This is a genomic window from Cupriavidus pauculus (assembly GCF_008693385.1).
GTDB lineage: Bacteria > Pseudomonadota > Gammaproteobacteria > Burkholderiales > Burkholderiaceae > Cupriavidus > Cupriavidus pauculus_D.
Genome location: NZ_CP044065.1, coordinates 1,368,922 through 1,424,779 on the forward strand (window position 1 = coordinate 1,368,922; position 55,858 = coordinate 1,424,779).

Annotated in this window: 54 protein-coding genes and 1 pseudogene (2 of these 55 running past the window's edge); 36 read left to right on the forward strand and 19 right to left on the reverse strand. The window is 63.9% G+C overall.

Annotated features, from left to right (window positions below; genetic code table 11):
- The 4 genes from FOB72_RS06225 to FOB72_RS06240 all read left to right on the forward strand — a co-directional run.
- Positions 1-487: the 3' portion of an NAD-dependent succinate-semialdehyde dehydrogenase gene (locus tag FOB72_RS06225; protein WP_150371738.1), read on the forward strand. 965 nt of this gene lie to the left of the window's left edge; the window shows 487 of its 1,452 coding nt (coding positions 966-1,452); its start codon lies beyond the left edge, outside the window; the stop codon is at positions 485-487.
- A 30-nt stretch (positions 488-517) separates the two neighbouring features.
- Complete coding sequence (locus tag FOB72_RS06230) at positions 518-1,327, forward strand: coniferyl-alcohol dehydrogenase (RefSeq protein ID WP_150371739.1); 810 nt, start codon at positions 518-520, stop codon at positions 1,325-1,327.
- Between the two features lie 91 nt (positions 1,328-1,418).
- Positions 1,419-2,786, forward strand: coding sequence for an MFS transporter (locus FOB72_RS06235; RefSeq protein WP_191002207.1), 1,368 nt, complete (start codon positions 1,419-1,421; stop codon positions 2,784-2,786).
- 140 nt (positions 2,787-2,926) lie between these two features.
- Positions 2,927-4,036: a porin gene (locus FOB72_RS06240; protein ID WP_150371741.1), complete on the forward strand. Its 1,110-nt coding sequence runs from the start codon at positions 2,927-2,929 to the stop codon at positions 4,034-4,036.
- A 79-nt stretch (positions 4,037-4,115) separates the two neighbouring features.
- Here FOB72_RS06240 and FOB72_RS06245 read toward each other — a convergent pair whose 3' ends face one another.
- Entirely contained in the window at positions 4,116-4,637 is a 522-nt protein-coding gene (locus FOB72_RS06245) for a hypothetical protein (RefSeq protein WP_109581060.1), read from the reverse strand.
- 37 nt (positions 4,638-4,674) lie between these two features.
- The gene (locus tag FOB72_RS06250) at positions 4,675-5,550 is read right to left on the reverse strand and encodes a hypothetical protein (protein ID WP_150371742.1); all 876 of its coding nucleotides are present in this window, start codon (positions 5,548-5,550) and stop codon (positions 4,675-4,677) included.
- Positions 5,551-5,821: 271 nt separating this feature from the next.
- Here FOB72_RS06250 and FOB72_RS06255 point away from each other — a divergent pair, with 271 nt between their 5' ends.
- A complete protein-coding gene (locus FOB72_RS06255) occupies positions 5,822-6,721 on the forward strand; it encodes a LysR family transcriptional regulator (RefSeq protein ID WP_109581062.1) in 900 nt (299 codons plus the stop codon).
- An 82-nt stretch (positions 6,722-6,803) separates the two neighbouring features.
- Here FOB72_RS06255 and FOB72_RS06260 read toward each other — a convergent pair whose 3' ends face one another.
- Positions 6,804-7,772 (reverse strand): alpha/beta fold hydrolase, encoded by a 969-nt coding sequence (locus tag FOB72_RS06260; protein ID WP_150371743.1) that lies wholly within the window; start codon positions 7,770-7,772, stop codon positions 6,804-6,806.
- Positions 7,773-7,988: 216 nt separating this feature from the next.
- Between FOB72_RS06260 and FOB72_RS06265 the strand changes: the two genes are divergently transcribed.
- The 3 genes from FOB72_RS06265 to FOB72_RS06275 all read left to right on the forward strand — a co-directional run bounded on the left by FOB72_RS06265 (position 7,989) and on the right by FOB72_RS06275 (position 10,530).
- Positions 7,989-8,735, forward strand: a complete 747-nt coding sequence (locus tag FOB72_RS06265; protein ID WP_191002208.1) for a pirin family protein — start codon at positions 7,989-7,991, stop codon at positions 8,733-8,735.
- Positions 8,736-8,827: 92 nt separating this feature from the next.
- A complete protein-coding gene (locus FOB72_RS06270; RefSeq protein ID WP_115952305.1) occupies positions 8,828-9,676 on the forward strand; it encodes a fumarylacetoacetate hydrolase family protein in 849 nt (282 codons plus the stop codon).
- Positions 9,677-9,690: 14 nt separating this feature from the next.
- Positions 9,691-10,530 carry a VOC family protein gene (locus tag FOB72_RS06275; RefSeq protein WP_150371745.1) on the forward strand — a complete coding sequence of 280 codons (840 nt, stop codon included), beginning with the start codon at positions 9,691-9,693 and terminating at the stop codon, positions 10,528-10,530.
- Positions 10,531-10,601: 71 nt separating this feature from the next.
- Here the strand turns inward: FOB72_RS06275 and FOB72_RS06280 are convergent, their stop codons facing one another.
- From FOB72_RS06280 to FOB72_RS06295, 4 genes are all read right to left on the reverse strand, one after another.
- A complete protein-coding gene (locus FOB72_RS06280; protein ID WP_150371746.1) occupies positions 10,602-11,336 on the reverse strand; it encodes a pirin family protein in 735 nt (244 codons plus the stop codon).
- Between the two features lie 7 nt (positions 11,337-11,343).
- Complete coding sequence (locus FOB72_RS06285) at positions 11,344-12,417, reverse strand: alkene reductase (RefSeq protein ID WP_150373769.1); 1,074 nt, start codon at positions 12,415-12,417, stop codon at positions 11,344-11,346.
- 110 nt (positions 12,418-12,527) lie between these two features.
- On the reverse strand, positions 12,528-13,031 hold the full coding sequence (locus FOB72_RS06290) for a hypothetical protein (protein WP_109581067.1): 504 nt from the start codon (positions 13,029-13,031) through the stop codon (positions 12,528-12,530).
- Positions 13,032-13,164: 133 nt separating this feature from the next.
- Complete coding sequence (locus tag FOB72_RS06295) at positions 13,165-14,097, reverse strand: LysR family transcriptional regulator (RefSeq protein ID WP_150371747.1); 933 nt, start codon at positions 14,095-14,097, stop codon at positions 13,165-13,167.
- A 126-nt stretch (positions 14,098-14,223) separates the two neighbouring features.
- Between FOB72_RS06295 and gtdA the strand changes: the two genes are divergently transcribed.
- From gtdA to FOB72_RS06315, 4 genes are all read left to right on the forward strand, one after another.
- Entirely contained in the window at positions 14,224-15,276 is a 1,053-nt protein-coding gene (gene gtdA / locus FOB72_RS06300; RefSeq protein ID WP_109581069.1) for a gentisate 1,2-dioxygenase, read from the forward strand.
- A gap of 83 nt (positions 15,277-15,359) precedes the next feature.
- On the forward strand, positions 15,360-16,058 hold the full coding sequence (locus FOB72_RS06305) for a fumarylacetoacetate hydrolase family protein (RefSeq protein WP_150371748.1): 699 nt from the start codon (positions 15,360-15,362) through the stop codon (positions 16,056-16,058).
- Between the two features lie 16 nt (positions 16,059-16,074).
- A complete protein-coding gene (maiA, locus tag FOB72_RS06310) occupies positions 16,075-16,716 on the forward strand; it encodes a maleylacetoacetate isomerase (RefSeq protein WP_150371749.1) in 642 nt (213 codons plus the stop codon).
- Positions 16,717-16,817: 101 nt separating this feature from the next.
- Positions 16,818-18,044 (forward strand): MFS transporter, encoded by a 1,227-nt coding sequence (locus FOB72_RS06315; protein WP_223851435.1) that lies wholly within the window; start codon positions 16,818-16,820, stop codon positions 18,042-18,044.
- Between the two features lie 10 nt (positions 18,045-18,054).
- Here FOB72_RS06315 and FOB72_RS06320 read toward each other — a convergent pair whose 3' ends face one another.
- Positions 18,055-19,326, reverse strand: coding sequence for a flavin-dependent oxidoreductase (locus FOB72_RS06320; RefSeq protein ID WP_150371751.1), 1,272 nt, complete (start codon positions 19,324-19,326; stop codon positions 18,055-18,057).
- A gap of 267 nt (positions 19,327-19,593) precedes the next feature.
- Between FOB72_RS06320 and FOB72_RS06325 the strand changes: the two genes are divergently transcribed.
- Positions 19,594-20,100: a MarR family winged helix-turn-helix transcriptional regulator gene (locus FOB72_RS06325; protein ID WP_109581074.1), complete on the forward strand. Its 507-nt coding sequence runs from the start codon at positions 19,594-19,596 to the stop codon at positions 20,098-20,100.
- A 10-nt stretch (positions 20,101-20,110) separates the two neighbouring features.
- Here FOB72_RS06325 and FOB72_RS06330 read toward each other — a convergent pair whose 3' ends face one another.
- Positions 20,111-21,166, reverse strand: a complete 1,056-nt coding sequence (locus FOB72_RS06330) for a porin (protein WP_150371752.1) — start codon at positions 21,164-21,166, stop codon at positions 20,111-20,113.
- Positions 21,167-21,413: 247 nt separating this feature from the next.
- Here FOB72_RS06330 and FOB72_RS06335 point away from each other — a divergent pair, with 247 nt between their 5' ends.
- From FOB72_RS06335 to FOB72_RS06370, 8 genes are read left to right on the forward strand one after another with little or no spacing between them, the layout of a single operon-like run.
- Complete coding sequence (locus tag FOB72_RS06335; protein ID WP_109581076.1) at positions 21,414-21,674, forward strand: tautomerase family protein; 261 nt, start codon at positions 21,414-21,416, stop codon at positions 21,672-21,674.
- A gap of 25 nt (positions 21,675-21,699) precedes the next feature.
- Positions 21,700-22,161 (forward strand): SRPBCC family protein, encoded by a 462-nt coding sequence (locus FOB72_RS06340; RefSeq protein WP_109581077.1) that lies wholly within the window; start codon positions 21,700-21,702, stop codon positions 22,159-22,161.
- A 19-nt stretch (positions 22,162-22,180) separates the two neighbouring features.
- Positions 22,181-23,125, forward strand: a complete 945-nt coding sequence (locus tag FOB72_RS06345) for a fumarylacetoacetate hydrolase family protein (RefSeq protein WP_109581078.1) — start codon at positions 22,181-22,183, stop codon at positions 23,123-23,125.
- 11 nt (positions 23,126-23,136) lie between these two features.
- Positions 23,137-24,159, forward strand: coding sequence for a zinc-binding dehydrogenase (locus tag FOB72_RS06350; RefSeq protein ID WP_109581079.1), 1,023 nt, complete (start codon positions 23,137-23,139; stop codon positions 24,157-24,159).
- Between the two features lie 43 nt (positions 24,160-24,202).
- Positions 24,203-24,937 (forward strand): GntR family transcriptional regulator, encoded by a 735-nt coding sequence (locus FOB72_RS06355; RefSeq protein WP_150371753.1) that lies wholly within the window; start codon positions 24,203-24,205, stop codon positions 24,935-24,937.
- Between the two features lie 54 nt (positions 24,938-24,991).
- The gene (locus FOB72_RS06360; protein ID WP_191002209.1) at positions 24,992-26,377 is read left to right on the forward strand and encodes an MFS transporter; all 1,386 of its coding nucleotides are present in this window, start codon (positions 24,992-24,994) and stop codon (positions 26,375-26,377) included.
- Positions 26,374-27,186, forward strand: coding sequence for an SDR family NAD(P)-dependent oxidoreductase (locus FOB72_RS06365; RefSeq protein WP_150371755.1), 813 nt, complete (start codon positions 26,374-26,376; stop codon positions 27,184-27,186). Before FOB72_RS06360 ends, FOB72_RS06365 begins: the two co-directional genes overlap by 4 nt.
- A gap of 24 nt (positions 27,187-27,210) precedes the next feature.
- On the forward strand, positions 27,211-28,152 hold the full coding sequence (locus FOB72_RS06370; protein WP_150371756.1) for a VOC family protein: 942 nt from the start codon (positions 27,211-27,213) through the stop codon (positions 28,150-28,152).
- A gap of 11 nt (positions 28,153-28,163) precedes the next feature.
- Here the strand turns inward: FOB72_RS06370 and FOB72_RS06375 are convergent, their stop codons facing one another.
- Positions 28,164-29,036: a LysR family transcriptional regulator gene (locus tag FOB72_RS06375; protein ID WP_121490896.1), complete on the reverse strand. Its 873-nt coding sequence runs from the start codon at positions 29,034-29,036 to the stop codon at positions 28,164-28,166.
- Between the two features lie 81 nt (positions 29,037-29,117).
- On the opposite strand from FOB72_RS06375, the gene FOB72_RS06380 reads away from it, so the two are divergent.
- A complete protein-coding gene (locus FOB72_RS06380; RefSeq protein ID WP_150371757.1) occupies positions 29,118-29,408 on the forward strand; it encodes a hypothetical protein in 291 nt (96 codons plus the stop codon).
- Positions 29,409-29,648: 240 nt separating this feature from the next.
- Here the strand turns inward: FOB72_RS06380 and FOB72_RS06385 are convergent, their stop codons facing one another.
- From FOB72_RS06385 to FOB72_RS06395, 3 genes are all read right to left on the reverse strand, one after another.
- Positions 29,649-30,125 (reverse strand): DUF1348 family protein, encoded by a 477-nt coding sequence (locus tag FOB72_RS06385; RefSeq protein WP_150371758.1) that lies wholly within the window; start codon positions 30,123-30,125, stop codon positions 29,649-29,651.
- A gap of 153 nt (positions 30,126-30,278) precedes the next feature.
- Complete coding sequence (locus FOB72_RS06390) at positions 30,279-31,352, reverse strand: alkene reductase (RefSeq protein ID WP_150371759.1); 1,074 nt, start codon at positions 31,350-31,352, stop codon at positions 30,279-30,281.
- Positions 31,353-31,590: 238 nt separating this feature from the next.
- Positions 31,591-32,214: an isochorismatase family protein gene (locus tag FOB72_RS06395; RefSeq protein ID WP_150371760.1), complete on the reverse strand. Its 624-nt coding sequence runs from the start codon at positions 32,212-32,214 to the stop codon at positions 31,591-31,593.
- A gap of 117 nt (positions 32,215-32,331) precedes the next feature.
- Between FOB72_RS06395 and FOB72_RS06400 the strand changes: the two genes are divergently transcribed.
- From FOB72_RS06400 to FOB72_RS06410, 3 genes and pseudogenes are all read left to right on the forward strand, one after another.
- Positions 32,332-33,297 carry a LysR substrate-binding domain-containing protein gene (locus FOB72_RS06400; RefSeq protein WP_150371761.1) on the forward strand — a complete coding sequence of 322 codons (966 nt, stop codon included), beginning with the start codon at positions 32,332-32,334 and terminating at the stop codon, positions 33,295-33,297.
- A 102-nt stretch (positions 33,298-33,399) separates the two neighbouring features.
- A pseudogene (locus FOB72_RS06405) lies at positions 33,400-34,413 on the forward strand (lyase family protein); the annotation flags it as partial.
- Positions 34,414-34,516: 103 nt separating this feature from the next.
- Complete coding sequence (locus FOB72_RS06410; RefSeq protein ID WP_191002210.1) at positions 34,517-35,293, forward strand: substrate-binding domain-containing protein; 777 nt, start codon at positions 34,517-34,519, stop codon at positions 35,291-35,293.
- On the opposite strand, the gene FOB72_RS06415 is transcribed toward FOB72_RS06410, so the two are convergent.
- Positions 35,290-36,198: a LysR family transcriptional regulator gene (locus tag FOB72_RS06415; protein WP_150371763.1), complete on the reverse strand. Its 909-nt coding sequence runs from the start codon at positions 36,196-36,198 to the stop codon at positions 35,290-35,292. The two genes, FOB72_RS06410 and FOB72_RS06415, sit on opposite strands and share 4 nt — an antisense overlap.
- Positions 36,199-36,390: 192 nt before the next feature.
- Between FOB72_RS06415 and FOB72_RS06420 the strand changes: the two genes are divergently transcribed.
- The gene (locus FOB72_RS06420; protein ID WP_263364774.1) at positions 36,391-38,007 is read left to right on the forward strand and encodes a GMC family oxidoreductase; all 1,617 of its coding nucleotides are present in this window, start codon (positions 36,391-36,393) and stop codon (positions 38,005-38,007) included.
- 43 nt (positions 38,008-38,050) lie between these two features.
- Here FOB72_RS06420 and rpoD read toward each other — a convergent pair whose 3' ends face one another.
- Complete coding sequence (gene rpoD, locus FOB72_RS06425) at positions 38,051-40,066, reverse strand: RNA polymerase sigma factor RpoD (protein ID WP_150371765.1); 2,016 nt, start codon at positions 40,064-40,066, stop codon at positions 38,051-38,053.
- 220 nt (positions 40,067-40,286) lie between these two features.
- Here rpoD and FOB72_RS06430 point away from each other — a divergent pair, with 220 nt between their 5' ends.
- Positions 40,287-40,973 carry a ProQ/FinO family protein gene (locus FOB72_RS06430; RefSeq protein WP_150371766.1) on the forward strand — a complete coding sequence of 229 codons (687 nt, stop codon included), beginning with the start codon at positions 40,287-40,289 and terminating at the stop codon, positions 40,971-40,973.
- A 24-nt stretch (positions 40,974-40,997) separates the two neighbouring features.
- Here FOB72_RS06430 and FOB72_RS06435 read toward each other — a convergent pair whose 3' ends face one another.
- Both FOB72_RS06435 and FOB72_RS06440 read right to left on the reverse strand, forming a co-directional pair.
- Positions 40,998-42,332 carry a type II toxin-antitoxin system HipA family toxin gene (locus tag FOB72_RS06435; protein WP_223851436.1) on the reverse strand — a complete coding sequence of 445 codons (1,335 nt, stop codon included), beginning with the start codon at positions 42,330-42,332 and terminating at the stop codon, positions 40,998-41,000.
- A 37-nt stretch (positions 42,333-42,369) separates the two neighbouring features.
- Positions 42,370-42,711, reverse strand: a complete 342-nt coding sequence (locus tag FOB72_RS06440) for a helix-turn-helix domain-containing protein (RefSeq protein ID WP_223851437.1) — start codon at positions 42,709-42,711, stop codon at positions 42,370-42,372.
- A gap of 232 nt (positions 42,712-42,943) precedes the next feature.
- Here FOB72_RS06440 and zigA point away from each other — a divergent pair, with 232 nt between their 5' ends.
- Complete coding sequence (zigA, locus tag FOB72_RS06445; RefSeq protein WP_150371769.1) at positions 42,944-44,137, forward strand: zinc metallochaperone GTPase ZigA; 1,194 nt, start codon at positions 42,944-42,946, stop codon at positions 44,135-44,137.
- A 6-nt stretch (positions 44,138-44,143) separates the two neighbouring features.
- Here zigA and FOB72_RS06450 read toward each other — a convergent pair whose 3' ends face one another.
- On the reverse strand, positions 44,144-45,091 hold the full coding sequence (locus FOB72_RS06450; protein ID WP_150371770.1) for a LysR family transcriptional regulator: 948 nt from the start codon (positions 45,089-45,091) through the stop codon (positions 44,144-44,146).
- 132 nt (positions 45,092-45,223) lie between these two features.
- Here FOB72_RS06450 and FOB72_RS06455 point away from each other — a divergent pair, with 132 nt between their 5' ends.
- The 8 genes from FOB72_RS06455 to FOB72_RS06490 all read left to right on the forward strand — a co-directional run bounded on the left by FOB72_RS06455 (position 45,224) and on the right by FOB72_RS06490 (position 55,718).
- On the forward strand, positions 45,224-46,966 hold the full coding sequence (locus tag FOB72_RS06455) for an IlvD/Edd family dehydratase (RefSeq protein WP_150371771.1): 1,743 nt from the start codon (positions 45,224-45,226) through the stop codon (positions 46,964-46,966).
- 53 nt (positions 46,967-47,019) lie between these two features.
- Positions 47,020-48,360, forward strand: coding sequence for an MFS transporter (locus FOB72_RS06460; RefSeq protein ID WP_317889535.1), 1,341 nt, complete (start codon positions 47,020-47,022; stop codon positions 48,358-48,360).
- Positions 48,357-49,286 carry a dihydrodipicolinate synthase family protein gene (locus FOB72_RS06465; RefSeq protein ID WP_150371772.1) on the forward strand — a complete coding sequence of 310 codons (930 nt, stop codon included), beginning with the start codon at positions 48,357-48,359 and terminating at the stop codon, positions 49,284-49,286. The genes FOB72_RS06460 and FOB72_RS06465 overlap by 4 nt, the downstream gene beginning before the upstream one ends.
- Positions 49,287-49,416: 130 nt before the next feature.
- The gene (locus tag FOB72_RS06470) at positions 49,417-50,379 is read left to right on the forward strand and encodes a tripartite tricarboxylate transporter substrate binding protein (protein WP_150371773.1); all 963 of its coding nucleotides are present in this window, start codon (positions 49,417-49,419) and stop codon (positions 50,377-50,379) included.
- 37 nt (positions 50,380-50,416) lie between these two features.
- A complete protein-coding gene (gene leuC, locus FOB72_RS06475; protein WP_150371774.1) occupies positions 50,417-51,835 on the forward strand; it encodes a 3-isopropylmalate dehydratase large subunit in 1,419 nt (472 codons plus the stop codon).
- Entirely contained in the window at positions 51,828-52,484 is a 657-nt protein-coding gene (gene leuD, locus FOB72_RS06480) for a 3-isopropylmalate dehydratase small subunit (protein WP_150371775.1), read from the forward strand. Before leuC ends, leuD begins: the two co-directional genes overlap by 8 nt.
- Positions 52,485-52,773: 289 nt before the next feature.
- On the forward strand, positions 52,774-54,996 hold the full coding sequence (locus FOB72_RS06485) for a TonB-dependent receptor (RefSeq protein WP_150371776.1): 2,223 nt from the start codon (positions 52,774-52,776) through the stop codon (positions 54,994-54,996).
- A 35-nt stretch (positions 54,997-55,031) separates the two neighbouring features.
- Positions 55,032-55,718: a Fe2+-dependent dioxygenase gene (locus FOB72_RS06490; RefSeq protein ID WP_150371777.1), complete on the forward strand. Its 687-nt coding sequence runs from the start codon at positions 55,032-55,034 to the stop codon at positions 55,716-55,718.
- Here the strand turns inward: FOB72_RS06490 and dapA are convergent.
- Positions 55,695-55,858: the end of a 4-hydroxy-tetrahydrodipicolinate synthase gene (gene dapA, locus FOB72_RS06495; protein WP_150373771.1), read on the reverse strand. 721 nt of this gene lie beyond the right edge of the window; the window shows 164 of its 885 coding nt (coding positions 722-885); its start codon lies beyond the right edge, outside the window; its stop codon occupies positions 55,695-55,697. The genes FOB72_RS06490 and dapA overlap by 24 nt on opposite strands.

The following is a 55,858-nucleotide window of genomic DNA, read 5'->3' on the forward strand; positions in this document are numbered from 1 at the left end:
GCTAGACCCAGAAACGCAAATGGGGCCGCTGGCCAGCGATCGCCGGCTTCTGGGTGTCCAGAGTCTGGTCGACGATGCCGTGCAGCAGGGCAGCACCATCGTGAGTGGCGGCACGCGCATCGGCGATCGCGGGTTCTTCTACGCGCCCACCGTGCTGTGCGATGTGCCCGCCAGCGCCCGCGCAACGTGCGAGGAGGCGTTCGGCCCCATCGCACTGATCACGCCGGTGGCCGATGTCGACGAGGCGATCTCTGCTGCCAACGCGTCCGAACTGGGGCTCGCATCGTATGCATTCACCGATTCCGCCGCCGCGCAGGCGCGTCTGGCCAGCGAGATCGAGGCGGGCGTGCTGGCGATCAACAACATCGCGGTGTCGGTCGCGGAGGCGCCGTTCGGCGGAGTGAAGGACAGTGGCTATGGCTACGAGAGCGGTGAGGAGGGACTCGAAGGGTACCTCCATACCAAGACGATTCACCGGCAGGCCTGACGCCGTTGCCCATACCTATCGATGCAGAACATGAACGAGACCGAATTCCCCGCTCATCGACCCGTTGTTGCCATCACCGGCGCGGCATCGGGCATCGGCGCACAGACCGCCCGGCTGCTGTCCGATCGCGACGCCATCATCATCTCGCTGGATCGCGTAAAGCCGGCATTCGCCGTCGATTACCACATCGCCGTCGATCTGGGCAACCCGGCGTCGATCGATGAGGCAATCGACGAGCTGCCATCGGGGCTTGACGCGCTATGCAATGTCGCGGGCGTGCCCGGAACCGCCGGCGCGGATCTGGTCGCGCGCGTGAATTATCTTGGGCTTCGCCACTTGACCGAGCGCGCCTTGCCCAGGCTCCGGCGCGGCGCCGCGATCGTAAACGTTGCATCGACGGCGGGTCAGGGCTGGCAGCAGCGGCTGCCCCAGCATCTGGCGCTTGCCCGCACCGAAGGCTTCGCGGAGGGCATGGCCTGGCTCGCGCGCCATCCGGTAACCGACGCGCAGGCCTATCCGTACTTCAAGGAAGCATTGATCGTCTGGGCGATGCATCACGCATCGAAATTCCGCGACGAGAACCATGTACGCATGAACTGCGTGAGCCCCGGGCCGACCGACACGCCGATTCTCAATGATTTTCGCGAATCGCTGGGTCAGGCGAACGTCGAGGATGCGATTCGCCGCGCGGGTGGGCTAGGGCGTCCGGAAGATATCGCGCCGGTGATTGCCTTCCTGCTGGCACCGGAGAGTGCCTGGGTCGTGGGCACAAACGTCATGGCGGATGGTGGGCTCGTGTCGTCGCGCCTTCTCGATATGCCATCCGGTCTGGTTCGGTAACGCGGGGCACGCTGCGCAACCTGGGAAAGCGGGGCGAGCCATCGGAGCATGGACGTACCTGCTGAATTTGAAAAACATGGAGGAGACAATCATGGCAAGCCCCCGCATCGATATCCGGACGTTCATCGACGAACGTCCATTCAGCAGATACCAGCTGCTGGTTGTGGCACTCTGCACGCTCATCGTATTCCTTGATGGATTCGATACGCAGGCCATTGGTTTCGTGGCACCAGCCATCAGCAAGGAGTTCCTGATCAGCCGGGCCGAGTTGAGTCCCGTGTTCTCGGCGAGCCTGGTCGGCATGATGCTGGGTGCGTTGGCGGGCGGTCCGGTCTCGGATCGTTTCGGTCGTCGTCCGGTCCTCTTGGCCGGACTTTTCTACTTCGGCGTCATGTCGCTGCTGACGGCGCTTGCGCCTGACGTCAAATGGCTGCTCATTCTCCGGCTGATGACCGGCCTGGGCCTCGGATGCGTGATGCCGAACGCGATCGCGCTGACCAGCGAGTTCGCGCCGGAGCGCGTGCGTGCGACGACCGTCATGCTGATGTTCTGCGGATTCTCGCTCGGCGCGGCCCTGGGCGGGTTCGTCGCCGCAGCGCTGATTCGCGATCTTGGATGGCAGTCCGTGTTCATCGTCGGCGGCGTGCTGCCGTGCCTGGCGGCGGTGGCCGCGTGGTATCTGTTGCCCGAGTCGCCAAGCTTCCTCGTGGTCAGGAATGCGCAGAAGGCGCGCGTGCTACGCATTCTTCGCAAGTTCGGCACGCCCATCGCCGACGACGCCGTATTCACGGTACGAGCCGACGAGAAGCAATCGCAGAAATCACCGGTGCGCCAGCTGTTCGCGGAGAAGCGTGCATGGCTCACGGTGCTGTTGTGGATCGTGTTCTTCATGAGCCTGATGGACATGTACTTCCTGGCCAACTGGCTGCCGACCGTCATCAGCGATACCGGCGTGCCGGTGGAGTCGGCTGCGCTAATCACTTCCATGCTGCAGATCGGCGGTACGGTCGGCACGCTGGTATTGGGGCGCGTATTCGACAGGGTGTCCCCGTTCCGCGCACTCGCGGCGATCTATCTGCTTGCGGCCGTTTTCATCGTACTGGTGGGCGGCGCGGGGCAGTCGGTCCCCATGCTGGTGGTGACGATCTTTGGAGCAGGCTTCTGCGTCATCGGCGGGCAGATCGGTGCCAATGCGCTCGCCGCGCAGTCGTATCCCACGGCCATGCGCGTGACCGGCGTGGGCTGGGCCCTCGGTATCGGTCGAGCCGGCTCGGTGGTGGGGCCCGTGGTGGGTGGCCTTCTCCTCTCCCAGCAATGGGAGGTGAAACATCTCTTCATGGTCGCGGCCGTCCCGGTAGTGATTGCATCGGTCGCGTCATTCGCCATCAGTCTGTCCAAACGGCAGGCGGCAGAGCCCAGGGCGCTCGACGACGCCAGCTCGCCATCCGGCGCGGGCTGATCGCCCACGCGCCGTCCATCGCAGTAGTTCCCGCATGAGCGGGCACCCACAAGAGGTGCCCGTGTGGATGCGCTCGTCCGTGCCACCTCTCATGCCGGCCGAGCCATCCGCGCCATACAACAAAGACAGGAGACATCGAAATGAACCGCTCGCATCTGTTATATCGATCGTTGCTGACAGGCGTTGCACTGGCGGCGACCCCAGTGGCCGTTCTGGCGCAGTCCGTGACGCTGTACGGCGTGATCGACACCGGCGTCGAATACATGAACGGCATTGGTCCGGCACGCCACAGCGTCACCAAGGTGCCAAACCTGACGGGCACCGTGCCGTCGCGCTGGGGCATGCGCGGCACCGAAGACCTTGGTGGCGGCCTCAAGAGCGTCTTCGTTCTTGAGTCGGGCTTTGCGCCCGATGCCGGCACGTCCGGGCAAGGCAACCGGCTGTTCGGACGCCAGGCGTATGTGGGTCTTGCGGACAGCTGGGGCCAGGTCGCGGTGGGCCGGCAATACACGATGCTGTTCTGGGCCACGCTTGACGCCGATGTGTTCGGACCAAACGTCTATGGCACGGGCTCGCTCGACAGCTACCTGCCCAATGCCCGGGCCGATAACGCCATCTCGTACAAAGGAAAGTTCGGAGGGCTGACGCTCGGGGCCACCTACAGCTTCGGGCGGGACAGCGTCAACGCCGGTCCGAGCCCCGTAGGTACCAACTGTGCGGGCGAGAATGCGGCCGACAAGCGGGCGTGCCGCGAATGGTCTGCACTGGTCCTGTACGAAACGTCCAGGTTCGGCGTGTCCGCAGCCTACGACTCGTTGCGGGGCGGCCCCGGTGCATTCGGCGGGTTGACGCGCAGCAGTCTTCGTGACGATCGACTGTCGCTGGGCGGCTACATGCTGATCGACCGGGCCAAGCTGGGCGCGGGCTGGATCCGGCGCGACAATCGCGGCAGCGTTACCCCGCGTAGCGATCTCTGGTATGCGGGCGCACTCTACGACATCACGCCAGTCATCAATATCGGCGCACAGGTCAACTATCTGCGCTTCCACGACAGCGGCAACAAGGCGGTTCTATATGCCTTGCGCGGCGTCTACAGCCTGTCCAAACGCACATCGCTTTACGCTACCGCGGGCTATATCGACAACGGCGGCCAGGCCGCGTTCTCGGTCAGCCTCAATGCGGCTGGCGCGACGCCGGGGCCGGGTCGCGGTCAATTCGGGACCATGCTGGGCATCAAGCATACGTTCTGATCGCACTCATTGGCCGCGCCACTACCTGGGTGGATTGAGCGGCAATGGGTCTCGTTACTGCGTAACGATGATCGTAGCTTCAGCCCGGCGGGCCCGCTGGCTTCGATGGTGCGATCAATCTCGGATAAGCGGACGTGTTAGCGATACCGATCGACGAAGTCACGCCGCCGGGTTCGATGGCCGCGACCATGTTGACCAGCGAAAGGTTCAGATTGACCTGCGCAATGACTTCGAGAATGGCATCTTGCCGATATCCCGCGTCCGACATCCGTTGCAGATCATTGCGCAGCGGCACATCCGGGTTGTCGAGCAGGGAGCGCACGAACGCGAGACAGACCGCATCCTTGGCAACATCGCTGTTCCCCATTCGATTGGCGGCCATTTCGACCCCATTGAGGCCTTCGGCGCGACCGCTTTCGCACAGGCCGGCGATCGAGAAGATCGACAAGCCGAGTTGCGCAAGGAAGAGCGTGATGCGCAATGTCGTCTGTCTGCCTAGCAGCCCGTCGTCGGCCAGATCGGAGAGCAGGGCGACGGTGCCGGCGCCGGCCTGTGTTTCGAGCACCTCCGTTACGGCGCGCGCATGATGAGTCGAGTCCATGATGACAGTCACGTGAGCTGCGGTCGTCGCTACGACGCTAGTCGGGCCCGACGCGCAGCATATTGCTGGCAATCGCCGCGGGCGCCGCTGAGATTGGCGCCAATGGCTGGGCAATGTCGCGAAGAATCCATTTGCCCACGCGAAAGTCCCACGAACGAGCCGCCAGATTTGCGTCCGGGCGGACCGACATCGTGCCGGTGAGCTGCAGAATCTGCTTGCGCCCGACGTCAGCGATGCACAGCCCAGCGGCAATCGCCTCGGGACCGCTGGCGCATGCGTTGTTGAAGCTCGGGTCCGCCGGCGCGTCGATACGGAGCGTCGTCTGGTCCGTGACACCGATAAAGCCGGCGGCACCGCTGAATGCGGAGATGACGGGACCGACTGCTGACTGGCAAACGACGTAGGCGCAGTCCGCGCCTCGGGCAATGATCTGGACCGAGCCGCGAAGATCCAGACCGGCGGCGGATTGGACTGGCAAGCATGGGTTCCCCACCTCAAACGATGTTTCATCGAGTCTCGTCGGCGGGGCACCGGCCGATGCCCGGGTGATGACGATTTCCGCGCCTCGCGCATCCAAACTCGAGATCTCGCCACCGAGGTGACAGGCCCCGCCGTGCCCCATGGCCCGGATTGCCACCTGATTGTTGTGGCCGACATTTTTCCAGAGCGGATCGTCGTCGTCGCGGTATCGTTTCGGCACGCTGATCGTCAGCGATGCATTGCCGAGTCGTGCAAAGCCGCCCGGCCCGAACAGTGGGGAGGCCCACAGGTTCCCGGAAGCATCGGTGCTTCCCAACACGACCATCTGTAGCGAGGAAAGGACCAGATCGGGCCTGAGGTTGCGAGCGTCCGTCGTTCTCGGCCCTAATTCCGGAACATTGTTTTGTGAGTGGAATTGACCTTTGTCGCCCATAAAATTCACGCGCGAAATTTAAAGCAGAATATGCAAGAAATCGTTCTATTTTACAATGCTCAGGTCGGCATCTTGTAAGTCTGGACTTCCATAATCGAATAATAAAGGAAGAGGGTTGCTATAGTACGGAATCGTGTTCAATTCAAGTCGCCAGCCAAACGATTGATGTTGGAAAGGTTTCGTGTGTATTGCCGATCCGGAAATTCTGCGAAATAATTTGTAAAACAAGAATAGATGCAGGGTGCAACACATAATTTCGCAGGGAGTAATAATGGATCACGTGCATTTAATGACCGTTTTTGTGGCGGTCGGGGAGGATGAAAGTTTTGCTGGTGCAGCCCGCCGACTCGATCTCTCGCCCGCGGCGATTACTCGCGCGATTGCCTGCCTCGAGGGGCGCCTGGGCGTGAAGCTGCTATTGCGGACGACCCGCAGCGTACGGCTGACCGAGGCCGGCCGGCGTTATCTCGACGATGCCAAAAATATCCTCGCGAGCATCGTCGAAGCCAATGAGGCGGCAGCCGGTATCAACGCGTCGCCAAGGGGGAACTTGTCGGTGACGGCGTCGGTGCTGTTCGGCAAGGCGTTCGTGATGCCGTGCATCGTCCATTTCCTGCGCGAATACCCGGAAGTCGAAGTGTCGGCCATGTTTCTGGACCGCACGGTGAACCTCATGGATGAGGGCATCGATGTGGCCGTGCGGATCGGGAACCTGCCTGACTCGAGCCTTAAAGCTCTGCGCGTGGGGCAGGTGCGTCGCGTGTTGTGTGCGTCGCCGGACTATCTTCGCAAGCATGGCATTCCTCAGCACCCCGCCGATCTGCTGCGTCACACGATCATCGCGGCAACGAGCGTTTCCCGAAGAGCGGAGTGGAAGTTCGGTGCCGCCGAAGAGCCGACCCTGGTTCGCACCACGCCGCGACTTACCGTGACCAGCAATGATGCCGCGGTGGAGGCCGCCGTTGCCGGCGTTGGCATTTGCCGGCTGCTCTCGTACATGGTCTCGGACGAACTCCATAATGGGAGCCTCAAGATCGTTCTGGAGGAGTATGAGGAGACGCCGTGGCCCATTCACGTCGTTCACCGGGAGAGTCGCCTCGGATCCACCAAGGTCCGCAACTTTATCGACCTGCTCGTGCATCGGCTTCGCGCGCATCAACATCTAAATTGAGAGGCCGAAAATCGGCTAAATGCGTTTGCGTTACGCAGTAACGAGGCTCCCCATGAATACGGCAAAGCAGCGATGACTGCCGCTACCTCTGCTGGGCCGCGGATTCGACGCGTGCGCCCGATTGGGCGCGTCCAGGCTTCTGCATGAAGGCATCGGTGAGCGTCACCACGTCATCCAGCCTCGTGTCCATGACGAAGTGCCCGCCGTCCAGCACGTGCACTTCGGCTGCCGGATTGTCACGCCGGAATGCCTCGGCGCCAGCCACCGTAAACGCCAGGTCGTGCTTGCCCCAGACCACGAGGGTAGGGAGTTGCTGCTTTCGCAGCCATGCCTGCCAGCGCGGGTACGCCGCTATGTTGGATTGATAGTCGTAGATCAGGTCTGCCTGAATGCGGGCCTGGCCCTGCCGATTCAGATAGGCGTACTCGTCCATCCACAAATCCGGATCGTAGGCCGCGACATTGGGGTCGCTGCCAATATGGCGCGCGCGCGTGGCGGCCACCGACTGATGCACGCGGACGACTTCGCCTTCGTGCGATGCGCGGTCCGTCCAGAAGGCCTTGCGCTGTGACCACATTGCGCCAAGGCCCGCTTCGTACACGTTCCCATTCTGGAAGACGAGCGCTCGCACGGCCTGCGGACGTGCCTCGGCCATCCGCATGCCGACGGGCGCGCCGTAGTCTTGCATGAAGAGCACGTATCGCTGCAAGCCGAGGGTGTCGGTGAACGCCTGCATGACCTTCGAAAGATTGTCGAAGGTATAGGAAAACGTCGCCGGATCGGGCGCGTCGCTATTGCCAAAGCCTGGGTAGTCGGGGGCCACGAGGTGGTACTTGTCCCCGAGCCTGCGCATCAGTGCGTCGTACATGCGTGAAGAGCTGGGAACGCCATGGAGAAGCAGGATGGCGGGTTTCGCCTGATCCCCCGACTCCCGGTAGGCGATGTTGACGCCATCGATGGCTACCGTCTGGTAGCTGACGGTGGCCGCCTGTGCGGCGTCGGTGACGGCGATGGCAGCTGCAAGCGCGCATGCGGCGGCGATGCGATTCATGACTTCCCCTGAGCGTCGTTGAGTGATGCGACTCTAGGGGAATGAGTGGCCGGCCCGATATGTCGTGCAGCGAAATTATGTTTTACGCGTCGCGAATGCGGTCGCCGTCAAGAGCCGATTGTCCCATCGATGGATCAAAGGTCTCCACTTTCTGTCTTTATTTGTGATGTGAGGAGGAACATCATACGCGTCAGGTGAACGGAGGGGGGGCGCCGAATGTCGGTCATAGGTGAGCTTCAGCGGGTGAGAGAGGGTTCGCACTACCGCGCATTTTCGCTCTGCGGCCTCAAGTCGGCGATGGCGCCTTTCGTCAACGTCGACCACGTCTGGATATGCGGTCCCGCAGGGCCGGTTTGCCAGCATACGAACGCCCCTTATGTGTCCTATCTTTTCCCGGACTCCGAAACGGGGCTTCGTATCAGGGAGGTGTCGGGTGTCGAGCGCGTCGTGCGTCCCGGCGGAATCAGCTGGACCACGAGCGGACAGCATGCGCTCGCGGAGCAGGCGCCCCTCGAGCCAGGGAAGACCGTGCATGCCGTCCACGTCGGCGTGTCGCTGACCAGCGTTCGCGACCGTATGGCCACCGCGCCGTGTCAACTGGCGCCGGAGGATATTCCTGCAGACCTGCCGCCGGGTGGGATAGTCCGCGTCCTGGCCGGGGCCCACGGTGCCACGCGATCGTCGCTCGAGCTCGCCGCGGAGATCACCATGCTCGATATCGCATTGAACGACATGGCCGAGGTATCCATACCCGTGCCTCCAGATCATTGCGCGATGCTGCTCCCGGTCTCGGGGACCATGATCGTCGATGGCCAGAGCTTCGACCCTGCCGAACTGCAGTTGCCAATATTGCCGGCGCGCGAAGAGCCTTACGCTGCGTGTGTCGGGGCCCGACATGGCGCAGCGCAGGTGATGTTGCTCATGGGCTGTCCGTCTCCGCGGATCCGACGCTTTGCCGGGTGACGCCGTAACACCGACGTGGTGCCATTATTTTGGCAGACGTCTGCCTAAATTGAAGAGAGAAGCGGTATTCACGACAACACTACGGAGATTCTATGAAGCTTGTCAGCTTTGTTCATGGCGGCCATCCTGGCTTTGGTGTAGTAATGGGCGACAAGGTTCTCGACCTTGCCCCTTACCGGGCGCAGGTGGGCGCCACCCTTCGCGAAGCGCTTTCGACGGGGGCCCTGGTCCGTATCGGTGAGCTTGCGTCGACTGTGCCGGCGACGATCCCGCTCGCGGACATCACGTATCTGCCGGTCGTCGTCGACCCGGGGAAGATCCTGTGTGTCGGTATCAACTATGCATCGCACGTTCGCGAGACCGGTCGCGAGATGCCCCAGTATCCGATGTTCTTTACGCGGTTCGCCGACTCCCAGGTTGCACACGAACAACCGATCGTGCGGCCCACGGCCTCGCACAAGCTCGACTTCGAAGGCGAGCTGGCGGTTGTCATCGGCAAGACCGCGCGTCATGTACCGGCCGCCGACGCACTTGACTACGTGGCCGGCTACGCCTGCTACAACGACGGGAGCGTACGCGACTGGCAGAAGCACACCATCCAGTTCATTCCAGGCAAGAACTTTCCCCTCACAGGGGGCTTCGGTCCGTGGCTCGTGACGACGGACGAGATCCCCGATCCGTCCCGGCTCACGCTGACCACGCGCCTCAATGGCGAGATCGTGCAAGAGGCCCGTACCGACGACCTGATCTTCAGCGTTGGCGATGTCATCGCCTATTGCTCGACGTTCACGGAACTCCGGCCCGGAGACGTGATCATTACCGGCACGACGGGCGGCGTCGGTGCGTTCCGCAATCCTCCGCTGTGGATGCGCCCAGGCGATATCGTGGAGGTGGAAATCTCGGGAATCGGCATCCTGCGGAACGGGATCCGCGACGAATAACGGGGGCGAGCACGATGACGACCTTGCAGAGTACCACTCCGCTCCAGCTGCATCATTTGCATCTGCATAGCGAGTCCCCCGGGCAACTGGCCGAGTTCTATCGGAACTTGTTCGAGTTGGATGCCGTCGCGGCGCCGGACGGCATCTACGGGCTGACGGGCGGCGAGCGCGCCATAGTGATTCATCCCGGGGCGAGCGGCGAGCTCGCGATGGCGGCGTATGCGGCGCGAACGCGCGAGGAACTATCCGTGTTGCGCGAGAGGCTTTCCGACGTCGCCCGGGATGGCGGCATCGGTTCCGAGGTGTTCTTCGAGCCCGGCGCCTTCTCGGTAACCGATCCGCAAGGCCGGCGTTTGCTGTTCGGCGTTCCGCGTACAAGGCGCCGACCGGATCGGATGGCCGCGCGGCTGCAGCATACCGTGTTCCAGACCACGGACCTCGCGACAATCGTGGACTTCTACGTGAATCGCGTGGGTTTTGCCATCTCCGACGAAGTCGTCGCCGACGATGGTTCCATCACGACCTGCTTCCTGCGATCCGACGACGAGCACCATACGCTCGCGTTCTTCCAGGGCTCGAACAACGTTTGGGATCATCACTGCTACGAAACCGGCTCCTGGAACGATATCCGGGACTGGGGCGATCGCTTTGCCAAGGTCCGTCGCGGCATCTTCTTCGGCCCGGGCCGGCATGGTCCAGGCAATAACCTGTTCTTCATGATTACCGATCCCGATGGAAACCGCGTCGAGCTGTCGGCGGAACTCGAACATGTCCGCGCCGGGCAGTCGCCGGGGGTGTGGCCGCACGAGGAGCACACACTGAATTCGTGGGGACGTGGCTGGATCCGGACGTAAATGACAATGCGCGGGTCCGGCTGGCGCCGGCCCGCGCATGAGGCGTGGATCAGCATCGCGGAAGTTTGCTGCTAGCGCGATCGAGGCTGAAGCGACGGACCGGTGAAAAACATGACCTGTGCGCCGTAGGGAGCATGGAGCATGGCATGCCGCGCGGTTTCCTGCGCGAGGTAGACCGGAACACGAAGATCGCTGGCATCGTACGATTCTTCCTCGAGCGTCACCATCCCCGAGATCGGAAGAAAAAATGCCCGCTCGCCGGCTGCGATCGGAATCGCCAGTGACCGGCCCGGACGCACGGTGATGTCCAGCAATGTGACATCGGTCGGCGGCACGAGAGGCGAGCGAGTTTTCCCAAAGCCGCCCACCGGGATACGAACGGTGGCATCGACGGTTTGCACCACAGGGATGTCTTCCGGTTCCAGCGTCAGCGTGAAGGCATCTATGTTTCGACGCTCGGGTGCGAGGTCGACGAAGATCTGCAGCGAGTGGACAATTTTTCCTGTCTCGACAGGCTGCCCCTCGTGGTCGATGCCGGAGCCCGCGGTCGTCCAGTGCAGCGCGCCCGGGCGGATCAGATGACGGGCACCGAGCGAGTCGTGGTTGTCCACGCTCGTTTCGGAGTCAAGGAACAGGTACGAAACGGCCGACATCCCCTCATGATGATGCATGGGAAACGTCGGACCGCTCATCCACGCATGATCGACCCCGAGAAACGGGTCGATCAGCGAGGCCGCCCCTCGTAATGCGTTGGCGCGGAAGTGATTGCCGTGCCGGAACGGCTTGAGGTGGGTCGTGATCAGCATGCCGGACTCACGCCGCCTTGGATTCCGCCAGCGTCGGATAGTCGGTGTAGCCCTGCGCCGTACCGCCATAGTAGCCTGCGCGCTGAGGTTCGTTCAGCGGCGCATCAGCCTTCACGCGTTCGAGGAAGTCGGGGTTCGCAAGGACCATCTGGCCATAGGCTTCGAGATCGGCCAGACCGTTGGAGATGTCCTTGCCAATATCGGCCCGCGCCCGACCGGGGCGATTGAGCATCAGCACACCTTGCCAGAGCTTGTGAATGTCCGCCAGCAGCTGCTCGTTGCCGAGGTGCATGACATGGATGTAGGCCAGGTCGAGCGAGTCCAGTTCCTTCACGAGATAACGATACAGATCCGGGCCTTCACTCCCTTCGTCGATGCCCCCCATCTTGTTTCCCGGGGAGAGGCGGATGGCGGTGCGGTTCGCGCCGATTTCCTCGGCGATGGCCCTGGTCACCTCGATGGCGAAGCGCGCGCGGTTTTCGATCGAGCCACCGTATTCGTCGGTACGGGTGTTGGCGCTGGGCGCGAAGAACTGGTGAATCAGATACGAGTTGGCACCGTGAATTTCGACGCCATCCGCGCCGGCCTCGATCGCGCGGCGCGCCGCGGTCCGGAAATCCTGGATGGTCTGGCGGATATCGTCCTGCGTCATCGCGCGCGGCACGGGGATATCCAGCATGCCCTTGAGCGTGAACATCTGCGCGCCCGGCGCGATTGCCGAGGGGGCCACGGGCTGGCGATGATGGGGCGTGTTGTCGGGATGGGACATGCGGCCCACGTGCATCAGCTGGATGAACAGGCGGCTGCCTTTCGCGTGCACCGCCTCGGCCGTTTTTTTCCAGCCGGCAACGTGCGCGTCGGTGTAGATGCCGGGCGTCGAGATATAGCCCTGACCATCGTCGGATGGTTGAGTGCCTTCGCTGATGATGAGGCCCACCCCAGCGCGTTGGCCGTAGTACAGCGGCGCCAGATCGCCCGGCGTGCCATCGGGCAGTGCGCGCGAACGTGTCATCGGTGCCATCACCACACGATTCTTCAGCGTGTAGCCGCCAACGTGGATCGGGTCGAACATGGTCTTCATAACGAACTCCTCGTAGATGGGATGATGATGAATAATGGTCTGCGCCCGATGCTGGATAAAGGGCATTTCCGGCAGCAGATTGTTCCATTCGCGCAGCAATGCGCGCATGGTCATCGGGATGACGATTCTTGGGACGCGATCATGAAGGGGAGGGCGGCGCCTGGATGCTCGACGCGCTCGCCGGGCGGAACCGCCACCGCGGTCATCCGGCACAGCAACCTGCTCAGGCTGACCTGCGCCATGACCTCCAGCACTTCTGCCTGGCTATAGCCCGCCTCGGACATATGCCGGACGCTTGCCGCAAACGCGGTGGGCTCTCGGTGCCGGATAAGTGCGGACACGAATTGCAGGCATACGGTGGCTTTTGCGTCGTAGCTATCGCCCTGCTGGTTGGCGGTCATTTCGGCCCCGTTGAGGCCGAGCGTGCGCCCGGACTCGCGCAACGTGTCGATGGTAAAGATAGATAGCCCTGTCTGAGCCAGATATAGCGCGATTCGCAGCGTTGTCCGTTTGCCCAGCGCGCCATCCTGCGCGAGACCCGACATGAGCGCAATGGTCTTGGCGCCTGCCTTCGTGTTACTGACGAAAAGTCTGCGACGCTCCTGGGAATCCATACGAGATACCGCCAAAGATCGTTCCACACGGAACCATTCTGGCAAATGACGCAGGACTCAGGAACGATTCATCGAGCAAGTCACCATTTCGCTGCACGCAATGCGTGATCGCTTCGGGCGCTGGCTCCGAAACTCACGCCATGACGTCAGGAATGGAACGATTTCCGGCATGGCGCAGGCACTCGAGCATGTTCGTGACCGCCGAGCGCCGCATGCCGTCTTCCCGCCAGTACATCGATACCGATCCGAAACCCGAGAGGCGAAGCGGCACGATGCGCAACGCGCCGAGCGCCTCCAGCCGGAGCGCGGTCCGATGCGAGGCCAGGCCGATCATGTCGCTATTGCTCAGCAGCGTGAGGTTGAGGATGGTGCTATTGCTCTCCACCGTATCGACAGGAAACGCGCATCCCACCTCCGCGAGCGCTGCCTCCATGGCGTGTCGGATCGGTGTGCCGCGCGGCCATACGACCCAGCGGTAGGCCAGCAAATCGGACCACGACAGATCGCTGCGCGCGGCCAGCGGATGGCGTGGCCGCGCGACGAAGTGCAGGGGTTCCATGTACAGCGATTCCGCGCGGATGTGCGCTTCCTGCAGTTCCGGCGCGGAGCGGCCGACCACGATGTCCAGTTCGCTACGCGCCAGTTGCTGCATCAGGCGATCCATGGTCGCCTCGATCACGCGTACCTGCGCGCGGGGCATTCGCTGCAGCAGGCTCAGCACGGCGAGCGGCACGGTATCCGCCGCGGATGCCCCCGAGGTGCCGACGACGACGAGGCCGCTGCCGCCTTCGCTCAGCGTTTGCAGGTCGTCGCGCGCGCTGTCGAGCTGGCCCTGGATGCGCCGCGCATGCTCGATGAGGGCGATGCCGGCGGGGGTCGGCTGCAGGCCGCGGGCCAGCCGTTCGAACAGCGGTGTTCCGATGTCGTCTTCCAGCTCTCTGAGCCATTTGGAAAGACCTGGCTGAGTCGTATTGAGCAGCGCGGCGGACTGGCTCATGTTCCCTGTCTCGGACAGCGCCAGCAGCATATGCAGATGCCTGAGGCGCAAACGGTGCGTCCAGTCCATGATGCTCACCTATATGTTTTTTAGTATCGAACCAAGCGAAAATTCATTTCAAATAGTATAGAGCGGCGCGTATAAAAGCGAGGTAGAGCGGCGCGACCGAAGCGCCGCGGAACATTCGGAGACGACATGTCAGAACATCGAGAGGAAACGCGCGCCACGCGGGCGGATTACTACGCGCGTATCGGGCTAAGCAACATGGCTCCGCTCTGGGAGTCGCTGCACGCGCTGGTGCCGCGCGAACCGCATCCGCAAGTCATTCCGGCCATCTGGAAGTACGAAGCGGTGCGGCCGCTGGTCATGCAGGCGGGTGGCCTGATCAGCGCGGAGGAGGCCGTGCGCCGCGTGCTGGTGCTCGAAAATCCGGGCATCCCCGGCAAGTCGAGCATCACGTCCACGCTGTACGCGGGATTGCAGTTGATTCTTCCCGGCGAGGTGGCGCCGAGTCACCGCCATACACAATCCGCATTGCGCTTCATCGTCGAAGGCAAGGGCGCCTGGACCGCCGTCAATGGCGAACGGACCACCATGCATCCCGGCGATTTCATCATTACGCCTTCCTGGACGTGGCACGACCATGGCAATCCCTCGCTCGACGACGGGGGCGAGCCAGTGGTCTGGCTGGACGGCCTCGACATTCCGCTCGTGCAGCAATTCGACGCCGGGTTCGCCGAAACCTATCCGGAAGCCCAGCAGCCGGTGCTGCGTCCCGAAGGGGATAGCCTCGCGCGCTTCGGCCACAACATGGTGCCAGTGCGTCACCGGGTCACGGACCCGACCTCGCCGCTGTTCAGCTACCCGTATGCGCGGTCGCGCGAGGCACTGGACCGGTTGCTCCGCCACGGCGAACTCGATGCGTGGGATGGCGTGAAGCTGCGCTACGTCAATCCCGCCACCGGCGGCTGGCCGATGCCGACGATTGCGACCTTTATGCAGCTGCTGCCCGCCGGCTTTCAGGGCAAGACGTATCGCAGTACCGACGCCACCGTGTACAGCGTGGTGGAAGGGCGCGGTACGGTGCGTATCGGCGAAGCGCAGTTCCAGTTCGAGCCGCGCGACACGTTTGTCGTGCCATCGTGGGCACCGGTACAACTCGCCGCGCGCGACGACGCCGTGCTGTTCAGCTTCTCCGATCGTCCGGTGCTGTCCGCACTGAATCTGCTGCGCGAAGCGCGCACCTGATTGCACCCAAGTTCGCCTGCAGCGGCGCGCGCCTGACGGACGCGCCGGGGCGGCACTCACCCTTCTTATCCGGAAACCTGACCATGAAGTTCGTTTTTACGCCTCCCGCCACCGTATCCGTGCCCGTCGCCGGTACCGATGAAGCCTTCGCCATTCGCCGCGTCTACTGTGTGGGCCGCAATTACGCCGCCCATGCGCGCGAGATGGGTTTCGATCCGGACCGCGAACCGCCGTTCTTCTTCTGCAAGCCGGCGGACGCGGTACTGCCCGTGCTGGACGGCCAGACACTCGAATTGCCGTACCCGTCGCAGACCGGGAATTACCACTATGAGGCCGAACTGGTGGCCGTGATCGGCAAGTCCGGCTCGGACATTGCCGTCGAAGACGCGCTTGACCATGTCTATGGTTATGCCGTGGGCCTCGATATGACGCGGCGGGACCTGCAGATGAAGATGCGCGAAATGGGCCGCCCCTGGGAAATCGGCAAGGCGTTCGACGCGTCGGCGCCGATCGGTCCGATCCATCGCGCCGCCGATGTCGGACATCCGCAGAAGGCCGCGCTTACGCTGACGGTGAATGGAGAAACCCGCCAGTCGAGCAACGTGACGCATCTGATCTGGTCGGTACCCGAGACGGTGGCCTACCTGTCGCAGTTCTTCCGCCTCGAACCGGGCGACGTCATCTACACGGGGACGCCCGAAGGCGTCGGTGCCGTGGTGAAAGGCGACCTCATGGTGACCGCCGTGGAGGGACTTGGCGAACTGAACGTTCGGGTCATCTGAGGTACGGAGGCCTATTGTGCAGCTCTACAGCTTCTTCAACAGTTCCACGTCGTACCGGGTGCGCATCGTGCTCGGCCTGAAGGGTCTGCCGTACGACTACCTGCCGGTCAATATCCGTGCCCTGCAGCATCAGGAGTCGGAGTACGTCGATGCCGTCAATCCGTCGGCATGCGTGCCGGCGATCGCGGATGGCGATTTTCGGCTCGGCCAGTCGATGGCGATCATCGACTGGCTCGATGCCCGCTATCCCGTACCGCGGATGATTCCCGAAGAGCTCCATCAGCGTAGCCGCGTGCTGGAGCTGGCCAATCTCATCGGCAGCGATATCCACCCGGTCAACAACCTGCGCGTGCTGCGTTACCTCGAGACTGTGCTCAAGGTTTCGCCCGAGCAGAAGAGCGCCTGGTACCGGCACTGGATCGACGAGGGCATGCGGGGCGTGGAACGGTTGCTGGAGCGGCATGGCCACGGTGTTTACTGTTTTGGCGACGCGCCCACGCTTGCCGATGTGTGCCTGGTACCGCAGATGGCAAACGCCATGCGCATGGGGTGCGACCTGAGCGTGTATCCGCATGCGCTCGGGGTCTACGAACACGCCTCGCTGCACCCGGCGTTCGCCGCGGCCGTGCCGTCCCAGCAACCGGACTACATCGCCTGAACCGCACGCTGCGGGCAAGACACTGTTTCGCTGCACGCTATACCGGGAATGCCTTCGACTCCCTAGAGTTGTAGCTCAATGCAACGCCAGGGAGCGGCATCTTGGATTCACATGCATCGCCGCACGTATCCGCGGCATCGCGCGAGCGCCTGTTGCGGGTGCTTGCCGCCACCACGTTCATCATTTTCTTTCAGGGTTACATGGTGGCCCCGATCATTCCCGCGCTGTCCACGCTGTTTCATACCAGCGAGCAGCACGCCGGATTGATCGTGCCCGCCTATCTCATCCCCTACGGCGTCGCGACACTCGTGTACGGTCTGCTGGCCGACCGGCTCGGCATTCACCGCATCATGCTGGGGTCGCTGGCCGCCTTCGTCATTCTCACCGCGCTTACCGCCACCGCGACGTCCATCGATCAGTTGGCATGGTGGCGCGTGGCGACAGGACTGGGCGCAAGCGGAGTGGTGCCGCTTGGTCTGGCGCTGGTGGGCCGCCTGTTTCCCTACGAGCAACGCGGCCGTCCGCTGGGCTGGATGTTCGGGGCCATGGCGGGTGGCATGGCGTTCGGTTCGCCGCTCGGCGCACTGCTGGTGCCGTCGATCGGCTGGCGCGGGCTGTTCCTGGTGGTCGCGCTCGGTGGCGCGGCCATGTTCCTGACGCTGCTTCCCTTTCGCCGCATCATCGCGGCGGCCGCGATGCCCGTTGCCGGCACGCTGGCCGACGTGATGCGCGGCTTCAAGGCCCTGTTTGCCACACCGCGCGGGCGAACGACGTATGGCTACGTGCTCGTCAACTCGATCTTCCATTCCGGCGTCTTCACCTGGCTGGGTGTTTATTTCACGCACCGATATGGCATGAGCGCGGGGCAGGTGGGCCTTGCGCTGCTCGGCTATGGCGTGCCGGGGTTCCTGCTCGGCCCCTATATCGGCCGCATGGCGGATCGATGGGGCCGTGCGAGGCTGGTACCGGTGGGACTGGCGATCAGCGGGATCGCGGCGATCGTGCTGCTGACGGGTTTTCCTGCCGGCTTTGCGCCGCTGGTCGCCATGGGCCTGTCGCTTGGCTATGACATGACGCAGCCCCTGTTCGGCGGCATCGTGACATCGCTGGGCGGCCAACGGCCGGGGCAGGCCATGGGACTCAACGTATTCATGTTATTCGTCGGCTTCGGGCTCGGCAGCCTGATATTCGGCGCGCTGCTGCACTACGGGTTCGGACCCGCACTGATGGCCTTCGCCGCCATCGAGCTCGCCGCCGCCGCGCTCTCCGTCAAGCTCTTCCGCACGGAGCTGCCGCCCGCGGCGGCGGCGCCGAACCCGGGGCGATAACGCCCAGTGCCTACGCGCCGTTTGCGTTCCCCGTTGCGGCCTTCAGGCCTTCGACCGTATAGCCGGCGACTTGCTTGTAGTTCGCGGTAATGCCGCGGAGCTCGGCCTCGTCGATGATGCCCTCGAGCGTGGTAAACGGCTTGCCCTGGGTACGCTCGTGCACGACATTGAGAATCTTGTCGGGCGGCGCCTTGCGGTTGGTCAGCACGACATCGGTGGTTGCCTTGACGCGCTCCTTGTCGTAGGCAAGCAGGGCTTCCGGGCCCACCCCGTATTGCACGAACTTGTTGCGCAGCACATCGGCGTCGAGAATCGACTGACCGGCGCCGTTCGAGCCGCGCGGCACCATGGGGTGCGCGGCGTCGCCAAGCAGCGTGAGGCGGCCGAACGTCCAGGTCGGCAGCGGGTCCTGATCGACCATCGGGAACTGGAGGATGCCAGTCGTCGCTTCCATCATGGCGGTCACGTCGAGCCAGTCGAAGTGCCAGTCCTTGAAGGCGTGGATAAAGTCTTCGAGGCGGCCCGCCTTGTTCCAGTCACGCTGGGCCGGTTGTGGCGACTCGATTTCCGCGACCCAGTTCACCAGCTGGCGTCCCTGTGCATCCACGTTGTCGCGGATCGGGTAGATCACCATCTTGCCGACGCCGGGCATCAGCGCGCCGGCGCGTACCATCGTTGCACCCGAGAGAAACGCATCCCAGTGCACGGCCCCTCGCCACATGTTGATACCGGAGTACTTCGGTGCGCCTTCATTAGGGTAGAACTGCTTGCGCAATGCAGAGTGCAGGCCTTCGCACGACACCGCGACCGTTGCCTTCACCACATGCGTCTGTTCGGCTGCGTCAACGAACGTGACGGTGGCTTCGGTGTCGTCGGAAGCCGCGCTGACGCAGCGACGATCGAGAACGACGGCATCCTTGCCGAGACGCTCCTGCACGGCCGCAAGCAGTGCCATCTGCAGATCGCCGCGATGGATCGAGAATTGCGGCGTGGCATAGCCGGCCGCGACGCCGGCGGGCTCGCGGAAAATCAGTTGCCCGTGCACGTTGAAGAACGCGGCTTCCTTCGTGGCGATGCCGATCTTGCCCAATGTGTCGTTCATGCCAAGCTGGCCCAGCACGCGCGTCGCGTGCGGCAGGATATTGATGCCCACCCCCAGCGGGCGGAGTTCCGGGGCAGCTTCATAGACACGGCAGTCGATGCCGGCGTCATGTAGCGCCAGGGCCAGCGTCAGGCCGCCGATCCCGCCACCGATGATCATTACTTCGCATTCCTTGGACATCTTCGCTCCTCGCACGACGTTATGGATTCAAGCCTTTAAATTAAGCAGACGTCTGTCTAAATAGGGTTGATATGACAGACGTCTGCCGAATACTAGGGCGCGTATTCCATGCTGTCAACCGTCATCGCGCACCGTAGCGTAACGTCTGTCGCCACGTATCGGGGTGGGGCGGCTCTACGCTAGAATCGCCCCGTCATCCCTCGCGTCACGCCTGGTTTTCCCCGTTTTCGTTACGCAGCTCGTACAGACCCAATCGATAAGTGGAAGATGAATAGACCGATCGAGTCACCAACATTGGCCGCGGATCCCCGCCTGGAGACGCTGTACCGGCGACCCGGCTTTCTGATTCGCCGCGCGCATCAGATCGCGATGGACATGTTCATCGAGGCCTGCGCGCCCGTCGATATGACGCCCAGCCAGTACGGCGTGCTTTACATCCTGCAGCACATCGGGCCGCTGAGCCAGATCGGCGTGGCGCGCCTGATCGGTCTGGACCGGTCCACGGCGGCGCTCGTCGTCAAGCTGCTGACCGAACGCGGGCACGTCATGAAGGCGCCGAGCGCGCTCGATGCGCGCAAGGTGGAGATCGCGATCACGCCGGCGGGCTCGCAGGTGCTCAAGCAGGCGGCAAAGCTCGCCAATCGCGAAATGAAGCAACTGCTGGCGCCGTTCTCGGAGAGCGAAGGGCAGATGTTCCTGTCGCTGCTGGAGAAGTTCGTCGCCCACCATAACGACACCACGCGCGTCAGCATCGTGGGCCGGTCGGACGCCTGAGCCGGCTGGGTCAGAAGCGGTGCACGATGCCGACCTGGAGGCCTCGCACGGTGGCGCCGGGATAGGCGACCGGTACCCCCGCCGTGGTTGCGCCGTTCATCGCGAACGTGGCCTGCCGCTTGTTGCCGATCCATGCCGCCGCGGCGTAGAGGTTGGTCCGTTTGGAGAATGCATAGTCGTACATCGCGCCGGCCTGTTGCGCATTGTTCCCTTGTCCCGATTTGTCATGCGCGTACGCGAAGCCCAGCGCGACGTATGCAGCGTTGCCGAGGGGATACTTGACCGATGCCAGGAACACGTCGCGATTGAGCGGCGTGTGGGTCTGCCAGTTGCCGTTGTAACCGAGGTAGACCGACGCGACGCCAAAGTCGTACGACCCGCCGACGAATAGCGCCTTGAGCGTGGTGCCCGCGCTCGCACCCGGATAGGTGATGCCGATGGGGTTCTCCACCTTCTGGTAACCCGCCACGGCGCGCACCGGTCCGCTCGCGTACTCGAGTGTGGCGTGATAACTGCCAATGCCGTCGTTAGTCGCGTCGTTGCCGTCGCGCAGGCCGATCATCAGTTGCGACCGCAGCCCGCCAAACTCGGGACTCTGATAGGAGATGGCGTTACTCACGCGGGGCACGATCGTCAGAAAGCTGTCCATGCCCGACGCGATGGACGCGCCGTTGAAGGCGTCCAGCGCACCGGACACCGGGATGTACACCGGCGAATTCTGTCGCCCGAACCTCATCCCTCCCAGATTGGGCGTGGTCAGGCCGATCCATGCCTGCCGCGAGAAGGCCAGCCCCGATACCGTGCCGGCACCGGTGTTGGTCAGGACCCCCTGTTCCAGCATGAAGCTCACGGTGTACCCGGAGCCGAGCTCCTCGGTACCCCGCATGCCCCAGCGCGAACCCAGGTATTGCCCGGGATTCATTCGCACGACGGTATGGCCGCCGTTGTCGACGAACTGCACACTGTTGTCGATCAGGCCGAACAGCGTCAGGCCCTGCTGGGCCTGTGCGCTCGTTGCGGTTGCCAACAGCAGGCATGCCATGCCTGCCAGGCGTTTTGTCTCCATGCTCCACTCCTGCAACTAGGGTCGGATTGTGTTTTTCTTTTGTCCACAAATTTTATGTTTGTGCACAAAAAATCCGACATCGGGGTAGACCCTAGAACCAGCAAGAAACTTTGCAGGGAGTTTGTGTGCGGGCGAAGGCCTCTATATCCCGTATCCATTCGCACGTTCGCCTATGTTTACGGGAAACCCCTAACATTGCACAAGAATATTTTTTGTGCATAATTTGTCAAGCGCTAAGGAGACAAACATGCCAATCGTGGCGGTTCAGCATCTTGCAGGAGCATTCACTCGCGAGCAGCAGGTCGAGATCATGTGCGACATCGTCGACGCGATCGTGCGGCAGGGCGGCGAGGGGATTCGGGCAGCGACCATCGTGACGGTCACCGAGGTCGCGGACGGCCTGTGGTCGAACGGCGGTCAATGTCTGACGCTTTCCGAGATCGAGCGCCGGCGCGCAGCGCGCGCCGCCAGCGGCGGTGGCGGTGACGCCCCCGCGCAGAGCATCTAGACCATTCCGAATTGGAGACCAAGCGATGTACGCGATTTCAGCCAGCTTCGACGTCAACCCTGCCAGCGAGGCGATTCGTCTGACCCGAGCCCAGATGTGGAAAGGCCTCGTGCAGAAGGCCGAGTATGCGGTGCCCTTCGTTCCCGCAATGGAAGACTGTGTAGTGCAGGAACGTTTCGACGACGGTTTCATTCGTCAGATCACGCTGCGCAACATGACCGTGCGCGAGCGCATCACGTTCACGCCGGAAGTGCAGGTGCTGTTCGAGCGCATCGAGTCGGCGGACAACGGCTGGATCACCAACGTGCTGAGCGATGCCGAGCAAGGTCTCGTGCTGACGTTCACCTTCGCGCTGTGCTTCGACGGCGTGGAGGCCGGCTCGGCGGAAGAGCGCCGCAAGGGTGAGGAAGTGCGCGAGAGCTATATCGCCGCCGTCGGCGCAACGATCGCCGAGACGCGCCGCCGCGTCGCGGCAGGCGAGATCTGAGACGCGGAGCCGGAACAAGATGATCAATCACGCATCCGCCAGCGAGCCCAGCCGTCCGGTCCTCGTTTCATACGAGGGGGGGCGCGGAACGCGGGTCGGCATTCTGGTGCGGCAGCAGGTCTTCGATCTTGCCGAAGTCAGCGCGACGCCCCGCTATGCGGAGATGTCCGAAGTGCTCGGCGACTGGAGCCTCGTGAAGGACCTGCTGCGACGCTTCGACGCCTCGGCCACGAATGGCACCACGCCACTCGCACTGGCCGAAGTGCGCCTGCTCGCGCCGGTCGGCACACCGGGCGCGATCTATGGCGCAGGTGCAAACTATGCCGACCATGCCGCGGAAATGGCGCGAGTCAACAATACCGTGATGTCTGGCAAGCGGGGCGAGCGTTCGTGGCATTTCGTGAAGAGCTCCCATTCGGTGGTCGGCCCCGACGCCGTGGTGAAGCTGCCCGAGGGTGCGTCGTCCGTGGATTGGGAAGTGGAACTGGCGGCGGTCATCGGCAGGCAGGGGAAGAATCTTTCTCTCGAGGAAGCACTGGACTACGTCGCCGCGTATGCCGTCTCGATCGATCTCTCCGCGCGCGATCTGAGCCGCCGCGTGGACCTGCCCGAAAAGTCGCCGTTCCGCATGGACTGGCTGTCGCACAAGAGCTTCGACGGCGCGTGTCCCATCGGGCCCTGGCTGGTGCCGGCGGAGTACGTCAAAGACCCGCAGCAGCTCGACCTCGCGTTGTCGGTCAATGGCGAAACCAAGCAGGACTCCAACACGAACCAGATGATCTTCTCGCTGGCCGAGCAGATCCGTGACCTGTCGGCGCGCATCACGCTGTGGCCCGGCGACGTCGTCCTGACGGGAACGCCCGCGGGCGTCGGCAGCAGCCATGGTCACTTTCTGCGCAAGGGCGACCGCGTGTCTGCCAGCGTGGCGGGGCTTGGCGTCCTGGAAGTCAGTATCGAGGCCTGAGAGGGGCAGCCATGAGCAAGACGATGAATGCAGTGATGATGCGCGAGTTCGGCGGTCCGGAAGTGCTCGAACTGGTGAATGTCCCGCGTCCCGTGCCTGGGCCGGACGAAGTCCTGATCCGGGTCCACGCGGTGACGGTCAACCGGACGCTCGACCTGGCCGTGCGCGCGGGCCGCTATGGCCGGCCTGTCAAGCTGCCTCATGTGCTGGGGGCCGATCCGGTGGGCGTGATCGAGGACATCGGGCGTGACGTGACCGATCGCCAGGCGGGCGATCGCGTTGCCACCATGCCGGTGCTGCGTCCCGCCACCGCGACCACGCCGCCCACACTGCTTGGCGTATCGGTGTGGGGTGGCTATGCCGAATTCGTCGTCGTGCCGGCAAGCGCCACACAGCGCGTGCCCGAAGCGCTGGACTTTGCCAGCGCCGCGGTGATCGGCCGTCATGCACCGATGGCGCTCCACCTGCTTGAGACCAAGGCAAAGGTGCGACCTGGCGAGACGGTGCTGGTCATGGGCGCCAGCGGAGGGCTGGGAATGGCGGGCGTGCAGATCGCCAAGTCCCTGGGCGCCACGGTCATCGCGGGTGCCGGTAGCATCGAGCGCGTCCAGCGGGCCATGGCGGCTGGCGCCGATTACGGTGTCGACTATCGGGCCCACGACCTCGTCGCCGAGATCAAGGCCATCACGGAAGGGCGCGGTGTCGACGTGGTGTTCGAGAACATCGCCGATCCGGAACTCTTTCCCAAGGCTTTCGCGTCGCTGGCGCGCGGTGGCCGGCTTGTCACGGCGGGCTCCCACGGCGGCGGCACGGTGCCGTTGAATGTGACCGAGCTTTACCAGAAGCAGCTCACGATCCACGGGTCCACCGGCCTGACCGCCGGCGACCTCGTCAAGTCGCTGGAGCTTGGCGCCACCGGCAAGATCCGGGCGGAGTTCGCACGCTCCATGCCGCTGGCCGATGCGGCGCTCGCGCACAGGGGCTTGGAGGACGGCGACATTGAAGGGAAAATTGTCCTGTCGCCAGCGCAGTGAGAAGAGGGTGCGCCGGCAAGCCCATCCATAGGTCGAAGACATCATGAAAATCGAAGAGCTAGTTCCCGCCCAGTCAGCCCGATCGGTACCGTCCACCGCGAAAGGCCGGCCGCTATCGGAACAGGCGTTCATCACGCTGCGTCGCCGTATCCTGCGCGGAGAAATCCCGCCGGGAACCAAGCTGCGCATCGAAGTCCTGCAACAGGAACACTCGCTGTCGAGTAGCCCGTTGCGTGAGGCGCTGAACCGGCTGGTGGCCGAAGGGCTCGTGACGAACGACGACAACAAGGGCTTTCGCGCGGCGGCCATGTCGCCCGCGGATCTGAACGACATCACCAACTTCCGGCTGCTGGTGGAGCCCGCCGCGCTGGCGCAGTCCATCGCGAGCGGCGACGTCGCTTGGGAAGGGCGCATCGTCGCGGAGTTTCACCAGCTGGAGCGCTTGCGGGCACGGGCATTGGCCAGCGGTCAGGGCCCCGACGAGGAATGGACCGAGCGGCACAAGATGTTTCATATGGCGCTGCTCTCGGCAGCGGATTCGCCACGGCTGCTGGCGACGTGTTCGAGCCTTTTCGACCAGTCGGAACGGTATCGGCGATTCTCCGTGATGAATCGCAAGGAACCCCGCAACATCGACGACGAGCACCGCCGCATGATGGACGCGGCGCTCGACCGGAAAACAGAACTGGCCTGCGCAATCCTGCGCGACCATATCAATCAGACCGCGCGCAACGTGGTGATGATTGCGACGGCCGAACAAGGCCGCACGGAAGCCTAGCGGCAGCACTCGACGCGCCGACGGCTTCCACATCAGGAGGAAGACGCTATGCCTATGAACGAAAGTTCACAGTTGGCCCAACTCGCGCCCGCGCGCGACATTGGTGCCGTTTCCGCCTCGCCACGGGCCGTGGAGGAGCCGGGCCGGCCCGCGCTGTTTCGGGCCTACATGACGCTTTCCATCCTCATCCTCGCCTACATCATTTCGCTCGTCGACCGGCAGGTGATGGCGCTGATGGTGGGGCCGATCAAGCAATCGCTGCAGATCGACGACGTGCAGATCGGCTTGCTCCAGGGCTTCTCGTTCGCGCTGTTCTACTGCATTCTGGGATTGCCGCTTGGACGCGTGGCTGACAAGAGCAGCCGGCGCGTGTTGATCGCGGCGGGCATGGCGTTCTGGAGCGCGGCCACGGTCGCGTGCGCGTTCGCCGAGACCTTCGGTGAACTGTTCCTGGCGCGTATGTGTGTCGGGATCGGCGAAGCCGCGCTCGCCCCCGCCGCGTACTCGCTGCTCGCCGATCTGTTCCCGGGCAAGCGCCTGGTGCGGGCCAATGCGTTGTTCTCGATGGGGGCCATGCTGGGTGGCAGCCTCGCGCTGCTGGTAGGCGGCACCGCGCTCGACTACGCTTCAAAGTTCGCCGGGCATGCGCTGGGCGGACAGTTCAGTGCGTGGCAGCTGGTGTTCATTGCGGTTGGGCTCCCGGGGATCCTGCTGACCGTCGTGTTGCTCGCTGCCGTGCGTGAACCGAAACGGCTCGACGACAGTCCACTGCCGACCGTGCGCGAGGCGTACGGACAGATCTGGGCGCTGCGCCGCCATCTGACGCCGCTCTATACCTGCGCCGCGCTGCTGTCGATCGTGATGTTCGCCAATCTCGGCTGGCTGCCGAGCCACTTCATCCGCACCTATCACATGACGCCGAGCGCGACGGGGCAGGGGCTTGGCATCGCGCTCGTGCTTGGTTCGGTGGCGGGCACATTCCTTGGACCGACGCTGACCAACTGGCTGCTGCGCAAGGGATATGCGGACGCGCATATGCGCACCGTGCTCATCGCCTCCGTGCTGATCCTCGTGCCGCTGTTCGGGCCCATGCTCGAGACGCCGCGCGGGGCACTGGTAGCCGCGTTCTTCTATTTCCTGGTGCAGAACTCCTACTTCGGTGCCATCACCGCTTCGGCGCAGATGGTGACGCCGAATCGTGTGCGGGCCATCAACTCGGGCATCCTGTTCCTGCTGATGAATCTGATCGGACTGGGCGGTGCCTCCGTCGTGGTCGCGTGGGTATCGGTGCATGTCTTCGGCGGACAGGCCAACGCCATCGGACACGCGATCATCCTCGTCTGCACGCTGGCTTCGCTGGCGTCCGCGATCGTTGCCGCGGCGACGCTGAAGCGCTATCGCGCCGCGCCGCTGACGGTCGTGCAGGGAGCAAGCCGATGACATCCACGGCAGAATCCACGCTCGCGGACATTTCCTACGAGCGTCTGGCACCGCCGGCGCGGTTCCGGCTGGTGGTCGTCGGCAGCCACGGCGGCATCGGTTCCGAACTGTGCCGCGCAGCCGAAGCGATCGGTGTGCACGTCTACGGTGTCGATACCGAGCGGGCGATCGCGGCCAGGCCCGATCACCTCGCCGGCTATTGCTCGGCAATCGACGTGCGCAGCGATACATCGGTGGAAGACGCATTTGCGCGGATCGGGCGCGAGTGGGACGGTATCGATGGCATCGCCTATGTGACGGGCGTCGGCGAGCGGCCGATGCCGGCCCTCGATCACGCGCCCGCGCAGTGGGATCTCACGATGGATGTGAATCTGCGTGGGGCGTTTCTCGTCGCGCGATGCGCGCGTCCGCTACTGAAAGACCATGCCTCCGTCGTGTTCGTGGCGTCGGGTCTCGGGGTCTCGCCAGAACCCGGCTTTGCCGCCTATAGCGCGTCGAAAGCGGGACTGATCTCGTTTGCACGCACGCTCGCGAAAGAGTGGGCGCCGATACGCGTGAACTGCGTGGCCCCGGGACTGGTCAACACGGCGTTCCTCGCGGGCGGTACCGGCAACGATGCGCCCAGCGAAGTCGACCTCCAGCAGTGGTTCGGCGCGGAGCGCGCGCGCGGCATCCTCGACGCGATTCCGATGCGGCGTATCGCGGTGCCGGCCGATGTCGTCGCGCCGCTGCTGTTCCTGCTCGGCTCCGGATCCCGTTTCATCACGGGGCAGACGCTGCATGTCAACGGCGGCAAGCTCTCCCAGTAATCTTTATCAGCTACAGGCATCGGCATGAGCATCATCAAGTGTAATGAGCTGCTGTACATTCGCCGCAGCGTTCCCGACGTCTCGAAAATCGAGGCGTTCCTCGTGGACTTCGGATTGATTCCGGCGGCTCGCCAGGGTTCGAGCGTCTATCTGCGCGGCACGGACCCCGTCCATCACTGCTACATCCTCGAGGAAGGGCCCGCGCGACTGCTGGGGTTTGCCTTCGCGGCGAAGAGCGAGGCCGATCTCCATACGCTGGCCAAGGCGACCGGTTGTGCCGTCGAGGCCATCGACGAGCCCGGTGGCGGCCAGCGCGTGCGTCTGCAAGAGCCCAATGGCTATGCGGTGGACATCGTGTTCGGCATGGCGACACCGGCAGCCATCGCGGTAGCGCGTCAGCCCGTCAACACCGGCAGCGAGCCGCTCCGGCGCAGGGAGCTGCTGCGCTTGCCGCGGGGCAAGGCCACGCCGTTGAAGCGCATTGCGCACGTCGTGCTGGGCACGCCGAGGGTCGCCGAGACCGCGGCCTGGTTCCGCGACACCCTTGGCATGCTACCGTCCGACGAAGTGTTCCGCGCCACCGGCGAGGCGCAGATTGCGTCGTTCCTGCGTGTGGACAAGGGAGACGAATATGTAGACCACCACGCGTTTCTGCCCATGCGCTCGGACGACGTCGGCCTGCAGCACGTCTCGTTCGAATCGCAGGATATCGACGCGGTGATGGCGGACCACCACTTCCTGCAGTCGCTCGGCTACGAACATCTATGGGGGATTGGCCGCCATCTGCTGGGCAGCCAGTTGTTCGACTACTGGAACGATCCGCTGGGGTATGCGCACGAGCACTGGGCGGACTCGGACCGGCTGTCGGCGAGCGCGCCGACCGGCGTCTGGGAAGCGAAGGAGGGGATGGTGACGCAATGGGGCGAACCCGCGACCGAACGGTTCCGCCATAACGTCAAGCCCTAACCGGGTATCGTCTACGCCAGCCGTTCCCGCAGAAAGTCGATGAAACGCTGAGTTTTCGCGGGAAGCAGGCGTGTCTCGGTGATCGCGTACACCGTCTGTGGCAGCCCGTGCCAATCCGGCAGAATTCTCCGCAGCTTGCCGCTTGCGACCTCGTCCGCCATCACGCCCTTCGACGTCATCGCGATGCCCAGGTCCAGTGTCGCGAAGCGCCGCAGCAAGCCGACATTGTTGAGCGTGAACCGGCCGCCCACGGGCACGGTGATGCTGTTTCCGCCGTCGGTGAGCGTCCAGGTGGAAGCCCGTAACATCGTGAGGCATTGATGGGAGCTGAGGTCTTCGGGCCTGGTCGGCTCCCCATGCTTCTTCAGGTAGTCTGGCGAGGCGAACAGTTCGGGGATCAGCGTCGTGATGGGGCGTGCAATCAGTTGCGAGTCGCCGGACTCGCCCATGCGGATTGCCACATCGAAAGGGTCGCTGACCATATCCACCCGACGCGGCGTCAAGTCGAAGTCGAACGAAATGGCGGGATAAAGCCGCGAGAACTCCGCGATCAGCGGTGCCAGATAGGTCTGGGAGAAGTCCACCGACATGGAGGCGCGCAGCAGGCCACTGGGCTGCGCCAGCATCTCGCCCAGATGTTCGTGGGCCAGTCGCGCTTCGTCGACGATGCGCTTGCAGCGCGCAAAGTAGATCTGACCCGCTTCGGTGAGTTCCAGCTTGCGCGTGGTGCGGTGGAGCAGGCGCAGGCCAATGGCTTTCTCGAGGATGGTGATCCGGCGCGATAGCGTCGAATTGGGCATCCGTACCGTCTCTGCAGCTTTCCGAAATCCCTTGGCTTTGACGACCTCCACGAAGAGAGCCATGTCGTTTAGGTAGTCATCCATGTGATTGCTTCATTGTTGGATCAATACTTTCCAAAATACCATATTTATCCGCGTTGAAAAGGCGATGATCATCGCTGCATCATGGCAAAAACCAACGCAGAACGGCAACGCATCTACCGGTCGAAAAGAACCGGCACGGGAGGGCGGCACGAGCGCATCAACTGCTACGTTTCGATCTCGACGAAGCGAAACGTGGAGCGGCTTGCGTGTTACTACCATCTCACGCTTGCCGAGACGCTGGAGAAGATCATCAACGAGCGCGCGGCGACGCTGCTCGAACGGCTCAGCGAGGAAGAGCGTGAAATGTTTTTCGAGGAGCGGGCGGGTGCGCAACATACACCAGAACCGGAAGACATCAGTTCGGGGGCGTGAGAGTACCGTTACTGCGTAACGGCATCCGGGCGACAAGTGATTGCATCGAGTTGGATCGTCTTTCGATATTTTTTTAAAAGATTGTTATATCTCGATCGTCTCTCTCGGACAGCAATTCGCGTAACGTGCCCGCCATGCGAGGCGTTGCGGAAGCAGGCATCAAAAAGGAGCGATGTCCGACTGCTCGTCGGGAGGGGGTACGCCGATCCGGACATCGCCAAAGCTCACGACGGTGTGACGTTAGAGGCCGAGATCCGTCAGCCCTGCATGATCGTCGGGCCGCCGGCCCAGGGGCCAATGAAACTTGCGATCGGTCTCCTTGATGGGCAGATCGTTGATGCAGGCAAAACGCCGTTGCATCAGACCGTTCTCGTCGAACTCCCAGTTTTCGTTGCCGTACGAACGGTACCAGTGGCCGGAGTCGTCGTGCCATTCATACGCATAGCGAACGGCGATCCGGTTACCTTCGAACGCCCACAGTTCCTTGATCAGCCGGTAGTCCAGCTCCTTGTTCCATTTGCGCGTCAGGAAGTCGACGATTTCCTTGCGCCCGTTGGCGAACTCGGCGCGGTTACGCCAGGCACTATCCTTCGTGTAGGCGAGCGACACCTTTTCCGGATCTCGGGTGTTCCAGCCATCTTCCGCGAGGCGGACCTTGACCAGGGCAGTTTCCCGGGTGAAGGGCGGGACAGGTTGGCGGACTTCGGTGTTCGACATGAGGGCTCCTTGAATGGAAACGACTACAGAGAAACGACTCCCGGTTACTGCGTGAAGGCATCTGCGATAGTAGTCGGGTGGAAAAAACTTGGGCGCCGAGGAGCGGACCGTCGACGCCGTCTGCCCGCTGCGCCGATATCGACATCCCGCTTGTCAGAAGTACTGCGGCATGCGCATCGTCGGATAGTCCGTGTATCCCATCGCCGAACCTCCGTAGAACGTCGAGCGCTGCGCCTCGTTCATCGGCGCTCCCGTCCGGAGGCGCTCGACGAAGTCCGGATTGGCGAGGATGGGACGCCCATAGGCTTCCATGTCTGCCCGAGAGGATTTGACGTCGATGCCGATCTCGGCAAGGGGCCGTCCCGGTCGGTTGAGGATCAGTATCCGGCGCCAGCGCTGGCGGATATCCTCGAGCATCGCGTCGTCGCCGTGATGAACGATGTGCAGGTAAGCGAGACCGAGCCGGTCGAGTTCTGTAACCAGATAACGATAGAGTGCCGGTGCCTCGGCACCTTCATCGATACCGCGCGTCCTGAGCCCCGGCGACAGTCGGATCGCAGTCCTGTCCGGACCGATTTCGTCGGCGATGGCGGTGGCGATCTCTATTGCGAAGCGCGCGCGATGCTGGAGGGATCCGCCATAGGCATCGGTACGGATATTGGCGCTTGGCGCGAGGAACTGTTGGAGGAGCAGACCTTCCGCCCCGTGAATTTCCACCCCGTCGCTGCCGGCATCCATTGCACGGCGCGCCGCGTGGCGGAAATCCCGGATCGTTTGCTGAATCTCCCCGATATCGAGTGGACGGGGCGTGGGGATGTCCTGCACGCCTTTCCGTGTGAACATCTGCGCCTGCGGAGCGATCGCGGACGGCGCCACACCCGGCCGGTGGTGTGGTGTGTCATCGGGGTGCGACATGCGCCCCGCATGCATGAGCTGGATGAAAAGGCGCCCGCCTTGCGCGCGGATCGCGCGCGTCGTCTTTTGCCATCCAGCCACATGGGCATCGGTATAGATACCTGGCGTGGCACGATATCCCTGCGCGTCGGCGCAAGGCTGAGTGCCTTCGGAGACGATGAGGCCAACGCTCGCGCGCTGGCTGTAATACCTGGCGGAGAGTTCCCCGGGCGTGCCATCGGGCAAGGCACGGCACCGTGTCATGGGTGCCATGACGATACGGTTCTGAAGTCTGTAACGGCCCAGTTCCACCCCGTCAAACAGATCCGCCATTCCCGCCACCCTCCCGACTCGTGCGCATCTTATTGGATAAGGCTACTCGTACGGTCGAGAGCGCCACCACCGTTCGCGTGATTCAGTGGTACGGTTATGGTCGCCGATTCAAGCGTCGGGCACATCCACTCGCTGCGAAAGGCAGTATTTCCCTCCGATCAAGAGTGGGGATGCGCAAGGGCAAAGGAGGCTGCGTTGCCCCCGCGACTTTTCGGAGGACGGGTTTCGCGAATTCGCTTCAGCTGCGCTTCGATGCGGCTTCAAAGGTCGCGACGACGTTCGCGTGGAAGGGCAGGTGCGCGCCCATGACGCCTTCCATCTGCTTGCTCACAGGATTGCGCCAGTCGGCCTGCAATTCGGCTGCCACCGCAACCCAGGTAACAGGTACGACGCCAGCCTGAGCCATGCGGGCGATGGCCACTTCCTGTACGAGCTTGCTCCAGGTGCCCGAGGCATCGATGACGGCGTAGGCGTCGTAGCCTGCCTTGACGGCGGACATGGCAACGAAGGCCAGGCAAACCTCGGTGGAGACGCCGGCAATGATCAGTTTCTTTCGGCCCGTCTTTTCGACCGCCGCGACGAACTCTCGGTTGTCCCACGCGTTGATCTCGCCCGGACGATGGATCACGGGCGCCTCCGGCAAGAGTTCCGTGATGATCGGAAGCACCGGGCCGTTGGGGCCATCCGCGGCGCTCGTCGTGACGATGGTGGGCAACGCGAAGGTCTTTGCGAGCTTGGCCAGCGCGGTGACTGCCGAATTGAATTCGGTGAGGCTTTGATCCTGGATGCCATTGCACAGGCCCGTCTGATGGTCGACCAGCAGGACGGCGGCGTTATCGGGAGTGAATCGTTCATAGGTCATGGCGTTTCTCCTTGAGTTGCCAGGCTGAGGGTTAGTCATTAGCCTAAATTCCCCACACGTTCCTGATAAGTCCTCCGGAACGCCAAACACCGGTGCATGCATGCACCAATCGGACTCATGCACGAAGACCTGAATGACCTCGCGTACTTTGCCGCCGTCGTCGAGCACGATGGATTCTCGGCTGCCGCCCGCGCCACGGGCATCGAGAAGACCCGCCTGAGCAGACGGGTCGCGTCGCTCGAGACACGCCTTGGTGTGCGGCTGCTGCTTCGTACGACACGGCGCATCGCGTTGACCGAAGCGGGGCAACGCTTTCACGAGCACTGTCATGCGACGCTCGAGCGCGCACGGGCGGCCTACGAAAGCGTCGAGGCGTTGCGTACCGAGCCAGCCGGAACCGTGCGAATCAGCTGCCCGCAAGTCATGGCGCAGAGCTACCTCGCACCGATACTCGCCGGCTTTCTGGCCGCGCATCCCAAGGTCAACGTCGTCCTCGAGGCAACGGATCGCGATGTCGATCTGGTCGCCGAGCGGTTCGACATCGCATTGCGCGCCTCGTCCGGCGGCCTGATCGCCGACAGCCTCGTCGTGCGCAAGCTGGCGACTGCCCGGCAGATCCTCGTTGCCAGCCCCGCGTTCCTGAATCGCCATGGCAGGCCCACATCCCCCGAAGATGTCTCGCAGCTGCACACGCTGTGCAGGCCTGGTGACGTCCATGACGACCAATGCCGATGGACATTGACTGGCCCCGGTGGCGAGGCGGTGGCGATCGCGCATATCGCGCGACTGCAGTCCAATGATCTGCGGGTTCTGCTGGAAGCCGCCGTGCAGGGAATTGGCATCGCCATGCTGCCTGAACCGATCGTTGCCGGACCGTTGCGAGAGGGCCTGGTCGAATCCGTATTGCCCGCGTGGACCGGGCCCGATCATCTCATCGAGTTGTTCTATCACCGTCCGCGCGGGCGGCTGCCATCGGTGCGCAGTCTCATCGGCTATCTGGTCGCGCACCTGCCTGTCACGCAATGGCGACGTACCCGCGCCTCGCATACGGGGGCGCCCTCCTCAGCTCCATTACATCTGTAATACGCGATGCAACTGTCGGGTAACTGGGGGTTGGTGAAATGCAATCGACCGGATGTCGATGACACCAACCTTCAGGAGCAGAAAATGAACCGCAGACAAATGATGCAGTCGACCGTGCTTGCCTCTCTCGCCGTGGCGGGCAGTTCGGCTTTGGCCACCACGGTGCAGCCCGCTGCGGCGGCGGGATTTCGCGATGAAACGGATAGTCTGGGCGTGGTGAAGGTGCCCGCCGACAAGCTTTGGGGGCCGCAAACGCAGCGCTCACTCGAGCACTTCAGCATCGGTGGCGATTTGATGCCACGGGAAATGATCGTCACGTACGCGATCCTGAAGAAGGCCGCCGCGAACGTGAACTTCGCGGACCGCAGGCTCGGCGAGGTGCAGCACAGGCTCATCGTCCAGGTCTGCGACGAAATCATTGCTGGGCAGCATCACGACATGTTCCCGCTGCACGTCTGGATGACAGGCAGCGGGACCCAGTTCAACATGAACGTGAACGAGGTCATCTCCAACCGGTGCAGCCAGATCGCGGGCACACCGCTGGGCAGCAAGACGCCGGTGCACCCGAACGATCACGTCAACATGGCGCAATCTTCCAATGACTCGTTCCCCAGCGCGATGTACATGGCCGCCGCCATGAACGTCAGGCAACGCCTGATGCCCGCCGTGTCGGCGCTCCGCGATGCCATCGGCATCAAGGCCAAGGCATGGATGGACATCGTGAAGATCGGACGCACGCACATGCAGGACGCCACGCCCATCACGCTCGGCCAGGAATGGTCCGGCTACGAGGGCATGCTGAGCGACAACCTCGAGCGGCTCGACGATGCCCTCAAGGGCGTCTACCGGCTTGCCCTGGGCGGCACGGCCGTGGGTACGGGGCTGAACTCCACGCCGGACTTCGCGCGCAATGCCGCCGCGGAAATCGCACGTTTGACCGGCCTTCCGTTCGTGACGGCACCGAACAAGTTCACCGTGCAGGGTGCGCACGACGCGCTGGTGCACCTGTCGGGCACCATGCGCACGCTGGCGGTTTCCCTCTTCAAGATCGCCAACGATATTCGGCTGATGTCGTGCGGCCCGCGGGCAGGCTTCGCCGAACTGATCATCCCGACCAACGAGCCGGGGTCCTCCATCATGCCGGGCAAGGTCAATCCCACGCAGGCCGAGGCATTGGCCGAACCTGGTCGGCCTGATCATCCCCAGCCTCAGGAACGCGTTGTATGCGGAGACGATCCAGGGCATCTCCGATGTCCTGCAGCGCCATGGCCTGCACCTGATGATTTCGGACAGCGGGTATTCGCTGGAGCGCGAGGAAGCATTGATCTCCGCCTACCTGTCACAGCGACCCTGCGGCCTCATCCTGCACAACACCACGCACACGGAAGCGGCCCGCCATCTGCTCCAGGATGCCGGCGTGCCATGCGTCGAAACGGGCAACCTGACGACGCAGCCGATCGATATGGCCGTTAGCTACTCGAATCGGGAAGCGGGGCGGGCCATGGCGGACCACCTGTTATCGCGGGGATATCGCAGGTTTGGTTTTGCGAGTCTTCCCGTCAGCGGTAACGAGCGCCTGCGCGAGCGGCGCGACGGGTTTTTCGAAGGGCTGCGCGTGGCGGGCATCGAGATCGATCCGGCGATGGTGCTGGAAGTGGACGAGGGCCTGGAGAACGGTAGCCGTGCGCTGGCGGAACTCATGCGCCGCGATACCTCGGTACAGGCCCTGTTCCTGGCCGGCGATGTGCTCGCGGCCGGTGCGATTCTCGAATGCACACGCCGTGGGTTGCGTGTGCCGGAGGATATTGCCATCGCGGGGTCCGACGACAACGAACTCATGCAGCAGTCGGTGCCGCCGATCACCACGGTGCGTTTTCCGCGTTACCGCATTGGCGTGCGGAGCGCGGAGCTGATCGTGGCGCGGCAGGAGGAAGCGCGCACACAGTCCTTGGCCGAGGACCTCGGTTTCGAGATCGTGCCGCGCGGCAGCACCTAACCCCACACCCTCGTCAGCGGATCCAGCGCCGCCACGATCAACGGTTCGTTCTGGCGGGAAGCCAGGCAGACGAACTGCAGCTGGCAGCCGATGCGGACACGATCCGCCACGACCAGCCCTGACGTCTGGCTCTCGCGTATGGCGGTGGCATCGCGGACGAGGCCAAGTCCGACACCCGATTTGATCAGATCGAGCATGGACGCCTCCTGATCCACCAGCGCCGTGCGGCGCGGCGCCAGTCCCCTGGGATCGAAGACGCGCGCAAGCAGGCGCGCATGCACGGATTCCGGCGGCGTCGCCAGCCAGGGGAGGTTCGCGAGGGCTTCCCAGTCGGCCCCCGTTACCTGAGACCCCCAGCCCGCCGGCGCGACCACCCGGTATTCGAAGCGCGTCAGCGTGCGGACCATGAGATCCGGCTGCAGCCGCTCCGTGGTCTCCAGATCCGGACTCAGGTAGAAGCAGACATCGAGGCTGCCTTGCTGCACTTGCGCGAGCACGCTGCCGCTCATCCCGTGGCGCAGTTCCGTTTCGATCTGCGGCGCCGACTGGACCAGTTGCCCAAGCCAGTCGCCCAGGCGAATAAATGACGGCTCCAGTATCGTGCCCACGCGCAGCGCGCCGCGCACGGTGCCGTGCAGGCGGTTGACGGCATTGGCGAAGTCCTGGACGGCATGCAATGCGCGCTCGGCCTGCGGCAGCAGCGCGGCGCCATCGACGCTCAGGACCAGCCCATGCGCGGTGCGCTGGAACAGCGTCAGACCCGTGATTTCGGCCAGCCGCTTGAGCTGGAGGCTGACCGCGGGTTGCGATCGGTGCATCAGTTCCGCGGCCCGCGACACGCTTCCCTCGCGCGCCACGGCAACGAACAAGCGAAGCGTCTGCAGGTCGAGATTGGCTGGGTTCATATTTGCGCAATTTATATCTTTGATTGCGGAAACTCAATGGATCCATCGGCATTCCGGGGACACACTGCACGCACTCGCCATCTCAAGAGCGATTCAAGCTGATTCCGGAGACGCCGCATCGTGCAGACCAACGCCACCCCCGCACCCACCTTCGACTACATCGTGATCGGCGCCGGCACCGCCGGTGCTCTGATGGCCAACCGGCTCAGCGCGGACAAGACCCGGCGCGTGCTGCTGATCGAAGCCGGCGGCAAGGACGACTATCACTGGATCCACATCCCGGTCGGTTACCTCTCCTGCATCGGCAACCCGCGCACCGACTGGCTCTACAACACCGAACCCGACCCGGGCCTGAACGGCCGGCAGCTCCGCTATCCGCGCGGCAAGACGCTCGGCGGCAGTTCCAGCATCAACGGCATGATCTACATGCGCGGCCAGGCGCGTGACTATGACCAATGGGCCGAGCTCACTGGCGACGCCACCTGGCGGTGGTCCAACGTGTTGCCGGCGTTCAGGCGGCACGAGGATCATTACCTCGGCGATACCGGGGGCGACGATCCGGATTTCGCCGAACACCATGGCCACGGCGGCGAGTGGAGGGTGGAAAAGCAGCGCCTGCGCTGGGACATCCTCGATGCCTTCGCCGAAGCCGCCGTTCAGGCCGGCGTGCCACATACGGCGGACTTCAACCGCGGCAACAACGAGGGGGTCGGGTATTTCCAGGTCAACCAGAAAGCCGGCTGGCGGTGGAATACCGCCAAGGCATTCCTGCGGCCCACCTGCCACGACAGGCCGAACTTCGAACTGTGGACCGGCGCACAGGTGTCGCGCCTGCTCGTCGAGCGGCAGCCGGATGGGCGCCTGCGGTGTACAGGCGCGCGGGTGTGGGATGGACGGCAGTTCGTCGTCGTGCGTGCGACGCGCGAGGTGCTGCTGTGCGCGGGGAGCATCGGCTCGCCGCAGATACTGCAATGCTCGGGCGTCGGCCCCGCCGGACTGCTGCGCGAACACGGGATCGAGGTCCTTGCGGATCTGCCCGGGGTAGGCGAAAACCTGCAGGACCATCTGCAGATTCGAGCGGTCTACAGGATCGCGGGCGCACCCACGCTCAACATGCTGGCGTCCAGCCTCTGGGGCAAGGCGCGCATCGGCCTGGAATACCTGCTGTCGCGAAGCGGCCCGATGAGCATGGCGCCTTCGCAGCTCGGTGCGTTCACCCGGAGCTCGCCGGCGCATGTCTGGCCGAATATTCAGTTCCATGTGCAGCCGCTCTCGCTGGAGGCCTTCGGCGAACCGCTGCACACGTTCCCGGCCATCACCGCCAGTGTCTGCAACCTGAATCCCACCAGCCGAGGCACCGTGCGCATCCGCAGTGCGGATTTCCGGCAGGCACCGGCGATCGCGCCGAACTATCTGTCGACGGCTGGTGACCGGCAGGTGGCCGCGGACTCGCTGCGCGTGACGCGGCGCATCGTCGGGCAGCCGGCGCTGGCCCGCTACAAGCCGGAGGAATACAAACCCGGCCCGCGATATCAGACGGACGAGGATCTGGCCCGGCTGGCGGGAGATATCGCCACCACGATCTTCCATCCCGTCGGCACGGCGGCAATGGGCGCGGATGGCGATCCGAAGGCCGTGCTCGACAGCCGGATGCGGGTGCGCGACGGGCAGGGCGGCCGCATCGCCGGGCTGCGCGTGGTCGATGCCAGCGCCATGCCGTTGATTACGAGCGGCAATACCAACAGCCCGACGCTGATGATGGCCGAGAAGGCGGCGGAATGGGTGCGCGCGGACGGTGGGCGCGCCTAGGGAAAAGACCGGAGCGGGCCGGCGCTACCGGCTCCGCCCCCCTTCAGCGTTCGAGAAACAGCCTCAGCTTGTCGGCACGGCTCGGATGCTTCAGCTTGCGCATCGCCTTGGCCTCGATCTGCCGGATCCGCTCCCGCGTCACGTCGAACTGCTTGCCGACCTCTTCCAGCGTGTGCTCGGAATTGGTATCGAGCCCGAACCGCATCCGCACGACCTTGGCTTCGCGCGGCGACAAGTCGCCGAGCGCCGCATCGATCTGCGCGCGCAGGCCTGCCAGCACGGCCGCATCGGCCGGTGAACTCGTCGCGCTATCCTCGATCATGTCGCCGAGCGTCGTGTCGCCTTCTTCGCCCACCGGCGTCTCGAGCGAGATAGGCTGCTTGGCGATCTTGAGAATGCCGCGCACCTTCTCTTCGGACAACTCCATGCGTTCGGCGAGCACGGCCGGATCGGGTTCTTGCCCCGTCTGCTGCAGGATTTCGCGGGAAATCCGGTTCAGCTTGTTGATCGTCTCGATCATGTGCACGGGGACGCGAATGGTCCGCGCCTGATCGGCAAGGGCCCGCGTCACGGCTTGCCGGACCCACCACGTCGCGTACGTGGAGAATTTCCAGCCGCGCCGGTACTCGAACTTGTCCACCGCCTTCATCAGGCCGATATTGCCCTCCTGGATCAGATCCAGGAACTGCATGCCGCGGTTCACATACTTCTTGGCGATGGAAATGACCAGCCGCAGGTTGGCCTCGATCATTTCGGCCTTGGCTTGCCGCATCTTCCGCTCGGCGGCACCCATCAGACGGTTGATCTGCTTGAGTTGCTGGAGCGGCAGGGCGGCCTTCGCCTCGATGTCGATGAGTTTCTGCTGGCTCGTCTGAATGGAAGGCAGATGCCGCAGGAGCGCCGGGCCATACTGGTCCGAGGTCGCAGCCGCGCGGTGGGTCCACTCCAGGTCCGTCTCGTGTCCCGGGAAGGACTCGATAAACGCCTCGCGGGGCATGCCGCATCGCTCGACCGCGATCTCCAGGATCGCGCGTTCGATTGCACGCACTTCCGCCACCTGATCCTGCACGCTCACGCACAGGCGATCGATCATCTTCGCCGTAAAGCGGATCGGCACGAGTTCGCGCTGGATTTCGGCGCGCACGCTTTCCACCGCCGCCGAGCGCGTCTCGCCGGTGACGGGTACCTTGGGCATCTGCTCGAACAATGCGCGCACGCGCGCAAAGATCGCCAGACTGTCGGCCGTGAGCTGTTCCAGGCGGGCGGCGTTCGCTTTCTCCGAGTCACCGGCGCCGGCATCGTCATCGTCCGATGCATCGTCGACATCGGACGTGTCGGCGTCGGCATCGTCTGCCTCGGCAACTGCCTCGTCGGACGCAGGGGTCGTGTCGCCTGCATCCACGACTTCGCCGTCGATGGCTTCGCTGATGCCATCGACGAGCTCGTCGATGCGCAGCTCTCCGGCGACGATGCGGTCCACATCGGCCAGGATCAGGGAGACGACGGACGGACAGGCGGCAATGGCCTGAATCATGTCGTGCAGGCCACTTTCGATGCGTTTGGCCACCTCGATCTCGCCGGCGCGGGTCAGGAGCTCGCTGGAGCCCATTTCGCGCATATACATCCGGACCGGATCCGTGGTGCGGCCAAATTCGGAGTCGACGGTCGACAGGGCGGCCTCGGCCTCCTCGTCCGCCTGATCGTCGGAGGCCGCGGTGGGCACGACGTCACTCAACAGCAGCGTCTCGGCGTCCGGGGCCTGCTCGTAGATCGTCACGCCCATGTCGCTGAACGTGCTGACGATGGTATCCATCGCCGCAGGCGTCACGTTATCGGGCAGATGATCGTTGATATCCGCGTGGGTAAGGTAGCCGCGCTCGCGCCCCAGCGCGATCAGCGCACGCATCTGGGCCTGGCGCTCGGGGTCCTGGCGGGCGAGGGATGCCTTGTCCGATAGTGCCGCTGCCGCCTGCGTCTTGCCCGCCGGCCGGCGGCGGCTGGGCTTTTCAATGCTCGAAATCAAACTCGAGGCGTCAAAGTCACGATCTGGATCACTCAATACATGCTCCTGGCTATGTGGCCAATCATCCGCGAACGGCCACAACCATCAGTGTGCGTAAAAATTTGGAATCGCGCATGATACGGGCGGCGGTGTTGCGGTGCAACGGAGATGCAGTGATTTCTCGGCCGCCTTGCATTTGAGGCGGCGGAAGTGCGTTCGCCGCCCACCGACACGCCAGCCTGCTATAGTCCCGCGATATTCTCAAGTTTTAGACGCAATGGGCTTCGAACAACTAGCAGCACTCAAGGCAAAACTGACCGAACAGGCGAAGAACGAGGCGCGGGCAAAGGCGCCTCGTCCGTCACGCCGTCCGCCGCTGGCCAGGGACGCGAAGGACGCCCGGGCCGCCCAGGACGGTCAAAACGCTCGTGACGCTCGAGATGTGAAGGGCGGCAGTGGCGGCAAGCGCACGAAACCGGCCGGCGCGCAGGGCAATGCCCCGAAGGCTGCGAAACCCGGCGCGCCCGTCGATCCGGTCGTACGGACGTTCGGCAAGCTGCAGAAGCGCTTTCCGATCGCCTTCCCGAAGAATCCCGCCCCCAAGGTGCCGCTCAAGATCGGTATTTTCGAGGATGTGCTGGCGCATGCGACGGAACTCGGCCTGACCGAGGCCGAATTGCGCGATGCCATTCGTACGTGGTGCCGTGGCGCGCGCTATTGGGCGTGCCTGACCGTCGGTGCGCAGCGGGTGGATCTGGACGGCCAGCCGGTCGGCGCGGTCACCGAAGCCGACGCGCGTCGCAGCAAGCAGCTGCTTTCCGGTCGCCCCAAACAGGGACCGGCGAAGGGCAAGGCCAAGGCGCCGGCGAAATCCGCTGCCGCCGAGCCGGCAACGGCTGCCACGCCGCCCGTGGAGCCGTCGCAGCCAGACCCGGCGCAGCCCGAGTCGTCCGGCGACGCCTGAAGGGCGATCCCGCCCGGGGCGGGATCAGCGCCGGATTTCCGCCTCGAGCCCGGCACTCGCGATGTCCGCGAGGGGCCGGATTGCCTGCTCGAGGGCCGCAATGAGCGTCGGCGTCGCCCCCACGCCTTCATAGACACCTTTCCACGCCCTGACCGCACTCCACACCTTTCGAACGATCGAAATGGCGGCAGGCCGGTCGCTGACGAACGCCCGATACTCGCTCATGGCGTTGTCCAGGGTGGCCAGTTTCCCTTCGGCGCCGACGTTCAGATGCAACCGCCTGTCTTGTGAGACGGAAGGGCGGGGCACGACGTCATAGAGAGGACTCAGGCGCCAGCCTTTGATTTCGGTGTCGTAAGAGAACGCATGATTGCGCAGGTGGTCATCATCGTTCGTGAGAAAGATGTTCAACACCAGCCGGGCAAACAGTTCTTCCGTGTCTCGCACGACGCAGCGCGGATGCACTCGCTCACGGATGGTTTGCGCGAGATCCCTGTAGCCTTTGGTGATGGACTCCATTTCCGAGCAGCCCATCAGGGTGAGCGCACTGACTTGCGCGATGCGCCCCTCGGTCCATCCATCGCGCGGGTCGGTATCGTAGCCGCGGGCCATGGCGGCCAGAGGCTCTCCGGCGCGGGCCCAGTATCGATCGAACCTGCGAATCAGGAGCACCGGTTGTTTCGCGACCTGCATCACCTTCACGGGCGGTACGGTCAGGCCAGCCGCCCGGGCCAGCTCAAGCGCCCCCGCTTCCAATACGGCCATATCCATCCGATCGTTCTTCGACGGGAATTTGGCCAGCCATAGCACGCCGGATTCGTCTCGCACGGAAGCCTTGGGCCGCGCGCCGCCCGCCGACGGTGCGCCGGCAAGGTAGGGCACGAGCTTTCTGGGGATGGGTTCCCCTTCTTCGACCGCTGCGGCAGCCTGCAGCAGATACTCGAGATCGAAAAAACTCCCCGCGACGTTCGAGGCCGGCGCCGTCAGCGTTTGCCGCACATCCAGCGCACCGACGCGATCGCTGCCCGCCTCCAGAAGGTATGTAAATTCGTCCAGCGAGTTCGGCGGTACGTTGAGCTTTGCCTCGATGACGCGGCGGCCCCAGGAGTCCGGGGCCGCGTCTCGGATGCCGCCGAACTCTTCGAGGTTGGGCAATGGCGACCACGGACTTCCGGGCGCCTGCCGCGCGCGTTCCAGCGGCAACGCTACGGGGTCGACTTCGATGGCTTCCGCGCGGTTGACGTACCGCGTGCCATAGGCAAAGGAAAGTGCCATTTCGCGATGGCGGCTCAGGATGCCTGCCGGTACGAAATGGTGACGGCCTTCCAGTCGGTCGGCGACATGGGCGAACACGGCCACCTCACTCACTGCGCGACGAGTTACCACGTTTCCCCTTTCAGAAATCGAGCTTGCGAAGGTCGGCCTTGGTCGGCGCGCGAACGCGCTGCGGCAGGCTGTTCGCCTGCAGAGCCACCAGCGCGGGGATGTCCCCCGAGAGCAAAGCGCCGAGGGAGACGGTGGGCGCCATGGCATGGACATAGCGAAGAATCTGGGCGAGCGTTCTGCCGGGGTCTCCCTTCTCGATCAGGACCGCGGTCGAGCGGGACAACCCTGCGCGGATCGCGACGTCGGCCTGCCTTAATTTCAGTGCCTGGCGCAATTGCACGATGCGGTCGCCGAGCTGCCGGGCTTCGGCAAGGCGCGGGGGCGGAACAAGCGGGATTTCGTTATGTTTCATGTCTGCAATCACAGTCCTAAAGTGAGTTATGGACTGAGATTGCAGACATTATGGGCGATGAACGGCATGACGGCAATATTGTCTGCAATCCCAGTCGCTAAATTGGTTAAGGACTGGGATTGCAGACATCATCGGTGTTGGGAAGGCGCCGCGCGCGATCGCTTGTTATGCAACAAAGTTGCATTTATCATAAGCGCAACCAAGTTGCATTTACCGTCCTCCACCCTATCCCATGCTCCCCGCCAAACTTCCCGTCACCGTTCTCTCCGGCTTCCTCGGCGCCGGCAAGACCACCTTGCTCAACCATATCCTCAACAACCGCGAGGGGCGTCGCGTGGCGGTCATCGTCAACGACATGTCCGACGTGAATATCGATGCCGCGCTGGTTCGGGGCGGGGGTGCGAATCTGTCGCGGACGGAGGAGAAGCTTGTCGAGATGAGCAATGGGTGTATCTGCTGCACGCTGCGCGAGGACCTGCTGGTCGAGGTCGATCGGCTGGCCAGGGAAGGGCGGTTCGATCAGCTGGTGATCGAGTCGACGGGGATTTCGGAGCCGTTGCCGGTGGCGGAGACCTTTACCTTCGAGGGGGAGGACGGGCGCAGTCTCAATGAGGTGGCGCATCTGGACACGATGGTCACCGTCGTCGATGCCTTCAATTTCCTGCGTGACTACGCGTCGCGCGACAACCTCCAGGCGCGCGGGGAGTCGCTGGGCGACGAGGATGAACGCACGGTTGTGGATCTGCTGATCAATCAGGTCGAGTTCTGCGACGTGCTCGTGGTCAACAAGATCGACCTCGTCACCGGCGAAGCGCGCGAGCGGTTGATGGCGATGCTGCGCACGCTCAATCCGCGGGCGCGTATCGAGGTTTCCGAGTTCGGCCGCGTTCCGCTGGACCGTGTTCTCGGTACCGGGCTGTTCGACTTCGACGAAGCCGCGAAGGCGCCTGGGTGGCTGCAGGAAATGCGAGGGGCTCATATCCCGGAGACGGAGGAATACGGGATTCGCAGCTTTGTCTACGCGGCCCGTCGGCCGTTTCATCCGCAGCGGTTCAGCGATTTCGTTGACGCCGAGTGGCCGGGCGTCGTGCGGTCCAAAGGGTTTTTCTGGCTGGCCAGCCATCCGACGCTCGCGGGGATGTGGTCTCAGGCGGGGGCCGCAGCCCGGCATGGTCCGGCCGGGCATTGGTGGGCCGCGGTGCCGCGCGCGCAGTGGCCGGAAGACCCCGAGGCCGTCGCCGTGATTCGCGCGAAATGGGACGATGGTGTCGGCGATGCGCGTCAGGAGATCGTGCTGATCGGCATGGGCATGGATGAACGCGAACTACGCGCAAGCCTCGACGCCTGCCTGCTGACCGACGACGAGATGGAACAGGGCCCCGACGTCTGGATCGGCTGGCGCAACCCTTTTCCCGACTGGCCCTGATATCCGCTACCAGCTCACCCCGTAGCGTTCGTACGCCGCGCCACGCAATGCCTCCACCATCCGTTCCGCCGCCGGCGACAGCAACCGATCCGTTCGCGTGATCAGGCCATAGTCGTCCATATGGCACGGCACCTCGAGGGGCAGGATATCGAGCGTGCCGTGGCGCGCATAGTATTCGGCGACGTCCGCCGCCAGCACGGCCAGCATGTCGCTGAGTTCCAGCATGCGCGTCACGAACAGCAGCGCGGAGGTTTCCACGACGTCGCGCGGCGGGACCAGGCTCGCGCGGCGAAACATGACCTCGAAGCGGTGACGCAGCACCGTGCCGTCGGGCGGCACGATCCACTGGGCGTTTTCCACGCTCGCCAGCGATAACGCTTTCTCTCGCAGTAACGGATGGTCCGGCCGCGCGACCACACATACGGGCTCGTCCGAGATCGGCGCGTAGCGCAACGGCAGCTTGTCGTGTTCCGCCGACAGGCGGCCGACGACCAGATCCAGTTTCTCCTGCGCCAGGCGGTCCAGCAGGACGTTGCTGTTCTCGATCTCCAGCGATACGCGCACGCCCGGGTTGTCGCGCTTGAGCGCGGCGATCGCGGGCGGCAGCAGCGTTACCGCGGGAGAGGTGATCACGCCCACCGACACATGGCCGCGCTGGCCGGCCTTCAGCCCCATGACTTCTTCCTGCGCCTGATCGAGGCTGCCGACCACCGCGCGCGCATGGCGGATCATCGCTTCGCCGTAGAGCGTGGCGCGCATGCCGCGCGGCAGGCGTTCGAACAGCGGCACGTCGAGCATGGTTTCCAGTTCGCGCAACAGCTTCGATGCCGCGGGCTGCGTCATGTTCAGCGCATCCGCGGCGCGATGGATATTGCCTTCTTCGTCCAGCGCGACCAGCAGCATCAGCTGGCGGGTTTTCAGGCGGGCGCGGACATACCACGGAGATGTGCTCATACGGGGGGGCCGGGGGGCGACTAGGGTTACCACCAATGCTGAAAACGATATCGCAAGCGCGCGAATCTTCATTAGAAGGATATTCGTCGCGTTTGTACACTGCCGCAACCCCAAAGTTCGTCAGGAATCCCCATGCCGGAATCGAAGAAAAAGCTCCGTTCAGCCGAATGGTTCGGCACCGCCGACAAGAACGGCTTCATGTACCGCAGCTGGATGAAGAACCAGGGCATTCCCAATCACGAGTTCGATGGCCGGCCGATCATCGGTATCTGCAATACGTGGTCGGAACTCACACCCTGCAACGCGCATTTCCGCAAGATCGCGGAGCACGTCAAGCGCGGCATCTACGAGGCCGGCGGGTTTCCGGTGGAGTTTCCCGTGTTCTCCAACGGCGAATCGAACCTGCGCCCCTCCGCGATGCTCACGCGCAATCTGGCGGCGATGGACGTCGAGGAGGCCATTCGCGGCAATCCGATCGACGCCGTGGTGCTGCTCGCCGGCTGCGACAAGACCACGCCCGCGCTGCTGATGGGCGCGGCCAGCTGCGACGTGCCCGCCATCGTCGTCAGCGGCGGCCCGATGCTCAACGGCAAGCTCGACGGCAAGGACATCGGCTCCGGCACGGCGGTCTGGCAACTGCATGAATCGCTGAAGGCCGGCGAAATCGATCTGCATCATTTCCTGTCGGCGGAGGCGGGCATGTCGCGCTCGGCCGGTACCTGCAACACGATGGGCACGGCGTCCACGATGGCGTGCATGGCCGAGGCGCTCGGCGTCACGCTGCCGCACAACGCCGCCATTCCGGCCGTCGATGCGCGCCGCTACGTGCTCGCGCATATGTCCGGCATTCGCATCGTCGAGATGGCCACGGAGGGTCTCACGCTGTCGAAGATCCTCACACGGGAAGCGTTCGAGAACGCGATTCGCGCCAACGCCGCGATTGGCGGGTCCACCAATGCGGTGATCCACCTCAAGGCGATTGCAGGACGCATCGGCGTGCCGCTGGAGCTCGAGGACTGGACGCGCATCGGCCGCGATACGCCGACCATCGTCGACCTCATGCCGTCGGGCCGCTTTCTGATGGAAGAGTTCTATTACGCGGGCGGGCTGCCGGCCGTGCTGCGCCGGCTCGGCGAGGCCAGCCTGCTGCCGCATCCGGATGCGCTGACCGTCAACGGCCAGTCGCTCTGGGACAACGTGAAGACCGCGCCCAATTTCAATGACGAGGTCATTCGCACGCTGGACAACCCGTTGATCGAGGACGGTGGCATCCGCGTGCTGCGCGGCAATCTGGCGCCGCGCGGCGCGGTGCTCAAGCCTTCGGCCGCCACGCCTTCGCTGCTCAAGCATCGCGGCCGCGCGGTGGTCTTCGAGAACCTCGAGCACTACAAGGCGCGCATCGTCGATGAATCGCTCGATGTCGATGCCGACTCCATCCTCGTGATGAAGAACTGCGGACCCAAGGGTTATCCGGGCATGGCCGAGGTGGGCAATATGGGCCTGCCGCCAAAGCTGCTGCGTCAGGGCGTCAAGGACATGGTGCGGATTTCCGATGCGCGCATGAGCGGCACGGCCTATGGCACGGTGGTCCTGCACGTTGCACCGGAAGCCGCGGCCGGCGGCCCCCTCGCGGCCGTGCGCGATGGCGACTGGATCGAGCTCGATTGCGAGGCCGGCAGGCTGCACCTCGACGTCACGCAGGAAGAACTGGCCGACCGCATGGAGGGCTTCAGGCCGCCGCAGCCGGACACGCGCGCGGGGCAGGGGGGCTATCAGCGGCTGTACGTGGAGCACGTGCTGCAGGCCGATGAAGGCTGCGATCTCGATTTTCTTGTGGGATGCCGCGGGGCGGATGTGCCCCGGCACTCTCACTGACCGATTGCCAGAACAACGACGACAACAACGACGACAACAACGAGGAGACCAGAATGCGTAGCCAATCCAATCCCGGGGTACCGCTTCCCCTGCCCGACGACACCGCCACCGCCGCCCCCGATGAGGAATCCCGCATCATCGGCATGCTCACCCGCAAGCTGATTCCGTTTCTCGCGCTGATCTATGTGGTGGCGTATATCGATCGCTCGGTGGTCGGCTTTGCCAAGCTACACATGAACGCGGCCATCGGCATCAGCGATGCGGCCTACGGGCTCGGTGCCGGACTGTTCTTCATCGGCTACTTCCTCTGCGAAGTTCCCAGCAATCTCGCGCTCGAGCGGTTTGGCGCGCGCCGCTGGTTCGCGCGCATCCTGTTCACGTGGGGCGTCATCACGATGGCGATGGCGCTGATCCATAACGCGACCACGTTCTATCTGCTGCGCTTTCTGCTGGGCGCGGCGGAGGCGGGCCTGTATCCGGGCATTCTCTATTTTCTGACCAAATGGTTCCCGATGCGCCATCGCGCGCGCATCATCGGCCTGCTGGTGCTGGCGCAGCCGATTGCGCTGATCGTCACCGGTCCAATCGCCGGATGGATCCTGTCGATGCCCGGCGCCTTCGGCCTGTCCAACTGGCAGACGCTGTTTATCGTCAGCGGTTTGCCGGCGGTGCTGCTGTGCCTGCCCACGCTGCGCCTGATTCCGGAATCGCCGGCCGATGCGAAGTGGCTGCCGGCAAAGGATCGCGCATGGATCGAGCGCGAATTGTCGGCGGACAGCAAGACCTTCGCGCTGAAGGCACACGGCAATCCGCTGTCCGCGCTGAAGGACAAGCGCGTACTGCTGCTGTCGTTGCTGTTTCTGCCGTTTCCGCTCAGTATCTATGGGTTGTCGCTGTGGCTGCCGACCATCATCAAGCAGTTCGGCGTGACCGATGCCATGACGGGCCTGCTGTCCGCGGTGCCGTATCTGTTCGCCGTAGTGGGGCTGTATCTGGTGCCGCGCCATTCGGACCGCAAGGGGGAGCGCTACTGGCATATCGTCGTGGTATCGGCCGCCGCGGCGGTGACGATGGCCGCCAGTGCGTGGGTGCAGACGCCGGCCCTGCAGTTCCTGTTCATCTGCCTGACCGCGTTCTCGATCTACTCGATCCAGGCCGTGGTGTGGGCGTTGCCGGGTCAGTTCCTGACGGGCGCGAGCGCGGCGGTGGGCATCGCCACCATCAACTCGCTGGCCAACCTTGGCGGGTATCTGGGGCCGTTCGGGATCGGCGTGATCAAGGATATGACGGGGAGCATTGCGGCCGGGCTATATTTTCTGGCGGCGATGCTCGTCTTCGCGGTGGTCATGACGTTCGTGGTGCGGGCGGCATTGGATAAACAGGAGACCAAATGATTCACAACCCGCAGCCCCCCCGATATCGGGGCATTTTCCCGGTCGTGCCGACCACGTTCACCGACTCCGGCGAGCTGGACCTTGCGAGCCAAAAGCGCGCGGTCGACTTCATGATCGACGCGGGTTCCGATGGGCTCTGCATCCTCGCCAATTTCTCCGAGCAGTTCGCGCTCTCGGACGAGGAGCGGGACGTCCTCACGCGTACGGTGCTCGAGCATGTGGCCGGGCGCGTCCCGGTGATCGTGACGACCACGCACTACAGCACGCAGATCTGCATCGCGCGCAGCCGGCAGGCGCAGGCCCTCGGGGCCGCGATGGTCATGGTCATGCCGCCGTACCACGGCGCCACGTTCCGCGTGCCGGAGCCGAAGATTTACGAGTTCTTCGGCAAGCTGTCCGATGCGATCGATATCCCGATCATGATCCAGGACGCGCCGGCCAGTGGCACCGTGCTGTCGGCACCGTTTCTCGCGCGCATGGCGATCGAGATCGAGCAGGTGTCGTACTTCAAGATCGAAACGCCGGGCGCCGCCAACAAGCTCAGGGAACTGATCGCGCTGGGCGGCCATGCCGTGGAAGGGCCGTGGGATGGGGAAGAGGCCATCACGCTGCTTGCGGACCTCGCGGCGGGGGCCACGGGCGCGATGACGGGCGGGGGCTTCCCCGATGGCATTCGGCCGATCATCGAGGCGCATCGCGAGGGGAACGCCGATCTGGCGTTCGAGCGCTACCAGCGCTGGCTGCCGCTGATCAATCACGAGAACCGGCAGGGCGGCATTCTGACGGCCAAGGCGTTGATGAAGGCCGGCGGCATCATTGCCTCCGAGGCCCCGAGGCACCCCATGCCGACGATGCCCGCGGCGACGCGCGCCGAGCTATTGCAGATCGCGAAGCGGCTCGACCCGCTGGTGCTGCGCTGGGCATAAGCGCGGCAAGGCGTCCTCGGCAATTGATGAAATTCAGGAACGAATGAATTGATTCCGGCCGCATTGCGGCGTCGGATTCAGGTGCTAGCATCTCCTTCATAACAAGCCGTACCCACAGAAGGAGACATTCATGAAGCTCGTCCGTCTTACCGCCGCATGCCTGGCGTATGCCGCCATGATGACGACTGCCTCGGCGCAGTCGTTCCCGCAGCGCCCGATCCGTCTGATCGTGCCGTACGCACCGGGTGGCAGCGCCGATATCGCGGCGCGGCTCGTCACCGATGCGTGGTCCAAGAGTCTCGGCGGCACGATCGTCGTCGATAACCGCGCGGGCGCCGGCGGCAATATCGGTGTGGATGCGGTAGCAAAATCCCCGGCCGATGGCTACACCATCGGCCTGCAAACGGTCTCGCTGGCCATCAATCCGGGACTCTTCCCGAAGATGCCGTACGACACGCTCAAGGATCTGGCGCCCATCGGCATGGTGGCCGGTTCGCAGCACGTGCTCGTGATCAACAACAAGGTGCCGGCAAAGAACCTGCAGGAGCTGATCTCGCTCGCCAGGGCGAAGCCGGACAAGATGACCTACGGCTCCGCGGGGAATGGCAGCACGTTCCATATGTCGGCCGAACTGTTCAAGTCCGTCGCCAATGTCTCGATCGTCCACGTGCCGTATCGCGGCGGTGGCCCGGCGCTCGTGGACACCATCGCGGGACAGGTCGATATGAGCTTCCCGGTCATCTCGGCCGCGCAGCAGCATGTGCTGGCCGGCAAGCTGACGGCGCTGGCGGTCACGGGGTCGAAGCGTTCGCCGCTGCTCCCGAATGTGCCCCCCGCCGCGGAAGCCGGCCTGCCCGGATACAACTTCGAGACGTGGTTCATGGTCTTCGCGCCGGCTGGCACGCCGAAGGCCGTGATCGACAGGCTCAACACCACCCTGAACGCGGCGCTGAACGGCGACGCGAAGGACCGGATGGTCAAGGAGGGCTTCGATCCGATGCCCACCACACCGGAAGCCGCCCGCGCCCGCCTGGAGAAGGAGTTGCCGATGTGGGCGCAACTGATCAAGCAGCGCGGCATCACCGCCGAATAATCGTCGCTCAACAACCTGCGAACCCCAGGTAGTCCTTATGTCCCCACGCACCCTCTACAACAAGCTCGTCGACTCGCACACCGTCACGCGGATCGACGACGACAACGTCCTGCTGTTCTGCGACCTGCACCTGATGAACGAGTACACGAGTCCCCAGGCGTTCGCGGGTTTGCATGAACAGGGCCGGGACGTGTTGATCCCGGGCCAGAACGTCTCCGTCGTCAGCCACATCATTCCGACGCATCCGACGAAGATTCGCGTGATTGCCGATCCCGCGTCGTCGCTGCAGGCCACGAACCTGCGCGCGAACTGCGAGCGGCACGCGATTCCGCTGTTCGATACCAACGACACGCTGCAGGGTATCGAGCACGTGATCGCACCCGAGCACGGCATGATCCGCCCGGGCATGGTCGTGATCTGCGGTGACAGCCATACCACCACGTATGGGGCGCTGGGGGCGCTGGGCTTCGGCATCGGCACGTCGGAAGTCGAACACGTGCTGGCGACGCAGACGCTGGTCTACCGGATGGCGAAGACCATGCGGATTCGCGTGGACGGCAAGCTCCCGGCCGGCACCACGGCGAAGGACCTGATCCTGATGATCATCGGCCAGATCGGCGCGCAGGGCGCGCGTGGCTACGTCGTGGAGTATTGCGGCGAGGCGATTCGCGACCTCAGCGTCGAGGCGCGCTTCACGCTCTGCAATATGACCGTCGAAGCGGCCGCGCGCGGTGCGCTGATCGCGCCGGATGCCGTGTCCACGGACTACGTGCTCCGTCGCGCGCCGGACATGGACGAGGCGCAACGCAGCGCGGCGCTGGCGTACTGGGACACGCTGAAGAGCGATACCGATGCCGTGTTCGATCTGGACTTCGTGTTCGATGCCAGCGATATCGAACCGTACGTGACATGGGGCACGAGTCCCGATCAGGTCGTACCCGTCTCCGGCCGCATTCCGTTTGCCGAGGACCAGATGGACGAGGCAGACCAGCGCTCCGTCGAGCGCGCGCTGTCCTATACGCATCTGGTGCCGGGCGCGGTGCTCGAGGGCACGCCGATCCAGCATGTGTTTATCGGCTCGTGCACGAACGGGCGGATCGAGGACCTGCGGGCCGTCGCGGGCGTCGTGCGCGGCAGGCATGTGGCGTCGGGCGTGCGGGCGATGGTCGTGCCGGGCTCGGGCGCGGTCAAGGCGCAGGCCGAGCGGGAAGGTATCGCGGAGATTTTGACCACCGCGGGCTTCGAATGGCGGCAGCCCGGCTGCTCGATGTGCCTGGCCATGAACGACGACGTACTGGCCGATGGAGTGCGGTGCGCGTCCACCACGAACCGGAATTTCGAAGGGCGGCAGGGGCGGGGGGCCATTACCCACCTGATGAGTCCGGCGATGGCGGCCGCAGCGGCCATTACCGGAAAGATTACCGACGTCCGCAAACTGGAGATCGCCCATGTCTGATCACGCGCCCGACCATTCCCATATTGCCGGCAAGGCGGCCGCCATCCGCTTCGAGAACCTCGATACCGACCAGATCATTCCAAAGCAATTCCTGCGCGGCATCGACAAGGCGGGGCTCGACAAGGGCATCCTTTACGACCATCGGTTCGATGCCAGCGGGCAACCGCGCCCGGACTTCGTGCTCAATCGTCCCGAGTATGCGGGCACGAGCATTCTCGTGAGCGGCGCGAACTTCGGCTGCGGGTCCAGCCGCGAGCATGCGGTGTGGGGGCTGCAGCAATTCGGCATCCGTGCCGTGCTGGCGCCCAGCTATGGAGAGATCTTCTACTCCAACGCGATGAACAACCGGCTGCTGCTGATCATGCTGCCGCGCGAGGTCATCGAGTCCCTGATGAATGCCGTGGATGCGGACAGCGCCAACGAGATCGCCATCGATATCGGGACGATGCATGTGAAGACGCCCGTGGGCGAGTTCGATTTCCAGCTTTCCGATCGGCACCGTCATATGTTCCTCGAGGGGCTCGACATGATTGGCCTGTCGCTCCGGCACAAGGCCGAGATCGAGCGGTTCGCGGACGGATACTGGTCTGCGTACCCGTGGACCCAGAATGTCGCGCGCCGCACACGCGACCGGCTGGGCGCCACCTGAATGGGCGCCACCTGAATGGGCGTCACCTGAAGGCTGAATGTATCGCTCCGGCCCGCTCCATGCGGGCCGCTTGCTTTACGCGCCGAAGCCGATATCTGGCTGGAACACGCGGCAAAACCCGGCATCGCGCGCATCACCTTCCAGCATTGTCCTGTTATTAAAACATTCAACCCTGACACATCCTGTCTGTGTCGCGGCCACAACGCCATGTGACGCGAATTGAAATGAGAACGGTACGCATTTATATTCCGTTTCGCCTCATCTCTCCCTTGCCCCCGACACCGACACCATGATTCGCCGCACGCCTGTTGCGACCGCGCTGCTCGCTTTGTTCGCCGCGCCCACTGCCTTTGCCCAACAGGCCCCGACGCCGCCCGCCGCGGAGGCGAGCGCCCCGGTGCTCAAGCCCGTGACCGTGCAGGGCGCCGCGTCGCGCGACGACTTCAATGCGGGTACCACGTCGCTCTCGAAGCTGCCCGAGGATCTGCGCGACGTGCCGCAATCGGTCACGGTCGTGAACAAGGCGCTGATGGAATCGCAGGGCGTGAGTTCGCTCGCCGACGCGCTGCGCAATGTGCCCGGCATCACCATCGGCGGTGCGGAAGGCGGGCAGATTGGCAACAACATCAACCTGAACGGCTTCTCCGCGCGGACCGATATCTACCTCGACGGTTTCCGCGATCGCGGCCAGTACTATCGCGACACGTTCGCGCTGGACCAGGTGGAAGTGCTGATGGGGCCGTCGTCGATGCTGTTCGGGCGCGGGTCCACGGGTGGCGTGATCAATCAGGTCACGAAGAAGCCGAAGCTGCAGGCGGCCACGGAAGTGACCGGCTCGGTCACGACCAACGGCCTCGTGCGGGCCACGGCCGATGTGAACACGCCGACCGGCGATACCTCGGCCTTCCGCATTTCGGCGATGGCGCAGGATGGCAAGCCGAGCACGCGCGACGAGATGACCGTGCAGGACTTCGGTATCGCGCCGTCGTGGCGCTATGGCATCGGCACCTCGACCGAGATCACGCTGTCCGCGCTGCTCCAGCACAACGAGGACATGCCCGACTACGGCCTGCCCGCGATCAACGGCCATCCGGTCAAGGTGGACCGCAACACGTACTACGGCTTCAACAACGACCATACGCGCCAGAACATCGTGTCGCTGAACGGCGGCATCGATCACAAGTTCTCGCCGAACCTGCGGCTGCGCAACTACACCGCGTTCAACTATGTGGAGACCGATGCGCGCGAGACCGCGCCGAATGCGGTCGGCACGATCAATGGGGCAGGCGCCTTTACCGCGCTCACCACGACGAATCTGCCGCTGTCGCAGCTCTACGTGCGCCAGCAGAGCCATGACCGCAGCATCCGCGACTACTCGATCTACAACCAGACCGAGCTGACCGCGAAGTTCGACACCGGCCCCGTCAATCACACGCTGCTGACCGGCGTCGAGTTTGGCCACGACGGCTACAACAACCAGAACTACTATCGCAACGGCAGCTGCGGCGCGACGCCGCTGAACCCGGCCACGGGTACGTCGGGCTTTGTCGCCTGCACGCCGGTCGTCGATCCGACGTATCAGGACTCGCCGGGCAGCGTGCCCACGCGAACCGGCAACCTGCAGGGCGGCTCGGCCAATACGGTGGCGGTCTACGCCAACGACTCCATCGAGTTCACCAAGCAGTGGAAGGCGGTGGCCGGCGTGCGCTACGACAAGTACATCGCAAGCATCAGCAACTCCGTCAACTCGCTCAACACGGCGGCCAGTACCGCGCTGGCCAATGCGAACCAGGACGTCCACTTCACGAGCGTGCGGCTGGGCGGCATCTGGCAGCCGACGGAGCAGCAGTCCTACTACGTGTCGTACGGCACGTCGTTCAATCCGTCGCTGGAGCAGCTGGTGGGTACGGTCGGCCAGCAATCGCTGGACCCGGAAAAGAACAAGGCCTACGAGGCGGGCGGCAAGTGGGATCTGATGGGCGGCGACCTGTCGCTGACGTCGGCTATCTTCCGCATCACGAAGGACAATGCGCGTAGCCAGATCGATGCCACCACGTATGCGCTGACGGGCAAGATCCAGGTGGATGGCTTCCGTGCCGGCGTCACGGGTCGCATTACGCCGAAGTGGCAGGTGTTCGCGGGCTACACGTACCTCGATGCCGAGATCAAGGACGGTATCGCGGCCAACACGCAGGGCAAGGTGCCGACCAACACGCCCAAGCACACGGCCACGGCATGGACCAGCTATTCGGTCCTGCCGAACTGGGAGGTGGGCGGCGGGGCGTTCTACATGTCGCAGCGCTATGCCAACAACACCAACACCGTGCAGGTCGGCGGGTTCGTGCGCTGGGACGGCATGATCGCGTTCCATCAGCCGAAGTACGATGTGCGCCTGAACCTGTTCAATATCTTCGACAAGAAGTACTACGATGCGCTGATCCAGTCGGATGGCGGCCGTTCGGTACCGGGAACGGGCCGCACCGCCATGTTGTCCTTCACGTATCGGATGTAAAGTATCGGGCGAACCCCCGGTACCAGGAACAACCCATGCTCGTCTGCATTCCCAAGGTCCTCCATTCCGAACAGCTGGCCGTCCTCGTCCAGCAGCTCGAACATGCGGGCGATGCATGGGTCGATGGCCGCGTCACCGCGGGCTATTCGGGGGCGCCGGTCAAGTTCAACCAGCAGATCGACGAGCGGTCCGAGGTGGCGGCCCAGTGCCAGAACCTGATCCTGTCCGCGCTCGAGCGCAATCCGCTGTTTATCAGCGCGGCGCTGCCCAATATCGTCTACCCGCCGATGTTCAACCGTTACAGCGAGGGCATGACGTTCGGCGCGCATGTGGATGGCAGCGTGCGCATCCATCCGCACAACGGCCGCAAGCTGCGCACGGACATCTCGGCGACGCTGTTCCTGTCGGATCCCGCGAGTTACGACGGCGGCGAACTGCAGGTGGAAGACACCTACGGCGTGCACGCGGTCAAGCTGGCCGCCGGCGACATGGTGGTCTATCCGGCCACCAGCCTGCACCAGGTCACCCCCATCACGCGCGGCACGCGCCTCGCCAGCTTCTTCTGGATCCAGAGCCTGATCCGCGACGACACGCAGCGCGCGCTGCTGTTCGACATGGACAATGCGATCCAGACGCTGAACCAGACCAACGCCGACGAACGCGCACGGCGCAGCCTGGTGGGTTGCTATCACAACCTGCTACGCCAGTGGAGCGAGACTTGAGCGCAGCCGCTCGGTGAGCGCTGCCGAGGCCGGCGTCATCGGTGCGCGCAGTTCGTTCGTCAGCCATCCCTGTGCCGCCAGCAGGGCCTTGAGCGGGCCCGGGTTCGGTTCGGCGAATAGCAGTCCGATCGTCGGCATTA

What these genes read in the sequence shown, in the direction of transcription:
- FOB72_RS06230 (WP_150371739.1), top strand. Translation starts at nt 518, where the DNA reads ATGAACGAGACCGAATTCCCCGCTCATCGACCCGTTGTTGCCATCACC.
- FOB72_RS06235 (WP_191002207.1), top strand. Translation starts at nt 1,419, where the DNA reads ATGGCAAGCCCCCGCATCGATATCCGGACGTTCATCGACGAACGTCCA.
- FOB72_RS06240 (WP_150371741.1), top strand. Translation starts at nt 2,927, where the DNA reads ATGAACCGCTCGCATCTGTTATATCGATCGTTGCTGACAGGCGTTGCA.
- FOB72_RS06245 (WP_109581060.1), bottom strand. Translation starts at nt 4,637, where the DNA reads ATGGACTCGACTCATCATGCGCGCGCCGTAACGGAGGTGCTCGAAACA.
- FOB72_RS06250 (WP_150371742.1), bottom strand. Translation starts at nt 5,550, where the DNA reads ATGGGCGACAAAGGTCAATTCCACTCACAAAACAATGTTCCGGAATTA.
- FOB72_RS06255 (WP_109581062.1), top strand. Translation starts at nt 5,822, where the DNA reads ATGGATCACGTGCATTTAATGACCGTTTTTGTGGCGGTCGGGGAGGAT.
- FOB72_RS06260 (WP_150371743.1), bottom strand. Translation starts at nt 7,772, where the DNA reads ATGAATCGCATCGCCGCCGCATGCGCGCTTGCAGCTGCCATCGCCGTC.
- FOB72_RS06265 (WP_191002208.1), top strand. Translation starts at nt 7,989, where the DNA reads ATGTCGGTCATAGGTGAGCTTCAGCGGGTGAGAGAGGGTTCGCACTAC.
- FOB72_RS06270 (WP_115952305.1), top strand. Translation starts at nt 8,828, where the DNA reads ATGAAGCTTGTCAGCTTTGTTCATGGCGGCCATCCTGGCTTTGGTGTA.
- FOB72_RS06275 (WP_150371745.1), top strand. Translation starts at nt 9,691, where the DNA reads ATGACGACCTTGCAGAGTACCACTCCGCTCCAGCTGCATCATTTGCAT.
- FOB72_RS06280 (WP_150371746.1), bottom strand. Translation starts at nt 11,336, where the DNA reads ATGCTGATCACGACCCACCTCAAGCCGTTCCGGCACGGCAATCACTTC.
- FOB72_RS06285 (WP_150373769.1), bottom strand. Translation starts at nt 12,417, where the DNA reads ATGAAGACCATGTTCGACCCGATCCACGTTGGCGGCTACACGCTGAAG.
- FOB72_RS06290 (WP_109581067.1), bottom strand. Translation starts at nt 13,031, where the DNA reads ATGGATTCCCAGGAGCGTCGCAGACTTTTCGTCAGTAACACGAAGGCA.
- FOB72_RS06295 (WP_150371747.1), bottom strand. Translation starts at nt 14,097, where the DNA reads ATGGACTGGACGCACCGTTTGCGCCTCAGGCATCTGCATATGCTGCTG.
- gtdA (WP_109581069.1), top strand. Translation starts at nt 14,224, where the DNA reads ATGTCAGAACATCGAGAGGAAACGCGCGCCACGCGGGCGGATTACTAC.
- FOB72_RS06305 (WP_150371748.1), top strand. Translation starts at nt 15,360, where the DNA reads ATGAAGTTCGTTTTTACGCCTCCCGCCACCGTATCCGTGCCCGTCGCC.
- FOB72_RS06320 (WP_150371751.1), bottom strand. Translation starts at nt 19,326, where the DNA reads ATGTCCAAGGAATGCGAAGTAATGATCATCGGTGGCGGGATCGGCGGC.
- FOB72_RS06325 (WP_109581074.1), top strand. Translation starts at nt 19,594, where the DNA reads ATGAATAGACCGATCGAGTCACCAACATTGGCCGCGGATCCCCGCCTG.
- FOB72_RS06330 (WP_150371752.1), bottom strand. Translation starts at nt 21,166, where the DNA reads ATGGAGACAAAACGCCTGGCAGGCATGGCATGCCTGCTGTTGGCAACC.
- FOB72_RS06335 (WP_109581076.1), top strand. Translation starts at nt 21,414, where the DNA reads ATGCCAATCGTGGCGGTTCAGCATCTTGCAGGAGCATTCACTCGCGAG.
- FOB72_RS06340 (WP_109581077.1), top strand. Translation starts at nt 21,700, where the DNA reads ATGTACGCGATTTCAGCCAGCTTCGACGTCAACCCTGCCAGCGAGGCG.
- FOB72_RS06345 (WP_109581078.1), top strand. Translation starts at nt 22,181, where the DNA reads ATGATCAATCACGCATCCGCCAGCGAGCCCAGCCGTCCGGTCCTCGTT.
- FOB72_RS06350 (WP_109581079.1), top strand. Translation starts at nt 23,137, where the DNA reads ATGAGCAAGACGATGAATGCAGTGATGATGCGCGAGTTCGGCGGTCCG.
- FOB72_RS06355 (WP_150371753.1), top strand. Translation starts at nt 24,203, where the DNA reads ATGAAAATCGAAGAGCTAGTTCCCGCCCAGTCAGCCCGATCGGTACCG.
- FOB72_RS06360 (WP_191002209.1), top strand. Translation starts at nt 24,992, where the DNA reads ATGAACGAAAGTTCACAGTTGGCCCAACTCGCGCCCGCGCGCGACATT.
- FOB72_RS06365 (WP_150371755.1), top strand. Translation starts at nt 26,374, where the DNA reads ATGACATCCACGGCAGAATCCACGCTCGCGGACATTTCCTACGAGCGT.
- FOB72_RS06370 (WP_150371756.1), top strand. Translation starts at nt 27,211, where the DNA reads ATGAGCATCATCAAGTGTAATGAGCTGCTGTACATTCGCCGCAGCGTT.
- FOB72_RS06375 (WP_121490896.1), bottom strand. Translation starts at nt 29,036, where the DNA reads ATGGATGACTACCTAAACGACATGGCTCTCTTCGTGGAGGTCGTCAAA.
- FOB72_RS06380 (WP_150371757.1), top strand. Translation starts at nt 29,118, where the DNA reads ATGGCAAAAACCAACGCAGAACGGCAACGCATCTACCGGTCGAAAAGA.
- FOB72_RS06385 (WP_150371758.1), bottom strand. Translation starts at nt 30,125, where the DNA reads ATGTCGAACACCGAAGTCCGCCAACCTGTCCCGCCCTTCACCCGGGAA.
- FOB72_RS06390 (WP_150371759.1), bottom strand. Translation starts at nt 31,352, where the DNA reads ATGGCGGATCTGTTTGACGGGGTGGAACTGGGCCGTTACAGACTTCAG.
- FOB72_RS06395 (WP_150371760.1), bottom strand. Translation starts at nt 32,214, where the DNA reads ATGACCTATGAACGATTCACTCCCGATAACGCCGCCGTCCTGCTGGTC.
- FOB72_RS06400 (WP_150371761.1), top strand. Translation starts at nt 32,332, where the DNA reads ATGCACGAAGACCTGAATGACCTCGCGTACTTTGCCGCCGTCGTCGAG.
- FOB72_RS06415 (WP_150371763.1), bottom strand. Translation starts at nt 36,198, where the DNA reads ATGAACCCAGCCAATCTCGACCTGCAGACGCTTCGCTTGTTCGTTGCC.
- FOB72_RS06420 (WP_263364774.1), top strand. Translation starts at nt 36,391, where the DNA reads ATGGCCAACCGGCTCAGCGCGGACAAGACCCGGCGCGTGCTGCTGATC.
- FOB72_RS06430 (WP_150371766.1), top strand. Translation starts at nt 40,287, where the DNA reads ATGGGCTTCGAACAACTAGCAGCACTCAAGGCAAAACTGACCGAACAG.
- FOB72_RS06440 (WP_223851437.1), bottom strand. Translation starts at nt 42,711, where the DNA reads ATGAAACATAACGAAATCCCGCTTGTTCCGCCCCCGCGCCTTGCCGAA.
- zigA (WP_150371769.1), top strand. Translation starts at nt 42,944, where the DNA reads ATGCTCCCCGCCAAACTTCCCGTCACCGTTCTCTCCGGCTTCCTCGGC.
- FOB72_RS06450 (WP_150371770.1), bottom strand. Translation starts at nt 45,091, where the DNA reads ATGAGCACATCTCCGTGGTATGTCCGCGCCCGCCTGAAAACCCGCCAG.
- FOB72_RS06455 (WP_150371771.1), top strand. Translation starts at nt 45,224, where the DNA reads ATGCCGGAATCGAAGAAAAAGCTCCGTTCAGCCGAATGGTTCGGCACC.
- FOB72_RS06460 (WP_317889535.1), top strand. Translation starts at nt 47,020, where the DNA reads ATGCGTAGCCAATCCAATCCCGGGGTACCGCTTCCCCTGCCCGACGAC.
- FOB72_RS06465 (WP_150371772.1), top strand. Translation starts at nt 48,357, where the DNA reads ATGATTCACAACCCGCAGCCCCCCCGATATCGGGGCATTTTCCCGGTC.
- FOB72_RS06470 (WP_150371773.1), top strand. Translation starts at nt 49,417, where the DNA reads ATGAAGCTCGTCCGTCTTACCGCCGCATGCCTGGCGTATGCCGCCATG.
- leuC (WP_150371774.1), top strand. Translation starts at nt 50,417, where the DNA reads ATGTCCCCACGCACCCTCTACAACAAGCTCGTCGACTCGCACACCGTC.
- leuD (WP_150371775.1), top strand. Translation starts at nt 51,828, where the DNA reads ATGTCTGATCACGCGCCCGACCATTCCCATATTGCCGGCAAGGCGGCC.
- FOB72_RS06485 (WP_150371776.1), top strand. Translation starts at nt 52,774, where the DNA reads ATGATTCGCCGCACGCCTGTTGCGACCGCGCTGCTCGCTTTGTTCGCC.
- FOB72_RS06490 (WP_150371777.1), top strand. Translation starts at nt 55,032, where the DNA reads ATGCTCGTCTGCATTCCCAAGGTCCTCCATTCCGAACAGCTGGCCGTC.